Below are 55,789 nucleotides of genomic sequence, written 5' to 3' on the forward strand. Positions count from 1 at the left end.
CCTCGGCCGCGCCGCCCTCGTGACGGCGGGCGCCGTGACCGCCGCGACGGTCGCCCTCGCCCCGCGCGTCACGGCCGCCCCCGCCGCCGGGGCCTTGGCCACCCAGGACCGTTGGAGGTTCTGCGACAAGTGCTACACGATGTTCTTCTGGGGCTACCCGACCGACGGCGTGTGTCCCGCCGGCGGGGCGCACCGGGCCCAGGGCTACAACTTCGTGCTGCCCTACGACGTCCCGGAGACCTCCACGGACCAGAAGAACTGGCGCTTCTGCGACAAGTGCTACGCCATGTACTTCTGGGGCTACCCGACCGACGGGGTCTGTCCCGCCGGCGGGGCCCACCGGGCGCAGGGCTACAACTTCGTGCTGCCGCACGACGTGCCCGAGACCGCGACCCGGCAGCGGAACTGGCGGTTCTGCGACAAGTGCTTCGTGATGTTCTTCTGGGGCTACCCGACCGACGGCGCGTGCGCCGCCGGCGCGGCGCACCGGGCCCAGGGCTACAACTTCGCCCTGCCGCACGCCTGACGGCGGGCCGGTCGCGCGCGGCGGTCGCTCAACGGGGGTCCAGGGCCCGCGCCACGGCGGCCTCCGCGTGCAGCCGGGTGGTGGGGAACAGGGGGACGGGGCTGTCCTCGGCGCCGACGAGCAGCTCGATCTCGGTGCAGCCCAGCACGATCCCCTCGGCCCCGGCCGTGACGAGCCGGTCGATGACCTCGCGGTAGCGCTGCCGCGAGGCCGGCCGGATCTCGCCCCGGCACAGTTCCTCGTAGATCACGCGGTGCACCTCGGCCCGGTCGTCCTCGTCCGGGACGAGGGTCCGCACCCCGCCGGCCGCGAGCCGGTCCCGCAGGAAGGGCTGTTCCATCGTGAACGCCGTGCCGAGGAGCCCGACCCGGTCCAGGCCCCGCGCGCGCACCGCGTCCGCGGTCACGTCGCCGAGGTGGAGGAGGGGGATCGAGACCGCCGCGGCGACGGCGTCGGCGACCTTGTGCATGGTGTTGGTGCAGAGCAGCAGGAGGTCCGCGCCGGCGGCCTCCGACGAGCGCGCGACCCCGGCGAGCACCTCCCCCGCCTCCTCCCACCGGCCCTCGACCTGGAGGCGTTCGATCTCGGCGAAGTCCACGGAGTGCAGCACGCAACGCGCCGAGTGCAGCCCGCCGAGGCGTTCGCGGACCAGTTCGTTGACGACGCGGTAGTAGACGGCCGAGGATTCCCAGCTCATCCCCCCGATCATGCCGATGACCCGCACCACGCGCTCCCGTCCTCGTCTCGCGTCCGGCGCCCGCCGCCGCACCACCGGGCCATGCTACGACCGTCCGCCCGCCCCGCTCCCGCCCCCGCCCCCGCCCTCCGTGCCCGTCAGGTGCGCGTGGACGACGATGTTCGAGGAGTAGCCCGTCTTCGGGTCGTAGCGTCCCGCGCACGTGATCAGCCGCAGCTCCGCGCCCCGGGTCCGCCCGTACAGCTCGTCCTCCGGCAGCTTGTCCCGGTCGTGGACGGTCACGGCGTCCACCGTGAACACGGCGGTCCGCCCGTCGACCCGACGCACCCGGACGGTCTGCCCCCGGGTGAGGTTGGCCAGCCCGTGGAAGACCCCGCGCCCGCTGTCGGTGTCCACGTGCCCCGCGATCACCGCCGAGCCCTTGGCCCCCGGGGCCGGCCCGCCCTCCCACCACCCGGCCAGTTCGGCGCGGTCCGAGGGCAGGGTCTGGAGGGTGCCGTCGGCGCTGATCCCCAGTCCCGTCAACGGCGCGTCCACCCCGATCGCGGGGATCAGCACCCGCTCCGGTCGCGCGGGGGCCAGGGCGGGCGCCTGGTCGAAGAACACCCGGGGCACCCGCACGCTGCCGCCCGCCGTCACCCCCGGTGTGGTCGAGGTCCCGGGAATCAACCCGCCGCAGGCCAGGTTGACCTGGGCGAGCCCGTACAGCGCGGCGAGCCCCAGCAGGAAGCGCAGCCCGCCGCGCCCCGCCGCCGGGCCCCCGCGCGCCGCCACCGCCCCGCCCCCGGAGCCCCGCCGCTACCGGGCCCCCGCCCGGCGCCGCAGCCACAGCGCGCCGAAACCGGCCGCGCCCAGCACCCCGATGCCGGCGGCCAGTTGCGCGGTGTCCGTGCCGGCGGCGCCGCCCGCGCCGGTGTGCACGGGACCGGTGGGGTGGTGCGCGACCCGCAGCTCGCTCTCCACCCAACGGCCGTTCTCGCAGCTCACACTGATCCGGTAGGTGCCCTCGCGGGTGCCGTGCGGCACCTGGAACCGGCCCGTGAGCCCCTCGTGCCCCTCGCGCCGGTCGTGTCCCTCCCGCCCCTCGTGCTCCCCGTGTCGCTCGCCCCGGCGCATCGGGAAGTCCCCACCGCCGCGCATGCTGTTGGCGTCGCCCGTGCCGTGTCCGTCGCGGCCGCACGCGGTGGTGACGGCCGTGACGTGGCTGCCGGGGGTGGCGGTGCGCGGGTGGAGCTCCAGCCGGTCGGAGTCGCCGGCCGCGGCGGGCGCGGCCCCGGCGAGCACCGAGGCGAACGCGGCGACGGCCGGCAGCAGCGCGAGGCCGGCCCGTCCCGCGGTCCGGGCGGCGACGGCGGCGCGCGGGGTGGTGCGGCCGGGGGCGCCGGGGGACCGAACCGGCGTGCTCTGGTGCCCGTGTGTGCCGTGCATCGGCGTTCCTCGTCCTTCGCGTCGTCTCGCCGCGGCCGTCCCGGTCGGGGCGACCGCACGGTCCCAGGCGATCACCCCCCGCGTCCGAGCGCACGCCGACGGTGGCCGGCGTTCCGCCCTCCGGTGGACGCCGGGGCCCGCGCGCGGCCGTCCGGGTGACGGGGGCGCCGGGGCGGCGGACGCACGAGGGCCCCGGCACCGCGCGGACGCGGGCCGGGGCCGTCGGTCGTGCCGTGCGCCCGGGGCCACCCGCCGGCGCGCACCGTCTCAGGGCGTCGCGCCGGGACCTCGAGGCCCTCGGGCGGTCGAGGTCAGAGCGGGCGGACCTGCTCGGCCTGCGGGCCCTTGGGACCCTGCGCCACCTCGAACTCGACCCGCTGGTTCTCCTCCAGCGAGCGGTATCCCTCGGTCTGGATCGCGGAGAAGTGGACGAACACGTCGGGTCCGTTCTCCTGCGCGATGAAGCCGAAGCCCTTCTCCGCGTTGAACCACTTCACGATTCCTGTGGCCATGTCGTGTCCCGTCCCACTCGTGCGATGTCGCCGACGCCCGCCCGTTCCGCGACCCCTTGCCGCGGCACCCGAGCGCGTGCCGAGCCGTACCTGCCCGGCGCGTGGTCACACGAAACGATCAGTTCACCGGCCGGCCTGAACTCGGCCGAACGGGTGAATCACGGGGTCGACCACATCCATCGGCCCGTCGGCGCCGAAGTAAGGGTACGGACGGGTGTGAGCGGCACCCTCCCGTCCCCCGGTCCCCGTCCCCAGGACGTGGCCCGGGGTGTCGCGCCCGCCGTGCGGAGGATCTCGGCAATCCCGAGCACGGCGGGCGCACCCGACGCCCCGAAACCTGCCCCCGACCTGCGGGAACGCTCCTCCGTCGGCGCGCTTCGCGACCCGTCCCCGGGCCCGGTCACAGCCCCCCGGAGATCTTGAGCACGGCCCCGCTGGCGTACGAGGCGTCCGGGGACAGCAGCCAGGCCACCGCCCCCGAGATCTCCTCCGGGTGCCCCGCGCGCCCCATGGGAATCACCTTCGCCACCTGCGCCGGCCGGTTCGGGTCCTCGTGGAACTCCGTCCAGATCGTGCCGGGGGAGACGCAGTTGACGCGGATGCCCAGCGGGCCGACCTCCTTGGCGAGCCCGACCGTGAAGCTGTCCACGGCGGCCTTCGCGGCGGCGTAGTGCACGTACTGGCCGGGGGCGCCGAGGCCGGCGGCGGCGGAGGAGATGTTCACGACGGCCCCGCCGCCGGTGCGCGTCATGTCCCGCACGGCCCGTCGCGCGCACAGCAGGTAGCCGAGCACGTTGACGTCGAGGGCCCGGCTCAGCCCGGCCGGATCGGCGTCGGCGAGGGGTCCGGTGGGGGCGCCCATGCCGGCGTTGTTGACGAGTCCCGTGACGGGTCCGAGGCCGGCGGCCGCGTCGAAGAGGGCGTCGACGGCGACCGGGTCGGCGGTGTCCACCGCGACGGGGAGCGCGATCCGGCCGATGGCCCGGACCTGGGCGGCGACCGCGTCGGCCGCCTCGGCGTCGGTGTGGTAGCCGATCACGAGGTCGTGGCCCTCGGCGGCGAGCCGGCGGCAGATGGCCGCCCCGATGCCCCGGCTGCCCCCGGTGACCACCGTGATCCGTCGGGCTTCGGGCGTCCCGGCCGCCGTTTCGGGGGCGTCGACCGCCCGCTCGGCGTGATCGCCCTGCTGCGTGTGCGCGTGGGAGTCCATGGCCGTCAGGGTAGGAGGCCGTGGCCCCGCGCCCACCCGGCGGGTCCGGGCGGGAACGCGCCGGGGCCGATCGGCGCGGGTCTCCCCGTTCCGATCGGCCCCGATCGCTCACCGCCCCGCGCACGGGGCGACGGGGTCGACGCGTCAGGCGTTGACGCAGGTGTTGCCGAAGGCCGGGTTCAGCGCGCCGATGACGTTCACGGAGTTGCCGCAGACGTTGATCGGCACGTGCACCGGGATCTGGATCAGGTTGCCGGAGGCCACGCCCGGCGAGTGCGCCGCGATGCCCTCGGCGCCGGCGTCGGCCGAGGCGACCGAGGCGCCGCCGACCAGGGCCATGCCGACGGCCAGCGCGAGACCGGCGCTCTTCAGGACACGGGACATGATTGCCTCCACGAAATCCGGGGCGGTGCGGCCCGCGTCGTCAGCGCGCCGTTCGCCACGTGGTCCGGGGCCCGACCGCTTCGGACCCTCACCGTCCCTTCGGCACCCGGGGCCCGCTCGCCCCGGCTTCGGGGCCCGGCTTCCCTCGATCAGGGGACCTCCGTCCCCCGCCCCGCCGAATCCGCGCCCTTCCCGTTCGAGTCCGTTCGCCGCCGAACGGGCTTCGCGCGGGCGTTCGGAACCGGCCGGCGGTCGGGGGCCGGGGTACCGCTCGGGAGGGAACGGGACGAAGGCGGGGGGATCGGTCGGCGGGCCGGGCCGGTGCCGCGCGCCCGTCCCCGTCGACCCTGGTGTGCGGGGCCGGCGCGTGGCAGAGTCGGGGTCGGCGCGAACGTTCCTGGAGTGACGACCGTGACGACACCCCATCTCCCCCTGCCCTCCTGCCCCGTCTGTGGCACGCCGGCGACGCGTGTGCTGTGGCGGGATCGCGGTTCCGGTCCGATCAGTGTCACCGTCGAGCCCTGCGGGCACGCCGCGTCGACCGACGAGCCCCCGCGACTGGTGCTCGATCCGGTCGTGGTCGAGCCCTTGGCCCGGTACGCGGTCTGAGAACCACGCGGGCCCGGGAAGTACGCGGCGCGGGAATTCGGATGCCCGGCGCTCGCCGACCGGGAGAATCATCCGCATGACAGCTCTTCACACCAATCCCCTCTTCGAGCGACTGGCGACCTCGGAACGTGTGCTGATCGCGGGCGCGGGCGGCGGGTTCGACGTGTACGTGGGGCTGCCGCTCGCCCTGTCCCTGTGGGCTCAGGGCAAGGAGGTGCACCTCGCGAACCTGTCCTTCACCTCCCTGGCCGGCCTGCCCGCCGAGGACTGGCTCGCCCCCGACGTGGCCGTCGTCACCCCCGATTCGGCGCCGCACCAGGGCTACTTCCCCGAGCGGGCCCTGGCCCGGTGGCTGCGGATCCACGGACTGCCGCCGGTCGTCCACGCCTTCCCGCAGGTCGGCGTCCGCCCGCTGCGCGCGGCGTACCGGGCGCTGCTGGAGCGGCACGGGATCGACGCCGTGGTGCTGGTGGACGGGGGCACGGACATCCTCATGCGGGGCGACGAGGCCGGGCTCGGCACCCCGGAGGAGGACCTGACCAGCGTGGCCGCCCTGGCCCCGTTGACCGGGGTCCCGGTCCGGTTGGTGACCTGCGTGGGCTTCGGCGTGGACGCCTACCACGGGGTCAACCACGTGCAGGTGTTGGAGAACATCGCGGCCCTGGAGCGCGCGGGCGGCTACCTGGGGGCGTTCTCCCTGTCGCGGGCGAGCCGCGAGGGCGCCCTGTACGTGGACGCGGTGGCCCACGCGCAGGCGCAGACCCCGGAGCGGCCGAGCATCGTCAACGGGTCGATCGCGGCGGCCGTGCGCGGGGAGTTCGGCGACGTGGGGTTCACCGAGCGGACGAAGGACGGGGAGCTGTTCGTGAACCCGCTGATGTCCCTGTACTTCGCGTTCGAGCTGGACGCCCTCGCGGCCCGCTGCCTGTACCTGGACCGGATCGAGGAGACCGAGTTGATGCGGCAGGTGCACTCGCGGATCGCGGAGTTCCGCGACGAGGTGGTGAGCCGGCCGCCGCGCCGGTTCCCGCACTGAGCGCCGGACCCCGTCCCGGGGCGGCTCCGGCCGGTTCACGTGCCCGGGCCCGGCTCGGTTAGCGTGGGGGTCCAAAAGAACAATTCCGGCGAAGCCGGTCATCATGGAGAGGCGTCCCGGTGCACGGTGAGTACAAGGTACCCGGCGGAAAACTCGTCGTCGTGGATCTGGAGTCCGAGGACGGGGTCCTGCGCGGGGTGCGCGTGGCCGGGGACTTCTTCCTCGAACCCGACGAGGCGCTCGGCGCGATCGACGCCGCCCTGGAGGGCCTCGCCTCCGACACCGACGCGGCGGCGCTCGCGGCACGGATCGCCGCCGCCCTGCCCGAGGGCACCCAGATGTTCGGCGTGACCTGCGAGGGGATCGCGATCGCGGTCCGCCGGGCACTGGCCCAGGCGACCGAGTGGGCGGCGCACGACTGGCAGTTGATCCACTCCGGTCCGCAGGACCCGGCCCTGCACATGGCCCTGGACGAGGTCATCACGGCCGAGGTGGCGGCGGGCCGCCGGCCGCCGACCCTGCGGGTGTGGGAGTGGGGGGCGCCGGCCGTGGTCATCGGCAGCTTCCAGTCCCTGCGCAACGAGGTGGACCCCGAGGCCGCGGCCCGGCACGGCATGACGGTGGTCCGGCGGATCTCCGGCGGCGGAGCCATGTTCATCGAACCGGGCAACACGATCACCTATTCCCTCTCCGTCCCCGAATCCCTGGTCTCCGGCCTGTCGTTCGCCGATTCCTACGCCTACCTCGACGACTGGGTCCTCGGGGCGCTGGCGGAGATGGGCGTCAGGGCCTGGTACCAGCCGCTGAACGACATCGCCACGGAGGCGGGCAAGATCGCGGGCGCGGCCCAGAAGCGGATCGTGGGGGCGGACGGGCCCGGCTCGGGGGCGGTGCTGCACCACGTGACGATGGCGTACGACATCGACGCGGACAAGATGCTGGAGGTGCTCCGGATCGGTCGGGAGAAGCTCTCCGACAAGGGCACCAAGAGCGCGAAGAAGCGGGTGGACCCGTTGCGCCGGCAGACGGGCATGGCGCGGGAGGCGGTCATCGGCCGCATGATCGACTCGTTCCGGGGCCGGTACGGCCTCACCGACGGGGTGGTCTCTCCCGCCGAGCTGGCGCGGGCGGAGGAGTTGGCCCGCACGAAGTTCGCCACTCCCGAGTGGACCGCCCGCGTGCCCTGATCAGCGGCGCGGCCCGGGGATCACGATCCCGTCGGTCAGCGGGGCGTTGACGGTGAACCCGTCCCCGGTGGGCACCGAGTGCGGGTGGAGGGTGTAGCCGAGCAGCACCCCGCCGGCGGCCGGGAAGGTGACCTCGCTGATCTCGGCCACCCCGATGGTGTCGGCGGCGGCGGCGCCGGCGGCGGCCAGACCGAGGCAGCTCGCGGCGGCCGCGACGCCCACCGCCGCGAAGGACAGGGCGCGACGGGACACGGCACGGCGGCCGGTACGGGCGGGGACGTTGGTACGGGGCACGGGTTCTCCTCCACGGGACGACGGCGCCGGCCGCGCGACGCACGGGCGCGGCCGGCTCCGGTTCAACGTCCCCCGCTCGGCCCCGGTCCCGCCGGTTCGCCCGAACGGGTGAGGAAGGGTGGTGCGGGGGCCGGCGAGGGGCGCGCGCGACGACCGCACCCCGGTGCCGACCGCTCCCCCGCGCCGGCTCACCGCGCCCGGGAGCCCGCGCCGCCCGGCGCCGGCCGGCCCTGCCCGGCGGCGCGCGCAGCCTCCTCGACCCGGGCTCGGTGCGCGGCCCGCACGGCCGCGTCCCCCGGGGCCACGGCCCGGGCCCCCGCCCGCAACCCGGCGGTCCCGTCGACGAGTTCGCGGACCACGTCGGCGTGACCGGCGTGTCGGTGGGTCTCGGCGATCAGGTGCACGAGGATCCGGTGCAGGCTCTGCCGGGCGCGGTCGCCGAAGGGAATCTCGACGGTCGTGTGCAGGGAGTGGCCGGCGATCGTCGCGTCCGAGTGCGCCCAGACGGCCCGGTAGCGGTCCACGATCTCCTCGCGGCTCTCCCCGGGCGTGGCCCACAGGTCGGAGTCGGGTTCGGCGTCCCCCGTGATCCACAGGCCGGGGGCGGGGAAGGGGCGGCCGAACGCCTCGCCGAGGTAGAGGATCTCGGCGGCCGTCACGTGCTTGACCAGGCCGAGGAGGTTGGTTCCGCTGGGGGTCAGGGGACGGCGCACGTCGTACTCGTCGAGTCCGTCGAGTTTCCACAGCAGTACGTCGCGGGCGTCCTGGACGTAGACGGCGAGGTCGCGTTTGAACGCCTCCCCGTCGAGGTCGCCGGTGTTGTCGGTGATCATCCGGCCAGTCTGCGCGAGGGCCCCGGACGGGGGCCGGCCGTTTTCCGGACCTTCGGCGCCGCCTCGGGACCCCGCGCGGCCCGTTGTCGGTGGCGCGTGCAAACATGCCGGAGATCATTCGCACACACGGGGGGTGACGGCGTGAGCGCCGAGAAGGACGACACGTGGGAGCGGTTCCTGAGGGAATCCGAGGCCGGGGTCGCGGACGCGCCGAAGGAGCCTTCGGCGCGGGCCCGGGAGGTGACCCGGCGGCTGCGCGAGAACCCCGGGCCGCCGCCCGGGTGGCGCACGCACGAACCCGCCGGGAGCCGGCGCGGGCGGGGTGGGCGACGGCGGGGCGGCTGGTACGTGGTGGGCTTCGCGCTGTCGATCGCCCTGTTGATCGTGGCCCTGGCCCCCGGGAAGGTCGTGGACCTGTTCGCCGACGCCACCGGCGGCACGTCGGCCGCCGGCCCGACGGGCACGCCGCGCCCCGGCTCGGATCCCGACGCCACGCGCCCCACCCGACAGGATCCGTTCGCGGGTTCCCCGGCCGCCGCGTGGGAGGACGGCGCGGCCGGCATCGTGGTGCCGCCGGCTCGGGCCACCGGGTGGATGGACGCCGAACAGGTGGCCCACGCCCTGGACGTGTCACGGGAGTTCACGGCGGACACCGGTCTGGACCCGGGGGCGTTGCGGGGCGAGCGGCCCGCCGAGGCTCTGGCCCGGATCGACCCCCGCCAGGGGGACCTGCGCGCCACGCTGAGCGAGGCCCTGCGCGCGCCGACCGAACGGAACGACCCGCTGACCCTGTTCAGCCGCTTCGACCCGGCCCGGGTGTCCCTGGTCGGCAGCGTGGTCAAGACCCGCGGCGAACTGACCTTCCGGGAGGGGCAGGGCGGCGGCGTGGAGGTCACGGCGGACGTCACGTTCGTCTACCCCGTCGCCCCCGCCGACGCGGGCGCCCGGTCCGGGGGCTCCGGCGACGGTCCCGTCGAGCGCACGATCGTCCGGCGCGAACTCGTGATGCTGTGGGAGAACCCCGAGACGGCGTCGGCGGCACCCGACACCTTCGCCCTCACCTCCCGCTCCGTGCACATCTCCAACGGCGGCTGCGGGGACGGGCCCGTGGGCTGGCTGAACCCGCGCTTCGGCCCCGCCGATCCCGGCTCCGGCCCGACCGGTCGCGGTCCGGCGATCGACCCCTACGACCGGCGCACCGCGATACCGGAGACCGGCGGGGACACGGAAGGCTGCGGCACGGTCACCCGCACCTGATCCCGGTCCCGCCCCTGCGCAGGATCGCGGCCCGGGTCAGGGGCCTTGGGGACCGGTGGGGCGGGTGGGACGGGCCTCGTGCCGGCCCGGCCCCGGGCCCGTCACAGGCTCGTCACGGGCCGGGACAACGGCCCGGCGCCGCACGGACGATGACGGCATGCGCACCCGTCACCGCGCCGTCACCGGCGCCCTCGCCGCCCTGTCCACCCTCGCCCTGGCCCTCGGGCTGACCGCCTGCAACCCGGCCCTGGCCGGACGTCTCGAAGCCGCGCCCGTCCCGGCGGCTCCCGTCGACGGCCGGGTCGTCGTGCCCGACCTCCTCGGCACCGGCCTGCACTCCGCCGACGCACGGGCCCGTGCCGCCGGCCTGTCCGCCCCGATCAGCGAGGACGCCCTCGGCCGGGACCGGCAGCGCACCCCGGCCGCCGGTTGGCGGGTCTGCGCGCAGAACCCCGGGGCCGGGGCCAACGTGCCGGTGTCCTCCACGATCCTGCTGTCCGTGGTCAAGGCCGACGAACGCTGCCCCTGACCGGCCCGGCGGGACCGGGGCTCAGACCACGACGTCCGTGGCGTCCAGCCCCGTCTCCTCGCCCCAACGGAACGTGAGCCCCTGCTCCCGGGCCGCGCCCACCAGCAGATCGCGCACCAGCCGGCCCGCGAGGTCCACGGCCTGGATCCCGTCCACCCCGTGCACCTCGCGGACCGGTTCGTCGCCCAGGCCGGCGATCCGGCACGGGCACACCCAGCTCTCGCCGTCCTCCGCCGGTCGCGGCCTGCCCAGTTCGAGGGCGATCGGGAACACGGGCCCGTCCGGCCCCCGTTCGGCCGTCAGGCTCCGACTCGCCATGACCTCGCCCATGGGCCGTACCGTCACCTCGCGCACCGTCCTCGCCTCCCTCGTCCCCCGGCCCCGTCCGCTCGCGTCGTCGACGCCGCTGGGCGGGGCAGCGCCAGGCTACGGGCCCCCGGGGCCGATCGAGCCCGGGACACGAGGGCCACGGCCGGCGGTCAGGCGCTCCGCCCGCGCCGGTTCTCCCGCCCCAGGGCCCGGGCCCCCAGGAACATCATCGTGAACGAGCCGGCCATGAACACCGCGCCCACGCCCGTGGCCACCATCCGGGCCGTGGTCGAGACCCCGACCGCGCCGGTCACGGCGTTGACGGCGGCGGCGCACCAACACAGCAGCACACCCGTGCCGTAGCGTCGGGCGGCCGCCGGACGGCCCCGCGCCGGCCCCGGCAGCCGACCCGCGAACAGCAGGGCCGCGATGGGCAGCAGCAGCACGGAGAGCAGGGTGAGCATGAGGAGATGAGGTGACACGGCGAAAGCCCCCTTGATCCGCGGTGGGCGACCCGACCGACTCCCTGTCGCCCCCGGACACCCCGCCCACCTGCGCGTTCACCCTATCCATCGGCCGGACGGGCAGCAGCCCCGGTGTCCGGATAGGAGGGAAGCACGTCATTGCGGACACCCGGGAGCACGTCGACGATGGGAGCATGACTTCCCGCGACGTGCTGGTGCTCCTCTACGACGGGGTGCAGAGCCTGGACGTGACCGGCCCGGTCGAGGTGTTCGCGGCCGCGAGCCACTGGCCGGCCGGCCCCGAGGCCCCGCGCCCCTACCGGATCCGGACCGTCTCCCCGGGCGGGGTCCCCGTGCGCACCTCCAGTGGGCTGACCCTCGTGCCCGAGGGTCCCCTCGAATCCGCACGGCCGGGCCCGGGGACGACCGTGCTCGTCCCCGGAGGCCGGTACGACGCAGATTTCGAACCGCGGCTGACCGACTGGTTGCGCGAACGGACCGCGCCGGCCGCGCGGATCGCGGCGGTCTGCACGGGCGCCCTGCTGCTCGCGCGCGCCGGCCTCCTGGACGGCCGGCGGGCCACCACCCACTGGAACGCCTGCGAGACGCTGGCCCGGGAGCACCCCGCCGTGCGGGTGGACCCGAACCCCATCCACGTCCGGGACGGGCGGATCTCCACGAGCGCGGGGGTGACGGCGGGCATCGACCTGGCCCTGGCGCTGGTGGAGGAGGACCACGGCCGGGAGGTGGCCCTGACCATCGCCCGACACCTCGTCGTGTTCCTGCGCCGCCCCGGCAATCAGGCCCAGTTCAGCGCGCACCTGGCCGCGCAGACCGCGCACCGCGAACCGCTGCGCGAGGTGCAGCGGTGGATCGACGAACGCCCGGACGCCGATCTCGGCGTCGAGTCCCTGGCCGCGCGCGCCTCCCTCTCGCCCCGGCAGTTCGCCCGCGCGTTCCGCGCGGAGACGGGGGTGACCCCCGGCCGGTACGTGGAGCGGGTCCGGGTCGAGCACGCCCGCCGGCTGCTGGAGGAGACCGGCCAGGGGGTGGCCGAGATCTCCCGCCGCTGCGGCTACCGCACCCCCGAGGCCCTGCGTCGGGCGTTCCTGCGGGCGCTCGGGCAGCCACCGACCGAGTACCGGCTCCGGTTCGGCACCCGCCCCCGGCCGGCCACCGCCCCCGAGCCCGAACCCCTGAGCCCCTGACCCTCTGACCTTCTGACCTTCTGAAGCGGCATCTGCATCCCGTCGGGCGCCACCGGCGCCCCCGAACGTCCCGGAGGACGACATGCGCATCGCGATCCTGCTCTACGACCGTTTCACCTCGCTCGACGCCATCGGCCCGTTCGACACCCTGGGCCGGGTCCCGGGCGCCGAGACCGTGTTCGTGGCCGAGCGGCCCGGCCCCGTGGCCAACGACTCCGGTCAGCTGTCGCTCGTCGCCCAGGCCGGACTGGACGAGATCGACCACGCGGACGTGCTGCTGGTGCCGGGCGGCCCCGGGCAGAGCGCCCTGATGGAGGACGAGCGGCTGCTCGCGTGGCTGCGCGCGATCGACGCGGGCAGCACGTGGACCACGTCCGTGTGCACCGGCTCCCTCCTGCTGGCGGCGGCGGGGCTGCTGCGCGGTCGGCGGGCCACCTCGCACTGGCTGGCCCTGGAGCAGCTCCCCCGGTTCGGGGCCGAGCCAACCGGGGAGCGGGTGGTCTTCGACGGCAAGTACGTCACCGCCGCCGGTGTCTCCTCGGGCATCGACATGGGGCTGGCCCTGGCGGGTCGGATCGCCGGGGACGAGGCCGCCCGGTCCATCCAGTTGCTCACCGAGTACGACCCGCAGCCGCCCTACGACGCGGGCTCGCCGGAGAAGGCCCCCGCCGAGCTGGTGGCCTGGTGGCGTGAGCAGAGCCGGTTCGTCATGGAGTGAGCCCCGGCCCGCGCGCGGCTCCCGCGCGCGGGCGTTTTCATCACGTTCAACAAGCGGTCCGGTCGAGGAGGGAAACCTTCACGGGGAACAGGCGTTGAACCGGTGGACGCGTGTCACCGCCACGTCCGGCGCCGGCCCCCGAGCCCACCGCCTACTGCACCTGCCGGCCGGATTCCACCGCTGTGGGTGAATCCCGTTCGGTCCAACGCCCGTAACGCCCGCCCCGCACCACGGCCCACCTGCGCTCTTGACCCGGGCCGCACCCTGTGGATCTTGCGTGCGAGCAGTCACCGCGAGCGTTCCCGATGCGCCACGCCCCTACAGTTCAGGCCGAAATCCACCGTCGACCTTCGAACGGGGCCTGCGTGTCCGGCGAACTCCCCCATGTCCCGCGCCAGTCGAGCGCGGGATCGCAGCACGAAGCCCACCGGCCCGAGGAGGCCCCTCGGCGGCGCGTCGTCATCACCGGCATCGGGGTGGTGTCGGCGGTCGGGACGGGGGTGGGCGCCTTCGCCGAGGCCCTGTTCGGCGCCCCCGCCCACGCCGGCGTCCGTCCGTCGGCCGGGCCGTCGACGGATCCCGACGAAATCCTCCACCACATCGAGCCGCGTGCGTACGGTCGTGCCGCCCGCTTCGCCGCGGTGGCCGCCCGACTGGCCGCCGACGACGCGGGCCTCGGCCCGGCGTCGCTCGCGGCGACCCGGACCCTGGTCTCCGTCGACACCACCACCGGCGAGGCCGTCGACCGGCAGCGCGTCGACCTGCTGCACCGCGCCGGCGGCCCCGAGGCGGTGCCGGCGCGGCTCGCCCGCCGACTCCCGAGCGCCCGACTGGGCGCGGCCGTCGCCCGTGAACTCGCCCTCGCCGACGCCGAGGTGTACACCCTGGACGCGGGCCCGGCCCCCCGGGGCCCGGCTCTCTGCGACGGTCTGGACGCGATCCGGTGCGGGGACGTGGGGCTCGCGGTGTGCGGGGGCGCGGACGCGGCCGACGGCGGCATCGGGATCCTGCCCGGCGAGGGTGCCGGGGTGCTGATCCTGGAGAGCCTGGAGTCGGCGTCGACGCGCGGGGCACGCGTGCACGTCGAGGTCCTGCCGGACGGGACCGGCGGCGGGGACGAGGCCGGGGACGGGGACGAGGCCGGGGACGGGGCCGGGAACGTGTCGTTCCGGCGGGCCGCGTCCGCCCACGCGGACGTACCCGTCGACCGCGTGTCCCCCGTGGCACGGCCCGACGGCGCGCGCCGCGGTGCGCCGCACAGGGCCCCGGCCGCCGTCCCGGAGTCGGAGCTCAGGTCCGGGGCCGGGGCCTCGGGAGCGCTGGGCGTCGTCGCCCGGGTCCTCCTCGCCCGTCACCGGGCCGCCGATACGGCCGACCTCCCGGGCGAGAGCGGGCCGCGTGCCCCCTTGTGGGTCGCGTCGGGCGACGCCGGGCGGCCCCCGCTGCCACGCCGGCCGAAGGGGGCCGTCCGATGACCGCCCCCGATTCCCTCGTGGTCACCGCCTGGTCCGCGCTCTCGCCCTACGGGTCCCGGACCGAGCAGTTCACCGCGGGCGTCCGGGAGCGCCGGGTGCTGCTGCCCGCGCCCGGGGGGCCGGTGTCCTTCGCGGTCGGAGGTCGGGTGCCCGGTTTCGACTCCCCGCGCGGCCCCGGCGGTTCGGGCGCCCGGGACCGGGCCCGCACAGCGGCCCTGGCCGGGACGGCCGTGGCGAGCGCCCTGGAACGGTCCGCTCCGCTCGGGTCCTCGGGCCTCTGCTCCGGCGGGTGCTCGTCCGAGGCCCGTCTCGGCTTCGTCCTGGGCACCAGCACGGGAGGCACGCCCGCGCGCCCGGGCTCGGGCCGGACCCGGATGACGGGACCCTACGTCGCGCTGGCGGGCGGTCGGATCTCCGCGCTGCTCGGTCTGGTGCGCGCGCGTCGGATGTTGCGGGCGGGGCGGGCGAGCGCCGTGGTGTGCGGGGCCGCCGAGGAGAGCGGGCCGGCGCGTTCGTGGTTGGAGCGGCGGGCGCACGCGGAGGACGGTGCGGACGCTCCCGCCCGTGCCCCGTTGGCGGAGGGCGCGGCCGTGTTCCGCGTCACCCTGGCCGGGTTGCTCGCCCCGTCGCCGGGTCGGGAGCCGGTCGCGGTGTGCGCGACGGTGCCCGGACTGCACGCGCGGACGGCCGTTCCCACGAGGGGCATCTCCCCGCGCGAGGCGCTGGGAATGGCCGTGGCCCGGGCGCTCGACGAGGCCGGGCTCGGCGCCGAGGAGGTGTGGGCGGTGGCGCCGTCGGGCCTGGACCCGGCGGAGGAGGCGGTGCTGGGCGGGATGTTCGCGGAGCCGGTGCTGGAGCGGCTGCCGCGGGCCGGGGAGCTGTTCGGGGACGCGGGCGCGGCGGCGGCGGCCCTCCAGATCGCGTTGGCCCTGGCGCACGGTCCGGGGACCGGGCCGGTGGCCGGTGCGGTCCCGGGGGCCGGGCCTCGGCACGTGCTGGTGACCGGTGTGGACGACGGGTGTGTCGCGGCGGCGCTGTTGAGGTTGGGGGGAACCCTCTCGTGACCTGGGCCGGGCGGTCGTGGTGAAGGGGCGGCTGTCGGGTCTGTACTGGCTGACGGCGGAGGAGGACGAGGGCGGGGACGAGGGCGGGGACGGGGTTCCGGCGCGGGTGGTCGCTCCGGACGGGGCCCGGGAGAGCCTCGCGGTCCCGAGCCCGGGCGGAACTCCTGTCGCCGGCGAGGCGGGTGCGCGGACGAACGCGGCGGCGGCCTCCGGATCGCGCTCGTGGGCGCGGCGCCGTGCCCTGCCCGGGCGGTGGTCGCGCGAGAACGCCCGTGACGTCCCTTGACCTCCCGACCTCCGACCGGGCCGATGATCGGATGATCGGCCCGGTGGGTGCTTACGGCGTAAGCACCCACCGACCGAACGCGGCGAGGGGACCGTACGGGCCGAGCGCTCGTCGCATGCTCGGACTTGAGTCGCTTCCGTCGCTTCGACCACTCCCCAAACAACCCCAAAACGCCCATAACCCCGCCGAAAACGCGGTCTGTTGGGTGCTCGCAGCGACCGACGGTCGCTCCCCGCCACACACCGCGTCACCCGAAGCCCACCCGCACCCGACGCCCACCGCCGCTTCTTTGACGTTCCCTCACCCTCCTTGGCCCACCGCCACACCTCCCTTGTACGGGCGTTGCACGAGCGCCGAGCAGAGTGGACGGCACGAGGACACGCCCGCCCCGTCCCCGCCCCCGTCGACCTTGGGAGTCCCCCGATGCAGCCCACCCGCCCCGCCCGGCCCGAGAGCCCTCGCCGTGCCCGCCGCGCCGGCATCGCCGTCGGCACCGCCCTCGCCGTGGCCGCCGGCACCGGCCTCTCCCTCGGCGTCGCCCGCGCCGACGACCGGGGCACCGAGCGCGCCGCCGAGCGGCACGCCCCCTCCAGGCCCGCCGCCAAGCCGAGCACCCGCGAGATCACGGCCCTCTTCGACGGCTGGAACAGGGCCCTGCGCACCGGCGACCCCGAGGTCGTCGCCGCCCGTTACGCCCGGGACGCGGTCCTGCTGCCCACCGCCTCCGCCCGGATACGCACCGACCACGACGGCATCGTCGACTACTTCGAGCACTTCCTCGCCAAGAAGCCCCGCAGCGAGAAGCTGACCTCCGTGGTCAACGTGCTCGACGAGAACTCGGCCGTGGACAGCGGCGTGTACCGCTTCCACCTCACCGACCCCAAGACCGGCGTGACCAAGCCGGTCGACGCCCGCTACACCTACGTGTACGAGAAGCGCGACGGGGTCTGGAAGATCCTCAGCCACCACTCCTCGGTGCTGCCGGCCGAGGGCTGATCCACGTCCCGGCCCGGGCCTCGGTCCGGGCCGCCGGGGCCGCACGCAGCACGATCCGCACGCACAGCCCGGACCGGCCGTCGGCGCGGGGCTCCAGGGTCACCGTGCCGCCGTCGTCCGTGACCAGTCGGTGGACGACGGCCAGGCCCAGACCGGAGCCCGCTCGTCCGGTCAGGCCCTGACCCCGCCAGAAGCGGTCGAAGGCGCGGGCCCGATCGGCCTCCGGCAGCCCCGGCCCCCGGTCCGCGACCTCCACCAGCACCGTGTCCTCCCCGGCCGTCACGCAGGTGTCGGTCCGGACCGTGATCACCGCGCGGTCCGGCGAGACCTCCAGGGCGTTCGACAGGACGTTGTCGAGGACCTGCTCCAAATGCCCGGAACCGGCCAGGACCCGGAGCCGGTCCGCCGGGGCCGAGCCCTCCTCCCACACGATCCGCACCCCCCGTTCCTCGGCCGCCGGGCGCCAGACCCCGAGCCGTTCGGACACCGCCCGGGCCAGCGCCACCGGCTCCGGCGCGGCCGGTTTGGCCTCCGCGCGCGCGAGCACGAGCAGCCCGTTGACGAGCCGGTTCATCCGGACCACCTCGGCGATGGCCAGGTCCACGTCCTCGACCACCCACGGGTCGTCGACCCCGTCGGCCACGTTGTCCAGGGAGAGCCGCAACGCCGTCAGCGGGGTGCGCAGTTGGTGGGAGGCGTCGGCGATGAAGATCCGCTGCGAGGCGAGCAGGGTGTCCAAGCGTTCGGCGCCCTGGTTGAGGGTCCGCGCCAGGGTCCGGGTCTCCCGAGGTCCGGTGACGGGGGAACGCGCCGTCAGGTCCCCGTCGCTGAACCGGCTGGCCATCGCGTTGAGCTGCCGCAACGGTTTGGTGAGCAGCCGGGCCACGATCGCGCCCAGGCCCGCCGCGATCGCCAGCACGCCGACCGCGAGCACGGCCCGGAACCCCCAGATCCGCCAGAGCCGGTCGGTGAGGTCCGAGGTCGCGTAGCGGATGCGGACCGCACCCACCACGGGGCGCTCGGCGGTGTCCCGGGCGTGCGCCGGCACCGTCACGACCAACTCCGGCCCCCACACGAACCGCGAGCCCCAGTCCGCCGTGGTGCGCCCGGAGCGCAACGCGGCCTCGAAGGCCGCGTCGTGGTCGTCCGCCCCGGCCCCGCCCACCTGGCCGCCCGACGGACCCGGCAGCGCGGGCGTCGCCGGCAGCGTCCGCCCCTCGGCCGCGACCACCTCCACTGTGCCCGGGGTCTCGTCGGCGTACGCGGCGACCACCCGGGCGAGCGCGAACCGGGACGGCGCGTCCCCGTCGCCCAGCAGCAGCGCCATCGTCGTGGCCTCCCGCCGCACCGACTCCTCGGTGTCCTCGCGCAACTGCGCGGTCAGAGTGAAGGCGACGGGCACGGTGAAGGCGGCGAGGGCCACGCCGACGAGGGCCACGTAGCTGAGGATCAGGCGACGGATCACGGCGACACCACGACCGGGCCCGGACCCGGGCCACCCGCGTCAGGGCCGGGCCCCTCCCCCGGCCCCGTTCCCTCCTCCGTCACCGGCACCAGCCGGAAACCCACCCCGCGCACCGCCTCGATGGCCACGGCACCGACGAGCTTGCGGCGCAGCGCCCCCACGTGCACGTCCAGGGTCTTCGTCGGCCCGAACCAGTTCGCGTCCCAGACCGCCTCCATGATCTGCTCCCGGGACATCAGGGCCCCCGGCTCCTCCGTGAGGAAGGCGAGCAGGTCGTACTCCTTCGGCGTCAACGCCACCTCGGCCCCGTCCACCCACACCCGGGCGGCCTTGCGGTCCACGACCAGGCGGTCGCCGTACCGCTCCGGGCCCGGGTCGACGGCGCGCAGCGGCGCCCGCACCCGCCGCATCACGGCCCGGATCCGGGCGATGACCTCGCGCACCCCGAACGGTTTCGACACGTAGTCGTCCGCGCCGATCTCCAGGCCCACCACCCGGTCCGTCTCGTCGCTGCGCGCGCTGATCACGATGATCGGCACGTCCCCCCGACCGCGCAGCGCCCGACACACGTCGAGCCCGTCGGTGTCGGGCAGCCCGAGGTCGAGCAGCACCAGGTCGTACGGCGAGGCCACGGCGAGCGCCGCACCCCCCGTGGTCACCCACTCGACCGTGAATCCGTACCGGATCAGCCCCCGCCGCAACGACTCGGCCACGGGCTCGTCGTCCTCCACCAGCAATACGCGCACGACCGAACACTAGCCAGTGCGTTCGACCGCTCCGACGGCGGAGCCGGCCCGGCCCGCGCTCAGCGCTCCCGGCCCCGCACCGTCCGCGGCCGGGAGGCCGCCAGACCGGCCGCGAGTTGCGGAACCAACAGCACCAGCAGCACGCCGATCGGCAGCGCCCACCCCCGCGCGAGGTCGTGCACGAGCCCCAGCACGGCGGGCCCGCCCGCGGCCAGCACGTACCCCAGGCACTGCGCCATCCCGGAGAGTTGGGCGGCGTGCCGGGTGTCCGGCGAGCGGTGCAGGATGAACAGCAGGGCCAGGCTGATCGCCGCGCCCTGCCCCAGGCCCAGCAGCGTCATCCACGCGTACGCGCCGGCCGCCGGCGCCACGATCAACCCGGTCAGCCCGATCCCGCAGAGCACGGCCGCGAGCACCGACAGTGTCCCCGTGCCCAGTCGCCGGCCGACCAGCAGCGGGGTCACGAAGGATCCGGTGATGCCGAGCAGGGAGGAGAAGGACAGCATCCATCCCGCCTCGGCGCCCGACATCCCGGCGTCCTGCAACAGCGTCGGCAGCCAGGCCGCCGCCGCGTAGTAGGCCAGCGACTGCAGGCCCATGAACGCGGTGACCTGCCAGGCCACGGCGGAACGCCACAGTCCGCGCACCGGCGTGGTCCCGGCGGCCGTCGCCGGCCCCTCCCGCCGGCGGGACACCGCCACCGGCAGCCACACCACCACGGCGACGGCCGCGAGCACACCCCAGCACGAGAGCGTCGCCTGCCAGCTCAGATCCGCGGCCCGCCGCACGGGCAGCGTGACCCCGGCGGCCAGGGCCGCACCGCCGAACAGGGCCATCGAGTACAGGCTCGTCATGAGGTTCACGCGGGTCGGGAAGTCCCGCTTGATCAGACCGGGCAACAGCACGTTGGCCACGGCTATGCCCGCGCCGGCGACCACGGTCCCGGCGAACAGCGGCGCCGTGCCCGGCACAATCCGCAGCACCGTGCCCGCGCAGACCGCCACCATCGTCGCCAACAGGGTCCGTTCGATGCCCCATCTGCGGCCCAGCGCGGGGGCCACCGGCGCCAACAGGCCGAAGCAGAGCAGGGGCAGGGCGGTGAGCAGGCTCGCGCCGGCCGCCGACATGCCGCTCTCGGCCCGGATCGTGGGCACCAACGGGGAGACGGCGACCAGGGCGGGCCGCAGGTTCAGCGCCAGCAGCACGATCCCGACGGCGAGGTACCCGGCCCGCCGGGCGAGGCCCACGGGTCGCTCGGGACCGCCGGAGGCGGCGGGGCCGATCGGTGCCGCGGCCCGGACGGGCGCGGGCACGGGGGTCGACGCGTCGCTCACGCCTCCTCCCCCGCCCGGGTCCCGACCCCGGCCCCGGTCACGAGCGCCTGCCGGCTCAGCGCCGAGAGCGCCTCCGCCAGATGGCCGGACGCGGCCCGCTCGGCGGCGTCCGCGTCCCCCGCCGCGATCGCGTCGACGATGGCCTCGTGCCCCGCGAACTGGTGCCGGACCGCGTCCGCCGCCTCGGAGTCGACGATCGCCGCGACACCGGCCCGGACCTCGGGCGCGAGGTGCTCGTGCAGATCGGCGAGGACGGTGTTGTGCGCGGCGAGGACCACCGCGCGGTGGAACCGGGCGTCGGCGTCGAGGAATCCGGGCGTGTCCCCCGCCTCCCAGGTCGTGCGGCGCTCGGCGAGCAGGGCACGCAGGCCGGCGAGTTCGGCGTCCGTGCGCCGGAGCGCCGCGAGCCGGGCCGCGTCGCGTTCGAGGACGGCGCGGACCTCGAAGGACTCCTCCGCCGGGGAACGACGGACCCGGCGGGTGAGGGCGGCGGCGAGGTCGCTGGTGGCCGACACGTAGGTGCCGTCGCCGCGACGCGGGGCCAGCAGTCCGCCGTGGACCAGGGCCCGCACGGCCTCGCGCACGGTGTTGCGGCCGACGCCGAGGCTGTCGACGAGCTCGGGCTCGGCCGGGATGCGGTGGCCCAGCGGCCACTCCCCGCCGGCGATCAGGGCTTCCATCTGGGCGATCACCTGGTCGACCAGGCCCGTCCGGCCTGCTGGGCGCAGCGGCATCGCTTCGGGTGTCCGTTCTCTCGACGGTCAAACATGGGAACATCCCATGTTTACACACGGCGCGGGAGCGCATCTCCTCGGCGCCCGGCCCGAGGTCAGGGCGTAGGGTGAATCGGCGACCCGTGACCGCGGGCACGAGACCAGCGAGGGAGACATGGGGGAGGAAACGTCGGACCTTCCCGCGACCGAACCGTCCGAGGGGTTCACCGCCGCGAGCGGCCGCGACCTCACCCGGGCCTTCGTCGCGGGTGAGGGACTGCCCGACGGGCGGGCGGCGGAGTCGCTGCTGCTCGTCGTGACCGAGTTGATCACCAATGCCCGACGGCACGCGGGCGGAGTCCGCTCCTTCGAGCTCGCGCGGCACGGCCCCCGCGTCACCGTGACCGTCTCCGACCACGATCCGAACCCGCCCGTCGTCACGGGCAGCCCGGCCTCGCAACCGGGCGGTTTCGGCTGGCCACTGGTCCTGAACCTGACGGAATCCGTCCGGGTGCACCGCGACCCGGACGGCAAGCGCATCGACGCCACGGTCGCCTGGCCGACCCCCGCCCCACCCCCGACCTCCGCCCCGCCCGCATCCCCGCACCTGCGAAAGGCCCCCGGCTCATGACCGACCCCTCCCCCGCCCCGTTCCGCCCCGGAGACGCGGCACCGACCCGCCGGCGCGCCCCCGTCGTGGAGGTCTCCGCGCACGGGGCGGCCCGGGTGGTCACGGCCCATGGAGAGCTGGACCAGGACCGGCTCGACCCGGTGGAGGAAGCGCTGGCGGCGGCCGCCCGGGAGGTCGACTCGGCGGGACCGGACGGGGTCGTGGTGCTGGACGCCTCGGGCATCCCGTTCGGCGACTCCTCGTTCCTCAACCTCCTGCTGCGCATGCACCACCGGACCCGGTTCCGGATCGTGGACCCCCAGCCCCAGATCCGCAGGCTGCTCGCCCTCACCGGCACGGACGGCGTACTGCACCTGCGGCCGAGCGTCGCGGCGGCCACCGCCGGGGACTGACCGCACCACCGGCGCGAGCTCGCACGGGGCGCGTTTCGGGCGCACGGCGCGGATTCACCGGTTCGGAGCGACCTTTCACCCCGGCGCCCCAATCAGTGCGCCCAGCGCGCGCCGCGCGCACACGGGACCGGCACGGTGGGAGCCCGGAACTCCTCCGGGAACCCCCCGCCATCCGCCGGCCGTGTCACGCGAGCCGGCCGTTCGGAGGTCCGCCGTGCCCATCCGCCCCACCGACCCCGGCACGTCCCCCGTCCCCGGCCTCGCCGCCGCCCCCCACGCCGGCCGCCCCCGTGTGCTCGCCGCGCACACCGGTTCGCGACCGGGCCCGCCCCGGCGTCGGGCCCGACGGCGCCTGCCCGGGGCGCTGCTCACCGGCCTGGTGCTCAGCGCCCTGGCCCTGCCCACGGGTGGGTCGGCCGCCGCCGATCCCGCACCGCCGGGCCCGCCGAGCGACGGGCCCGCGCCGGTGGAGGCACTGCCCTTCGAGCCCGCGCCCGTCCCGGACACCAGTCCCTGCACCGCCGACACCGGGCCCTACCAGCGACAGTTGGAACACCACCTGGGACTGACCGAGGACGGCCGGCAGTCCGAGGAGGACTGCCGTGCCATCCGCGCCTTCCAGGTTCTGCACCAGGTCAAGCGCCGTGACGGCTACGCCGACCTGGAGACCTTCCGCCGGACCGAGGTCCTCGAAGCGGCCGCGTCCCCGGCCGGTCGCGCGGGCTGCCCGACCCGGAGCTACCGGGTGACCTGCGTCGACCTCGCGCGTCAACTCCTGTGGGTCCAGCGGGACGGCAAGCTGCTCTACGGGCCGGTCCCCGCGCGGACGGGCCGGGACGGTCAGGAGACCCGCACGGGCTGGCACCGCATCGAACGCCGCGTCCTCGACGAGCACTCGGAGCTGTACAACAACGCCCCCATGCCGTACTCCCAGTACTTCAGCGGCGGACAGGCCATCCACGGGCGCTACGACGACCTGTACGAGGGCGGGGGCTCGGCGGGCTGCGTCAACGTGCGCCTCGCGGACGCCAAGCAGCTGTGGAACCTGATCGGCATCGGCGACCGCGTGTACGCGTGGGGCGTGAAGCCGGGCACGGAGGCGCTCGTCGACCAGCCGGCCGCGCCGTCCGTCTGACCGCCCGTGCGAAGCGCCCGCGTGAGGCGCCCGTTCACACGAGGGTGACCGCGACGCCGGCCTCCTCGAAGGCCGCCACGAGCCCGGGATCCGCGCCGCGATCGGTGATCAGGGCGTGGACGGCGGCCGTGTCGCAGACCACGGCGAAGGCGCGGCGGCCGAGCTTCGAGGAGTCGGCGACCACGACGACGGTCTCGGCCCGTTCCGCGAGCACCCGGTTGGTGCGTGCCTCGCCCTCGTCGTGGGTCGCGGCGCCGAACCGGGGGTCGAGGGCGTCCACACCGAGGAAGACGAAGTCGAGGGCCAGGGTGCGCAACACCTCGTCGGCCTGCGGTCCCGTCAGCTCATAGGAGTGCGGGCGGGCGACGCCGCCGGTCACGACGGTCTTCACGTGGGGGCGGACGACGAGTTCGTTGGCGATGTTGATCGCGTTGGTGACGACCGTCAGCCCCCACTCGCGGGCGTCCATGGCGGGTTGGGCCCGGGCCGCGAGCTCTCGGGCCACCTCCGAGGTGGTGGTGCCCCCGTTGAGCCCGACCGAGGCGCCCGGCGGGACGAGGCCGGCGGCGGCGCGGGCGATCCGCAGCTTCTCGTCGGCCCGCCGGGACACCTTGTAGCGCAACGGCAGGTCGTAGGCGACGGCGGAGTGGACGGCACCTCCGCGCGTCCGGGTCAGGAGGTTCTGGCCGGCCAGCTCGTCCATGTCGCGGCGCACGGTCGCCGCCGAACACCCCAGCCGCTCCGCGGCCTCGGTGACCCCGAGCGTCCCGCGCTCGCCGAGGATCTCCAGCAGCGCGGTCCACCGTTCACGCGCGCCGCTCACCGTCTGTCTCCGTCCTGCCCGCCGCTCCCGATGCCACCCCGGCAAGTATCACGCACCCGCGCACACCCCGAACAGGCCGTCCGCGCATGCCCGCTGACGTTCGGGAGAGACGAAGACCACACGGCGTGATCACGCCTGTCGCCGGCCTGAACCCCCTGGCTCGTGGGTAGCCTTGCGGCGGCAACCGGGGAGAAACCGGATCAAATGCGAATGTCCTGCGGGGCAAAAGGACGGGATGCGCTTCATGGAACGTCGAACACGGGCGTGGGGAACGGCGTTGGCGGTGGGGGTGCTGCTCGCGGTGACGGGCTGCGGCTCCGACACCTCGGCGGGGCGGGGCGACGGGGACGCGAAGGGCGCGAACTCCCCCTCCCCCAGCGCCTCGTCACCCGGATCCCCGTCGGTCGGATCCCCCTCCGCTTTGAACCCGTCCTCGGATTCCGGTTCGGGATCGGACGGCAAACCGGCGGCGGCGGAACTCCTGCCCGGCATGGTCTCCGCCAAGGTGGCCCGCACCCAACTCGCGGCGCTCACGGTCGCGGAGCCGCGGAGCATGGCCGGGTACAGCAGGGCCCGGTTCCCGCACTGGGCGGAACAGGGCGCCAAGTGCGACACCCGGGAGACGGTGCTGAAGCGGGACGGCAAGGACGTGCGCAACGACGCCGACTGCCGGGCCGTGTCCGGGACCTGGGTCAGCCTCTACGACGGGCAGACGATCACCGAGGCCGGGAAGCTCGACATCGACCACATGGTGCCGTTGGCCGCCGCGTGGCGGGCGGGCGCCGACAAGTGGGACGACAGCCGCCGCAAGGCGTTCGCCAACGATCTGACCAATCCCCAGCTGCTCGCGGTCTCGGCCAAGACCAACCGCTCCAAGGGGGACCAGACCCCCGACCAGTGGCAGCCGCCGAGCCGGGACGCCTGGTGCGTGTACGGGCGGGCCTGGACCCGCGTGAAGTCGGCGTACGAGCTGACGGTGACGGAGACGGAGAGGAAGACCCTGACCGACATGCTCGACACGTGCGGGGCCTCGTGAGCGGGGACGGGGCGACGGCCGGGCCCGAGGGCGAGACGGTCGCGGAGGACCGACTGGTGGCCGGCCCGGGCGGGGCGATGACCGAGGAGGTCGGAGTGATCACCGGGGACGTGACGGTGCGCACGGTCCGCTCCCCCCGGGGGCAAGTCGCACACCTGATCCAGTACACCGACGCCGACGAGTGGTACCTCCTCTCATTTGATTCCGGTTCGGCTCCTGATGAGAGTTCCGATTCCTCGCCGGAGCGACGGCACCGGGAGGCGGTCGAGCGGGTGCGGGCCGGATGGGTGGATCCCGAGGACGACTGAGGCGACCATGGGCTCACCCGTTCGAGGGATGGTGGGCGGCCCCTTCCCTCACGCACGATGGTCACCGTCAGTGACGAAAGGCGTGGGGGAAGGGGCTTTCCGTGTACACAGGGCTCACGAGGGGAACGGCCGGGGTCGGCCGCCGGCGTTTGTTCGATGATGTGCGGAAGTGGGTCGCTTCGGTCGCTCCCGTCGAGCGACTCACGAGGCTCCGGGAGGGCCGTCGAGCGACCGAGTGCTTACGGCGTAAGCACTTCACCCGTCCTCCATATCCCCTGAACCGGGCGAAAAACGTACATCCCGACCGGGTTGCGAGCGACCGAAGCGACTCAAGCGACCCAGGTTCGAACAATGCTCGACGTCCTCTCGGCAGCAGCGACCGAAGCGGCCACAGCGACCCGAGCGACCGGGCAGACGGCCCAAAGCACCGAACCGGACCCCTTCGGTCGCTGCTCGGATCGCTCCTGCCCCTCCAAGACCTCGTCCGAGTCCTGTCCCGGCCCTCCACTCCCCCACACGCGGGAGTCCCCGCCCCCTCGGAAGGGAGCGGGGACTCGGAGACGAACCTCGGACGTCGACCCGCGGTCAGTCGGCGCCGGCGACGGCGGCCGCGGGGTTCTCGGACTTCAACGTCTTGCGCCCCTTGCTGCCGGGGTTCAGGGTCGTCGGATCCACCGCCTCGGCCGGGGCCCCCGTGGCGTAGAGCCCGTCCGGGACGCTGTCACGATCGTGCGGGAGAAGCCAGAACACACGACGACGGAAGGTCCCGCTGGTGCGCGAGGGCTTCGCCTTCGGGCCCAGTTGCGCGTAGCCGACCAGCCGCCCGTCCCGGTGGTACGCGGGCTTCCCGCGCCGGGTGGGCAAACGGTCCAGCGACTGGCGCACGTAGTCCAGCTCGGAGACGTCCTCCAGCCACACCAGCTCGACCTCGTGATGGATCTCGTCGTCGGAGATGAGGGAACTCATGCACTCTCCTCCTCGGCGAGCAGTCCGATGCCGGGGTAGTACTTCTTGGAGTTGGACAAGATCATTTCTTTGGGTGAGGCGAGCCCCGCCAGCTCCCTCGCCCGGGCCGCGAACGCACGGGAGGAGACGGCGGGTGCACCCTCATTCTGACACCAAGTGCGGTAGACGTTGTAGAGGCGGGCTTGCTCTGCCCGTTGACCTGCGTCGAAGGTGCAGCACTCCTCGAAGAAGCGGCCGGTGTGGTCCTCGGTTTCGGCGTACGCCGTGGTCGCCAGACGGACCGGAGCGGGCCCCGTGAGGTCCTTCGCCCCGGCCAGGTAGCGGCGGGCTCCGTCGATCAGCCAGGCCAGGATTCCGGGACCCTCCTCGGTGACCAGGATGTCGGCCAGGTTGTCGATCTTGCGGTCGTCGGAGACGACCCGCTCGAAGGGCACCAGGCGCATGCGCCGCCAGAACGCGAACCCGCCGGTGCCGACCTCCGGCCGGTGGTTGCCGATCAGCCAGAGCTTGTGCGTCGGCGCGAACGAGAAGAAGTCCTGCCGCATCCGGCGGGCCTTGATCCGGTCGCCACCCGTGAGCAGCTTGACCCGGGCCTCGTCGAACTTGTCCCCCGGCTTGACCTCGGAGCACACGATCACCCGCCGGCCGTGGAGTTCGGCCAGCTCGGTGGGGTGGCTGTCGAAGGTCCGGGCCATGAGGAAGCCCGGCGGCGCCGCGTCCGCGTAGTCGCCGAGGAGCTTCATCAACACGTCCAGCAGGACGGACTTGCCGTTCTTGCCGGAGCCGAAGAGGAAGGGCATGACCTGGGCGCCCACGTCACCCGTGATGGAGTACCCGAGCATCAGGTGCAGGAAGTCGATCATCTCCTGCCCCTCGGAGTCCTCGCCGAAGGTGTCGTTGAGGAACCGGTACCAGCGCGGTGTCGGCATGGTCCGGGGACCCGTGCAGGTGGACCTCGAGTGGAAGTCCTTGGCCGGCTCCGGGGCCCTGATCAACCCCGTGTGCAGGTCCACGATCCCGGCGGGCGTGCACAGCGAGTAGGGGTCCGCGTCGAGGAGTTCGGCCTTGAGCACCATCCCGGGGGCGGTCTTCGCCTGGGTGAGCATCGCGTTCATGCCCGAGGTGCTCAGCGCCCGCCGCCGGTGCTTCTGGAGGGCGGCGTTGCTGAACAACCCGCGCGGGTCGGTGGTGGCCATCGCCTCGGCGAGATCGCCGCCGGCCCACATCACGGTGTCGTCCTCGTCCACCTGCCAGCGCGTCGTGTCCCACTTGTACCAACCGAGACCGGGCACGTACCGGTAGTCGCCCGCGTACAGCCGGACGAACAGCTTCGCGTTCCCGCGGTCGCTGAGGGTGTCCGGGAGCAGCCCCTGGGCCGTGGCGGGCTCGGGGGCGGCCGGAGAGGGGCCTCCCCCGCCCCGTTGGGCTCCCTGGGGCGGTACGGGCGGTGGTGTGGCGTGGGCGAGGATCTGAGCCGCGACGGCCTCCGGGTCGAAGGGTTCCAGGTCGAAGAGTCGGTCTTCGCTGTCCTGCGGCAGGTGCGGCTTGGGGGTCATCGACGGCCTCCGAGGTGCAGGGGGCGTCGTGCGCCCGCGGCCATGCCGCTGCGGATGGTGTGTTCGGAGCGGTGGGCCTGCCCTGGACGGACCGCTTCCGCGGTCTGCCTCAGGGCCTCCTCGGCGGCCTCCTCGGTGATGTGCCCGGCGGCGGCGAGGCCACCGAGCGTGTAGGCCGCCCGGTTCAGCTTCTCGGTGAAGCCCGCGCCCTCGGGGGTCAGCCCGCATTCGGCGAGCTCGGTCAACAGGTTCGTCAGGATCCTGGTGGTCTGGTCACGGCCCCCGCCGGCGGCGATGACGGCCTGCCTGGCCCGTGGCGGGACGGGCCTGGGGGCGGGGATGTGGGCGGCCGGCAGGTGCCCCGTGCGCTGCAGCTCCTGGGCGAGCCAGGCGGGCAGCGGAGCGGGCTGCAGGACGTCGTCCACGGGCAGGTAGGTCCCGGCCTCGGTGCGGGTGCCCGGGGCGATGATGTAGCCGCCGTGGGCCCGTACGTCGACCTGCCAGGCCAGCGCCCGCTTGGTGCCGGAGCCCGTGGAGCACTGCCAGCGCCGGCCGTCCGTGGCCCGGTACCAGACGTGCATGCCTCCCGAGGGCGTGCGGACCCGCAGGGTGGTGGTGTCGTCGGCCGGGCTCGGCATGTTCCTGAGCGCGGCCAGGAGGGCCAGCGTGTGGTAGCCGTTCGACAGGCCCGTCAGGTCGATCTGCTCACCGATCGGGATGCCCGGGAGCAGACGGTCCCGCGGTGGCAGGGACACCTCGTGGGCGTCCACGTCGATCACGACGAGGTCGGCGGACCCGCAGGCGACCCCGACACCCATGTCCGGGTTCAGGGTCCACCAGCGCTCGATCCTGGCGTAGTCCAGGGTCGCCGCGTGGAACCCGTGGCACCAGCGACCCGCGGGCAGGCAGGGGCAGTCCCCGTACCCGTGGGTGGACCCCACACAGTCGGGGCAGTTCCGGGCAGGCGTCTTCTTCCCGACGGCCAGCGGGTGGACCGGCCAGCCGTTGCTCGCACACCAGCGGGCGAGGGGCAGGCCGGAGACTGAGCGACCGATGGGACGCCACCCAGAATCGCTGCGAGAAAACCGCAGCTCAGCGGACATCCGACTCCCCTAACAGCGACCGAAGCGACTCAACAACGGACATAGCCTAGCTAAGGCCGGGCCGGGCCATGCGCAGCGTGTCGGAAGCAGAGTGCGGTGTGTCGCGTCCGCCCCCTTCGTCCCGGTCCGCCCCCGGGCAGCGACCGAAGACCGAAGCCGAGCGTGGGTGCTTCTTCAGTCGCTTTCGGTGCTGCCTGAAAAACCGCAGGTCAGAGACTTGCGAGCGACTGAACAGCGACTGAAGCGACTCAAGGTGCCTATATATGACTCGCACACGCACATACACACACACGCGAATGTCTTCATATATGGAAGCCAGAGTCGCTTCAGTCGCTGTCCTGAGGGGGGAAACAGTCTTGACCTGGGTTTTCCCTGAGCGACTGAACGCAGCGACCGAAGCGCTCGTGGGGCACTGCCCTCAGTCGCTCCCCCGGATGGCCCCAAAAACGGCAGCGACCGAGCAGCGACCGAAGCACCGTCGGTCGCTGGAGAGCGACCGAACCGCAGCGACCGAAGAAGCTCGTCCCGCCCGCCGGGGCCCTCCCCGGGTCCGAGGGGGGCTCGATCGGTCGTCGGGCCTTCGGGGCGCTCAAGGCCCTCGGGCGCTTGGGTCCTCCCCCGGTTCCGCCCGCAGTCGGGAACGGCGAGATGTCCCGCCCCCTCCCCCGCTCACCGGGAAATGCTTTTCCACCCGGGCGACGGAGAGCCGACGAGGGCCCTTGATCCCGACCGGACCTCCCCCCGACGGGAGGCCCGGCCCCCGAGGCGGTCACTCCCGAGCCGATTCCCCGCAAGCGCCCCGCTCGGCCCCGCTCGGCCTCCGTCGGCCCCTTCCACGGCCATTCCGGTTCCAAACGCAGGGCCATTGTCGGGAAGAGCGCCAAGAAAGCCCCTGAAGGCCCCTCAGGGCCCCTCAACCCCCACCCCAGGCGGTCGGGTCACCTCGGCTTGAGATAGGCCCTCAGAACGCCGTACAGAGCCTTCTGTGAAGAGGGTCACTCGTGCGGCCCCCTCTGAAGAGCCCGCGAGCCCCTGAGCAGCGACACTGCGCAGCCCTCACCCCGTGACGCCGGAAGCTCCGCGGCCGGCCAGGCCCGCCGATCGCGAACAGCCCGTCACCCCGGGTGCCGGCGAGGCGTTTTGACGTGGTGAAGGACCCGCGGGACGCCTGCCGTCGACACAACTCTGCCGGAACTAACGCCGGAAACCGGCAAATCACCCGTGACAATGCGTCTGAAACCTTGTTCACGGCAGTATGCTGCCGCCATGACATCTCCGAACTCGGGAGGTGAGCGGGAGAAGCTGGTGTCCAAGCTCCCCGCCCACCTGCGGCAAGCCCTCAAGGTGCGGGCCGCACAGCTTCAGACGGACGTGCAGGACGCGGTCACCGCGGGAATCCTCGGCTGGCGTGAGGCCGAGATCGAACTTCCCGTCGTGGACACGTCCGGCGCCGAGTCCTTCGGGACGTACCTCCCGGAAGGACTCTACGAGGAGTTCAAGGAGGACTGCCGCGAACGCGGGGTCTCCTACATCCAGGGCCTGGCCCAGGCCGTCTCGCTCTGGCTCGCGGAACACCCGGCGGAGGACCGCTCGGTCCGTCGCATCGTGGTCTGCAACCAGAAGGGCGGCGTGGGCAAGACCGCACTGTCCGCCGGCATCGCCCAGGCCCTCGCCGAAGAGGGCCTGCGGGTCCTCTTGGTGGACTACGACCCCCAGGGGCACCTCTCCCACCAGCTCGGGCTGCGCGCCATCCCGGCCGGTGAGGAGAGCCTGGTGACGCACATGCTGCACCGGGAGCAGACCCGCGAATCCCTCTACGACCTCTCCGTGGTGATAGAGGGTGAGCGCTTCGGCGGTCGCCTGCGCATCGTCCCGGCGGCCTTCGACGCCTTCCTCCTCGACTCGGGCCTCACCGTGTTCAGGGGCCCGAGGCACGCTGCCCTGGAGCGGGCCCTCTCCCCCGTCGAGAACGAGTTCGACGCGATCGTCATCGACTCGCCCCCGAGCCTCGGCCTGGCGATGGACGCGGGGCTGCACTACGCCCGCCGTCGGGAAGGCGAGCGGGCCGGCACCTCGGGCCTCGTCATCCCCGTCGAGGCGGAGGACACCTCGGCCCAGGCGTACGGGATGCTCATCCAGCAGATCGACTCCCTCGCCGCCGACTTCGACATCGAGATCGAGCAGCTCGGACTCGTGGTCAACAAGTTCGACAGCCGGCGCGGGTACATCGCCACCTCCTCGCGGGACAAGTGGATCGGCCTGGGCAAGCCCCCCGTCCTGGCCGTCGTGCCCGACCTCAAGGAGCAGCGCGAGGCGGTGCGCGTCCAGCGGCCGCTCCTCGACTACGCGCCGGACTGCGAACAGTCGGCACGCCTGCGCGAGATCGTGCGGGAGCTGAGGAAGGCATGAGCAAGGCAGACCGACTCGGTGGCTCGGCGACCTTCGACGCCGTGGCCCAGCCGATGAGCAGCCGGGCGGCGTCCTTCGCCCGGTTCGCCGGACAGGACACCCCGCAGCCCGCCGCTCCCCCGGCAGGTCCGACCCCCCGCAACTCCCCCAGGCTGCCGGTGGCGGACATTGCCCACAACCCGTACAACCCGCGGGAGGAACTCCGGGAGATCGAGGACCTGGCCGACAGCCTCGCGGCGCGGGGCGCCATCCAGCCGGTCACCGTCGTCACCCGCGACGCGTTCCTCGCGGCCCACCCGGGGCATGAGTCCAGCATCGGCGAGGCCGGCTACATCGTGGTCGACGGCAACCGGCGTCTGGCGGCGGCCAACCTCGCGGGTCTCGACGACCTCCCCGTCCACCTCGACGACAGCCTCGCCACCGACGCGGACACCCTGCTGGAGACCGCGCTCGTCGCGGCGATCCAGCACCGGGACCTGGAACCGTTGGAGCAGGCCCAGGCACTCCAGACGCTCGTGGACAAGTACGGCTCGCAGCGGAAGGTGGCCACCGCCCTCCACAAGTCCAGCGGCTGGGTCACCCAACGACTGGCACTGCTCAAGCTGACGCCGGAACTCCAGCAGGCGGTGGAGGACCGGACCCTGCCCGTCGAGGTGGCGCGCAAGGTCGGCCGGTTGCCGCAGCAGCAACAGCAGAACGCGGTGGACGAGGCGCTCGCCGTCCGGGAGGCGGAGCGCGCGGAACGCCGTCGCGAACCCGCACCGGAGGAAGCCGGTGGGGCGGCGGCCGGGCCGAGTGCTTACGCCGTAAGCACTCCGGAGGCGCCGGAGCCGACGCCGGCACAGCCCGCCCACACCGCCGTGCCCGCGAGCACCACCCCGGCGGAGCCCGCCCGGACTGCACCGCCGACCGCTGACGCCCGACCCGGGGCGGACAGGGAGCCTGCGTCCACGGCGCCGAAGCCGGCCCACACCGGCCGGCCCGGGGAGCGTGCGAGCACGTCGTCCGCGTCGCCGGCGCCGACCGGGGGAGTCCTGGAGCAGCCGGAGGACGAGGAGGACGGGAACCTCGTCGACATCCGTCGCCTGACCCGGATGCCCTGGCACGACGGGCACCAGGTCGCGGACCTCGTCCTGGAGAAGATGGCGCCCGCCCAACGGGCCGTCCTCCTGGAACGACTGATGGCGGCCCTCGACTCCTGACCCCGCTCGGCCCCGTTCCACCGCTCCACGATCGGCCCGCCCCGTCTCCGGACGAGGCGGGCCGATCGGCGTTCCCACGGACCTCGGGCGGCTGCGACGGATGCGGAGTGCTTACGGCGTAAGCACTCGGAGGGTCCTCGCCGAGTGCTCACGGCCGCCGCCGGCGCGGGGGAGAGGCGGGAACGTTGGGTCGCATCCCTGATCCCCGGACCCCGCCCGCGTGCCGGCCGGAGGACGGAGATCCGGGTCCGAAGTGCTTACGCCGTAAGCACTCGCCCTGGCTCGGGTCTCCCCGAGTGCTTACGCCGTAAGCACTTTCCGTCCCGGGATGCGTGCGGGGGAGCACGTACTCCAATGACTGTCCGGGCTCCCGGCCTCCCCGAACCACCGGCGGCCCGCCGGGAGCACCGTCCCGACTTCGGGCCGCGTTACGGTCCGAAGTGGCGCCCTCGTGGACGCTGCTGCTGCTGGCCACGTGTGCGGAGGAACCCGCTCCGCTCCCAACGGGGAGTCGTCGCCTGCCGCACTCGGGGCCTGCTCAGGCCGAGTGCTTACGGCGTAAGCACTTTCGCGGCGTCGGTCGAACGGGTTCCGACGAACCTTCGGCGAAGCGGTCGGGGAACCCGCGAGGGCCGGGCGGCGGGCTCCGGAAAAGTGCTTACGCCGTAAGCACTCCGCACCAGAGGCGAAGCGTTTCCCGGCCGCTCGACAGAGTCCCGGACCGGGCGAAGGACAGGTCCTGCGCAGTCCGGCGACCCCGCTGATCCCGGCCAGTCCGGTGGGTTCGCGGGCTCCGGGGTTGTCGCACGGGGGTCTCGCGGTACCGGGGGAGTGCTTACGCCGTAAGCACTCGAGCCTCGTTCCGGGTCCTTCGAAGCGGCCCTCGCAGGGTGTCCGCTCCGCCGCGACCGCCCCCGGAGTGCTTACGCCGTAAGCACTCGGCACCGCTGCGGCGCTTCCGCAGCGGTGCCCTTGAGGCGTGGTCTCCGCCGTGGTCACCCCTCGAGTGCTTACGGCGTAAGCACTCGGGCCCTTCTCCGGCGACTCCGAAACGGCTCTCGCGCGACAGCCGCTCCGCCGTGATCGCCTCTGGAGTGCTTACGCCGTAAGCACTCCAGAGGCATGAGAAGGGACCGACGCGCACCGCTGGGAGGGGACCTCCGGAGGACCGTCGGGCCGGTCCTTCCCACGACGCGGCTCCGCCCTCATCCCGCGTGTGGGTGCTTACGCCGTAAGCACCCCACGCCCTTCCCGTGTCGTCGGGGCTTCCCGGCGAGCCCGGATCAGCCTTCCAGCCGGCCCGCCCGCAGCAGTTCCACGGCCTGTTCCCGGAGCTCGACCTTGCGGATCTTGCCGGTCACGGTCATGGGGAAGGCGTCCACGATCCGCACGTAGCGGGGGATCTTCAGGTGGGCGATGCGGCCCGTGCAGTACTCCCGCACCCGTTCGGCGGTCAGCGGTTGCGCACCCTCGCGCATGCGGACACAGGCCAGGAGCTCCTCCCCGTACTTGTCGTCGGGGACCCCCACGACCGTGACGTCCAGCACGTCGGGGTGGCCGTACAGGAACTCCTCGATCTCGCGGGGGTACAGGTTCTCCCCGCCCCGGATGACCATGTCCTTGATGCGGCCGGTGATCGCGAGGTAGCCGTCGGGGTCCATCACGGCGAGGTCCCCCGTGTGCATCCACCCCTCGGCGTCGATGGCCTCGGCGGTCCGCTCGGGGTCGTTCCAGTAGCCGAGCATCACGGAGTAGCCCCGGGTGCAGAGTTCTCCGGGGGTGCCGCGTTCCACCGTTCGCCCGCTGCCCGGGTCGACGATCTTGATCTCCAGGTGAGGTCCGACGCGTCCGACGGTGGAGACCCGGCGCTCCACCGAATCGTCCGTCCGGGTCTGGGTGGAGACCGGTGAGGTCTCGGTCATGCCGTAGCAGATGGACACCTCGCGCATCCCCATCCGGTCCATCACCTCCCGCATGACCTCCGTGGGGCAGGGGGAGCCGGCCATGATTCCGGTGCGCAGGGAGCCGAGGTCGTGGTCGGCGAAGCTCGGGTCGGACAGTTCGGCGATGAACATGGTGGGGACGCCGTACAGCGAGGTGCAGCGTTCGGCGGCCACCGCGGCGAGGGTGGCCGCCGGGTCGAAGGCGGGCGCGGGGATCACCATGGTCGCGCCGTGGCTGGTGCACGCGAGGTTGCCCATGACCATGCCGAAGCAGCGGTAGAAGGGCACCGGCAGGCACACTCGGTCCCGTTCCGTGTAGCCGCAGGACTCTCCGACGAAGTAGCCGTTGTTGAGGATGTTGTGGTGGGAGAGGGTGGCGCCCTTGGGGAAACCGGTGGTTCCGGAGGTGTATTGGATGTTGATCGGATCGTGCGCCGTCAACCGGCTTCCGATGACGTCGAGTTCGTTCGCCTCGCCCTCAGGCTGCTCGGTCCTCCGCCTGCCGCGTTCCAGGAGCGTCACCCAGTCGGGCCCGTCGAGCAGGACGACGTGTTCCAGCTCGGGACAGTCGGGGCGGGCCTCGGTGATCATCGTCGCGTAGTCGGAGCTCTTGAATCGCTCGGCGGCGATGAGCAGCCGGACGCCTGCCTGGCGCAGGACGAACGCGAGCTCGTGGGTGCGGTAGGCGGGATTGACGGTGACGAGGACGGCGCCGATGCGGGCGGTCGCGTACTGGGTCAGGGTCCATTCGGCCCGGTTGGGGGCCCAGATGCCGACGCGGTCGCCGGTCCTGATGCCGAGGTCGAGGAGGCCGCGCGCGAGGACGTCGACGTCCGCGACCAGTTCCTCGTACGTCCAGCGTCGGTCGGCGGCCACGTCGACCAGGGCCTCGTGGTGGGGGAGGCGTCGGGCGGTGCGGAGGAGGTTGTCGCCGATGGTCTCGGTGAGGAGCGGTATGTCGGTGGCCCCGCGGTCGTGGGCGGCGTGCTCGTGGGCGGCGGGGGAGTGCTCGACGACGGGCGGGTGCGGCACGGTTGCCTCCTGGCCGATGAGGATGCGCGGTCGATCGGGCGATCGGTCGGCCTGCTCATGATCGGATCCGGGTGGATCGGCCCGCCATGCGCGCGTCGGACGAAATTCGGCCGGGACATGACCTGAGTGTTCAGCCGAGCTTGGCACGGCCAGAAGCGGTCGAAATCAAGCGCTCTGTGTCCTGAGGCAACGGTTTTTGATCGCCGAAGCGAAAAATCGAGGCGCAGAAAGGGCCCTCTGGGCGCCGAACTCGAAAGGGGTGGTGTGATTGGACCTTGATGGGCATCAGAGGCCCGCACGCGGCCTCCTGCGGCTTTTCGGCCCCTCAGAAACCGCTCTCCGAGTCCCGAGAGCGGCCCTGAGGCCCGAAAACGCCCTGTCGGCCCTCTCTCAAGGCCCGAGCATCCCGAACAGTCCGAGGGATGCCCAGAGGGCGACCGTCGACGCCGCCAGCGCGGCCGGCACCGTCGCGAGGCCGAGGAGGGTGAATTCGCGCAGTGCGATCTCGTGATCATGTTGATGGGCGATGCGTCGCCACAGGAGGGTCGCGAGCGAACCGGCATAGGTCAGGTTCGGTCCGATGTTGACACCCAGCAGCACGGCCAGCAGCGGACCCGGTCCGCTCGTGGCCGCCGCCCCGGCCGCCAAGGGCAACAGCGCGAGTACCGCGGGAAGGTTGTTGATGAGATTCGCCAGCACCGCCGCGATGCCGGCGATCGCCAACAGGGCGGGCAGGGAGGCCCCGTCGGGCAGCACCCGGGCCAGCCCGGCGCCGAGACCGCCGTCCACCACCGCCCGCACCACGATGCCGAGCGCGAGCACGAACGCGAGGAAGGGGAGGGCCGCGGCCCTCCTGATCCCGCCGAGGGTGGTCCGGCCGTCGAGCAGGGCACGCACCGCGAGCACCCCCGCGCCGGCCGCGGCCGCCCACGCGGGTTCGACCCCGAGGGCCGAGGTCACGACGAAACCGGCCAAGGTACATGCGACCGTCACCATCGCAAACACCGGAATCGGAGGTGCGGCCTGCGCCGAATCGGCCTCTTTCGCGAGTTCTGCGTCCGGGTCGCGCCGATCGCCCGTCCTCAACGAGCGGGCGAAGAACCACCGGAACACGGCGTACTCCACCGCGATCGCGACCGTCCAGGGCAAGGCCATCAGCGCCGCGAAGCGCGTGAAGGTGAGCCCCGACGCGGCGAAGGCCAGCAGGTTCGTGAGATTGGAGACGGGGAGCAACAGGGAGGCGGTATTGGAGAGATGGGCGCTCGCGTACACGTGCGGCTTGGGATCGACGCCCATGCGGGCGGCGGTCACGAACACGACGGGCGTGAGGAGGACGACGGTGGCGTCCAGACTCAACACGGCCGTGATCCCCGAGGCCAACACGAAGACGGAGCCCAGCAGTCGACGTGGACGCCCGCGAGACCAGCGTGCCATCCATCCGCCGCATGCCCTGAACAGGCCCTCGTCGTCGCAGAGTTTGGCCAGTACGAGCACGGCCGCGAGGAAGCCGATCACGGGACCGAGACGCTCCGCCTCCTCCCGTACGTGCTCCCATGGCACGGCTCCGCACAGGATGACGAGGGCGGCCGCCGGGACGGCGAACACGGCTTCCGGTTTGCCAAAGGGACGAGCAACGGCACACACGAGGACCACGAGCAGGGCGAAGACCGCTGTCACTTGCACGAACATGGCCCGATCATGCCCGGAACGCGGGTGTGGCCGTGCGTCGACCCCGACGCACGGCCACACCCGCGATGGGGAACCGTTTCCGTGACCGTCAGCGCGAGGTCTTCTCGCGGCCTGCCTGCGCGGGCCGGCCGGCGGCGGCCACCTCGGTCTGGGGACGGGGCAGCGCCGCGGACCCGAGCGCCGCGCCGGAGCCGGGGGCAGCGGGGGGCAGGCCGGCCTCCAGCAGGTCCAGGGCGTCGCGGACGGCGAGGATGCGGGCGCGCAGGGATTCCGCGTCCTCGGACGCATCGGACGCATCGGACGCATCGGACGCCGGTTCCGGTGTCGGCTCGGGCGTCGGGGCCTCCCGTTCGCGCTTCTCCCGGGCCTCGGCCTCCGCCTCCTCCCGCGCTGCCTCGCGCGCGTCGTCCAAAGAGGTCAGCACCACGCCGATCAGCACGTTGACCAGTACGAACGAGGCCAGCAGCACGTAGGACGCGTAGTAGAGGAGGCTGAAGCGGGAGATCTGGAGGCCCGCGTGGACCGCGTCCCCGAAGCCGTCCATGGTCGTGAGGAGGGCGAGGGTGAGGGCGGCGCGGCCGACGGAGCCGAAATGGTCCGGATCCACGTCGGAGAAGAAGACCCATCCGACCATCGCGTACACGTAGATCACGAGCGAGCCGACGAAGATGAAGCTCAGGGTGCCCGGCAGGGCCCGGCCCACCGCGACCAACAGGATCCGCAGCTGCGGCATGAACCGGGCGGTGCGCAGCACGCGGGCCAGCCGCAGCAGCCGGAGCAGCGTGGTGTTCTCGCGGATCACCGGCATGAACGCGACCAGGACCACCAGCAGGTCGAAGACGTTCCAGGGGTCCCGCAGGAAGTCCTTGGGGCGGTCGAGATGGGCACCGACCCGGACGCCGATCTCGGCGGTGAACAGGATCAGGCAGAGCCTCTCGGCGGCGTGCAGGAGGGTGCGGTGCTCCGTGACGAGCCCGCTGTAGGTCTCCGCGCCGAGCAGGGCCGCGTTGACGATGATCACGACGAGGACGCCGATCGAGAAGGCCGGTGCGTCGGCGATCGTGCGGCAGCGGGCCGCCCAGCGGACGCGGAGGGGACCGGAGGTCGGCGTCGGGACCGTCATGCTGCTCCTTTGGGGGCGGAGTCGGAGGGGTGGTGGGGGCCGAGGAGGGAGGAGGAGGGGGCGAGGCGGGCGGCCGAGTGGGCAGACCCGTGCGGGATCATGGCACTCGGGACGGGTGGCGGAACCGGAAGATCACCCCGACGAGTGGATTCGGACGCCGACTGTCACCCCGGCGGGTGAACGGAGTTCGCGTGTACGGGGGTCGGGGGTGTTCGGACAAAGAGGCGACCCCGCCCTTTCGTCCGTCACCCGCACCGAGCAGGATGCCGGGATGAGTACTGAAGAGAACGGGGCGCGGGTGGACGTGGACACGCAGGCGGAGGTGCGGTTCGACGCCGACGGCAGCCTGTTGGTGGTGCCCCTGCCGAGTGCCGAGGCGCCGGGGGACGGTGTGTCGGGTGGGGCGGGCACGGGGGAGCGGTACCGGTTTCCGCTGCCGGGCGAGTCCTCCGTCGAGGTCCCGCTGCCGTTCCACAGCGCCCGGTGGGTCGGGTTGGGGCCGGTGGGCACGGCCGAGACGGTGCTGCGCGCGTGGGCCCTGGGCGGTCCGGAGGAGGTGCCGACCCATGTGCCCTGGGTGGATCCGGCGGCCGTGCCGCCGGTGCGGGTGCGCGCGGGTGCGGTGATCCTGCACGAGGGAGCGTTGTTGACGATCGCGTTCCGCGAGGACGACGGGCGGGTCTTCCACGAGTTCCCCGGCGGGGGCGTCGAGCCGGGGGAGACGTTGCGGGAGGCCGTGGTGCGCGAGGTGCGCGAGGAGACCGGGCTGGGGTGCACGGTCGGTGCGGAGATCGCGCGGGTGTGGAAGGGAGGGCGCCGCGAGCACTACTTCCTGGTCGCTCCCGAGGGCGAGATCGGCCCGCCGGAGAGCCTCGACAACTACGGGGGCGTGCCCACGTGGTTGCCGCTGTCGACGTTGGCCGAGGCCCCGTTGTGGCCGCGCCGGTTGACGTGGCGGGTGGCCGAGCAGGCGGCGGCCGGGTACTGGCCGGTGGAGCCCTGGGAGCTGGCCGACTCGATCCACGACCTGTGGGCTCCCTGCCACTGGTGAGGCGCGGGCGCGGGCATGGTCACGGGCCGGATTCCGGGCCGGGTTCGGGTTCCGGTTCGGCCCGGCGGCCGGCGTGGGCCTCGCGCAGGGCCCGCCAGACGCGCTCCGGGGTCAGCGGGGTGCTGTTCAGGGCGTGCGCGATCTCGGGCAGGGCCGCCGCCACGGCGTTCGCGATGGTGACGGGCGGCAGCATCACCCCGCCCTCGCCGAGTCCCTTGAAGCCGCCGGGGATCACGGTGCTGGGCGTCTCGTGGTGCTCGATCGTGGGCACCGGCAGCCCGCGGGAGTTCGGGAGCCGATAGTCGTGCAGGTCCAGGGCCGTGCACAGGCCGGTCCCGGGGTCCCGGGTCACCTCCTCCCACAGCGCGATGCCGATGCCCTGGGCGATGCCGCCGGCGACCTGTCCGGCGGCCAGGAGCGGGTTGACGACGACCCCGTTGTCGGTGACGCACCAGTAGGCGTCGACGGTGATGTGCCCGGTGTCCTCGTCCACGGTGACGGTCGCGCCGTGCGCGGCGTTCGAGTACGTCGCCCCGGGCGGGTCGAAGTCCACGGTCTCCTCCAACTGCACGGGTCCGCCCGGCGGCCGGCCCCAGCCCAACCAGCCGCGGTGGGCGGTCTCGGCCCAAGAGATCGAGGCGTCCGAGGGGGCGTCGGCGGCGTCGGCCGGTCGGAAGCGGAGGGTCGCGGGGTTCGCGTCGGGCCCGGTGGGGGCGTCGAGGCACACCGCCGACACGGGCAGGTGCAGGGCGGCGGCGGCCAGGTGGTGCATGCGGGCGCGCAGGGCCCCGGCGGCTTGGCCCACGGCGGATCCGGCGAGGGCCAGGGAACGGCTCGCGGACGAGGTGAGGTTGGAGAAGGGGGCCGTCGCGGTGTCGCCGAGGCGCACGTCGATCCAGTGCAGGGGCGTGCCGAGGTGATCGGCCACGATCTGCGCCAGGGTGGTCTCGATGCCCTGGCCCACCGAGACGGAGCCGGCGGTGACGGCCACCGTGCCGTCGGGGTTGACGCGTACCCGGCCGGCCTCCGAGCCGGTCCACCCCATGTGGAACGCCTCCATCAGCGCGGTCGGCGCGAACGCCCCGATCTCGACGCCGGCCGTGACGGCGGTGCCGCGCCTGAGCCGACGCGGCTTCGGACCGACCGGGGCCGGGGACGCGGTCGGCGCGGGGCTGTGGCGTTCGGCGAGTTCGAGGGCTCGGCGGAACGTGGCGGGGTGGTCGCCGCTGTCGTACACGAGGCCGGTGCGGGTGGTGTACGGCATCGCGGCCGAGGTCAGCAGGTTCATCGATCGCAATCGCGAAGCCGGCAGGTCGAGTTCACGGGCCGCCTCCTCGATCAGGCGCTCGCGGACCCACGCCGATTCCTGTTGCCCGTAGCCCCGGTAGGCGCCGGTCGGGGTGGTCGTCGTGTACACGCCGCGGACCGTCGCGCCGGCGGCCGGGAAGCGGAACGGGCCCTCCATGGAGAGTCCCGCCACCTGGAAGGGGCCGCTGCCCGCCTGGGTGGGGTGGCCGCCGAGGTCGCCGACGAGGTCCGCGTCGAGGGCGAGGAAGCGTCCGTCGGCGTCGAGCGCGAGCAGGGCGTCCGCTCGCAGGCCCCGGCCTTGGAGGGAGGCGGTGAGGTTCTCGGTGCGGTCCTCGATCCACGTGACCGGGCGGTCGAGGCGGAGTGCGGCGAGGCAGACGAGGACCTCGTCGGGCTGGACGACGGCCTTGCCGCCGAAGGACCCGCCCACGTCGGGGGCGATGACCCGTACCCGGTCGGCCCGCAGGCCGAGTGCGTGGGCGAGGTCGAGGCGGACGCCGTGCGGGGTCTGGGTGCTGGTGTGCACGAGCAGTTCGCCCAGGGCGGGGATCCACTCGGCCACCACCCCACGCGGCTCCAGTGGGCTGTGCGCGATGCGTTGCACCCGCAAGGTGCGGCGGACGGTGTGGGCGGCGCCCGCCACGATCGCGGCGATCCGTTCGACGGGATCGCCGAAGCGGATGGTGCCGGCGACGTTCGAGCCGTGCTCGGGATGGAGCAGGGGCGCGCCGTCGGCGAGGGCGGCGTCCACGTCCGGCACGGGCGGCAGCGGGTCGATCTCCAGGCGGACCCGTTCGGCCGCGTCCTCGGCGGCGGCGCGGCTCCCGGCGACGACCACGCCGACGGGCTGGCCCGCGTACCGGACGGTGCGCGGCGCGAGGTCGACGTGGGTCGGGTGTTGGCCCGGCAGCGTCCAGACCGGCGGGAGGGGCGCGAGGTGCGCGGCGGCGTCCTCGGGTCCGAGGACGAGCACGGGGTTGCCGGCGGGGGCGGCGGGATCGGGTTCGGGTGCCCGGAAGGAGCGGATCCGGCCGTGCGCCACGGGGCTGCGGACGAGGGCCGCGTACAGGGTGCCGGGGGCGGGCACGTCGTCCACGTACCGTCCGGCGCCGCGCAGCAGGGTTCCGGCGCGGCTGCCGGGCAGGGGGCGACCGATGTGGGGCCCGGCCGGGGCGCTCGTGGCTGTGGCCGGGGGCGGGTCGAAGGGGGTCATCGAGGGGGCTCCTTTCGGTTCCGGTGCGCGGTGACGGCGGCGCGGATGCCCGCGTAGCCCGTGCAGCGGCACAGGTGGCCTGGGAGCACCTCCTCCAGGGTCTCCTCCAGGCTCAGACCCTCGCGTTCCGCCCAGGTCAGGGCCATCAGCAGGCCGGGTGTGCAGAAGCCGCACTGGAGGCCGTGGTGCTCGCGCAGGGCCTCCTGAAGCGGGGAGAGGGTGTGGGGGTCGGGCGGGCCGGTGGGGCGGGGGAGCGGTGCGGGCGAGCCCGGAGGGGGGTCGGGGGCCAGGGACTCGACCGTTTCGACGCACGCGCCCTCGGCCTGGACGGCGAGCACGGCGCAGGAGCGGACGGGCACGCCGTCCAGGAGGAGGACGCACGCGCCGCAGACCGCCTGTTCGCAGCCGACGTGGGTGCCGGTGAGACCGTGTCCGTGCCGGACGAGATCCGCGAGGGAGGTGCGGGGGTCGGCGGGAGCGGTGCGCGGCGTGCCGTTCACGAGGGAGGTGACCTCGACGGTGTCGTACGCGGCGAGGACCGCGGTGGCGGCGGGGTCGGGGGGCGGTTCGGGGGAGGGGCGGGTGGAGGTGTTCACGGGGACTGCTCCGGGGGGACGGGGCGGTGCAGGCGGGACACGGCCCGGGCGAGGGCCGTGCGCAGCATCGCGATCCGGTAGTCGGGGGCGCCGTGGTGGTCGGGTACGGGTGCGGTGTCCCGGGTGGCGGCGTCGAGGACCGAGTCGAGGGTGGTGTCGAGGGGGTGGTCGGCGAGGGCGGCTTCGGCGGCGGGCAGTCTGATCGGGCGATCGGCGACTCCGCCGGCGGCGATTCGGACCCCGGTCGGGTGAGGCGTGTCGTGGGCGTCGACGAGCAGGCCGGAGACGAGGACGCAGACCAGTGGCAGCCCCGGGGCCGGGGAGCGGGGGATCTCCTCGAAGACGGCGCGTCGGTGGGGCGCGCCGGTGGGGAACTCGACGGCGAGGAGCAGTTCGTCGGGGCGGCGGGCGGTGTGGTGGGGGCCGAGGAAGAAGGAGTCGGCCGGTACCGTGCGGGGTCCGCCGGTGGTCGAGTCCAGCAGGAGACGGGCGTCGAGACCGAGGGCGAGGGTGGGCAGTTCGGCGGCCGGGTCGGCGTGGCAGAGGGAGCCGCCGAGGGTGGTGCGCAGCCGGATCTGGCGGTGGGCGACGAGACCGATGGTCGCGGGCAGGACGGGGAGGGCCGCGCGCAGGGCCGGGTCCCGCTCCAGGCGGTGCAGCCGGGCCAGGGCGCCGATCCGCACGGTGTCGTCGGTGATCTCGACCCCGTCCAGTCCGGGCAGCCGGCCGAGGTCCACGAGCAGGGCGGGGCGGACCGTGCGCCGGGCGAGTCGGGGCAGCAGGCTGTAGCCGCCGGCCAGGGGCAGGGCGGGCGCGGGCCGGGGGGAGGCCAGTACGCGCAGGGCCTCGGCGAGGGTGGTGGGGGCGGCGTAGGCGAACGCGGCGGGTTTCACGGGGCTCCCCTCGGGCGGACGGCGACTGCGACACCGTTCCGAGGCGGCCGGTCGGGTCGGGGCCGGGTCCGGTGATCACGCCGAATCTAGAGGAGGGCGGGGAGCGTGGGCGGGTGTCGGCCGCGGGTTCGCGGGGGCGCACGGGGCCACCCGGGGGGCGCGCGTCGGGCGTTGGGGGGTCAGCCCACGCGTGGGGTGCGGGCGACCCGGCCGTCGGCGTCGACGAAGACGCGGACGCGGTGCTCGCGGTACTCCATGGTGACGAACGCACCGTCGGGGACGAGTTCGGGGTGCAGCTCGGGCCGGTCCCGACGGATGCGGTCGGCGGCGGCCGAGCCGTCCCCGCCCACCAACTCGGGCCATTCCTCGCGTGTTCGGTCCGTCATGGGCGCGTCCTTCCCCTCCGGTGGTCCACCCGCCGGCGGCGGGTCCGGGACCACCGTCTCACGCGGCGGCCCGCGCGGGGAGGGCGGGCGGTGCGGGTGCCGGGTGGGCGGCGAGGCAGAACCAGAGCCATTTGCCGAAGCCGTCGGTGGCGAAGCCCCAGGACTGGCTGAGTGCGGCGATGATGCCCAGCCCGCGGCCGGACTCGTGCTCGGTCTGGCACGCGGTGGTGCGGGTGCCGTCGGCGAGGCGGGCCGATCCGTCGCGGACGGCTCCCGTGACGCGTCCGGTGCTCGGGTCGGCGACGAGGACGACCCGGAGGCGGTCGCCCCGGCCGTGGGAGACGGCGTTGGCCGCGGCCTCGGAGATCAGGAGGCGCAGGTCTCCGAGGAGGTCGGCGCCGTCGGGGTGGGTGGTGAGCGCGGGCAGGAGGCCGACGGCGTGGCGGGCGGGAGCCACGGATTCGGGCCGGGCGGGCAGGACGATGTCGATGCGGTGGGCAGGGGTGGACACGCGGGCTCCTCGACGTTCCGTCCCCCCGAACGACTGCTCCAGCGTAGGGCCGCGGTGGCCCGGGTCACACCCTCCCCGAGGTGGACCCGCATCGTCCGAACGGCCGGCGCGGGCGCCCTCGAACTCCCCCGCGCGGGGGAGACCCCGGCCCACCGGCAGCACGACTTGAACAAAGTCGAAGCGTGCCCTTGCGTCACCACGGCTTGCTCTTTTACGGTGTTCAAGTCCGTCACTTGAACGCTGTGCAAGTCGGGTCGGCGGGCGAAACCGGTGCGCGCGTCCGCACGCACCGACGGAACAACGTCCTCGGGGGAGAACACCATGACCGATCACACGCGCACCGACGGCGGGACGGGCGGACGCCTGGCCTTCGGGTACCAAGCCCGGGCCCACCTGTGCCCGGGCGCCCGACTGGCCGGGGCGGAGATGCGGGTGGCCTTTCCGGCACTGTTCCCGCGATTCCCGTACCTGGGCCTGGCCGGCCTCGCCGACCAGGTGCCCCCTCGCGGCGGCACCAGTCCGCTCCCTGCCCGTGACCTGGTCCGCGCTCGGAGCGATCCGATGACAAACGTCATGCACCGTCCGCGAAGCCGGGCCGCAGGGTGGAAGCAGCGAGCGCCGGCCGCCCGAGGGCCGACGCCGACACCCGGGGGAGGGCTCGCGGATGACGACACACGATGGGGCCGGCGGCGCGATCAGCGGAGCGACGACCGCCGTGCACCCTGCCCCGAGACGGCGCCGACTCCCCGGACTGTGGTGGCGAGCCCTGTTCGCCCCGCTCCGAGCCCTCGGGCGGCGGGACCGACAATTAGGCGCATCGGACACGGGCACGGCCTTCGCGCACTCGACGGGCACCCGCGATCTCGTCCTCGCCTGCGCCGCAACGGAGATCCTCGCCGCCTACCCGTTCTCCCTGATGCTCCCACCGGAGTTGCGCCCTTCCCACCTGATCGCCGAGGTGATCCTCGTGCTGACCGGGTTCGGCCTGGCCGCGTCCCTGATCCGTGCCCCGCACGTCCTGACCGCCGACCTGTTGGCCCTGCGCACCGGCTTCCTCGGTGGCCTCGACCTGCCGCGGCACGTGATCGGTTCGGCTTCCTTCGTCGTGCGCTCGGTGCCCGGGCGAGGGCTGCGGCCGGTGCCGGACGAGCCCGATGCCGTGGCCTGTTCGGTGGGGGAGGAGGTCAACCTGCGACTCGTCCTCGACCCGCCGCAGTCCCTCGACCTCGGACGCTCCCGCGGCACGGTCCTCGCCGCGGTCGTCTACGCGGAGGCGAACTCACCCCGCCCTCTCCTCGCGGCCCTGGCGGCCCGCGCCGGATCGTGACCACCGTGCCGATCACGACCGAGGACAGGACCCGTCAGGCGGTGGCGGCCCGACCATCCCGTTCCCCGTGCCCGGCAACGATCCGGCGGCCCCTCCTGTCGCGGGCCTGGCGCCGTCCGCGAGACTGGGGCCGTGTCCGAATCCCCCGAAGAGCCCCCTGCGTCGTCCGCGAGCGAATCCCTCACCCGGGCCGGTGCCCTGCGCGCGGAGGGCCGGCACGAGGAGGCCCGCGTCCTGCTGGTGGCGCTCTGCCGCGACCATCCCCGGGACGCGAGGGTCGCGGCCCGCACGGCCTGGGTGCACGACGCGCTCGGGCTGGAGACCGAAGCGGTCCCGTACTACGAACGGGCCCTCGCCGCCGGCGCCGAGGGACTGTCGGCGGAGGACAGGCGCGGATGCCTCCTCGGCCTCGGCAGTACCTACCGCGTCCTGGGCCGGCACCTCGACGCCACCCGCCTGCTCACCGACGCGGTGGCGGAGTTTCCCGAGGACAACGCCCTGAAGACCTTCCTCGCCATGGCCCTGCACCACACCGGGCGCCCCGGCGAGGCCACCGCCATGCTGCTCGCCCTGCTCGCGGAGACCAGCTCCGACCCCGCCATCCGGGACTACCGCCGAGCCCTCGCGTACTACGCCGAACACCTGGACGAGACCGGCTGATCGCGCGCCCCCCGGTTCGGGGCCCACCGGTGTGGCGGGTCGGCGCCCACACCCGCGGTGCGCTTGAGTGCGGGAGGCGCGGGAATCCGCGCGACGGTGCACACACGGACGGGATCGGGTCCCGGACGACCCGCGGAGAGGACGGCCCCATGAAATCGGCGGAGGTTCTGGTCGACGCGTTCGGCCGGGTGCGCGAGGGCGTGGCCGAGGTGCTCGACGGACTGACCCTCGACGACCTGCACGCCCGCGTGGATCCCGGCGCGAACTCCATCGGTTGGCTCGTGTGGCACTTGGCGCGGGTCCAGGACGATCACGTCGCCGAACCCGCCGGCCGGGAACAGGTCTGGTTGTCCGAGGGCTGGGCCGAACGCCTTGCCCTGCCCTACCAGCCCCGCGAACACGGTTACGGGCACACGGCCGAACAGGTGGGCCGGTTCCGGATCGCGGCCGTCGCCGACCTCGCCGGATACGTCGAGGCGGTGCACACCCGCACCGTCTCCTTCGTCGAGCGGCTCACCGACGCCGATCTCGACCGGATCGTCGACGAGGCATGGGACCCGCCCGTCACCCTCGGAGTGCGACTGGTCAGCGTCATCGCGGACGACCTCCAACACCTCGGTCAGGCCGCCTACCTCCGGGGCATGCTGGCCCGACGCACGACGAACCCCGGGACCGGCGTCGACGCCTGATCCCGGGGTCCGATGTCGTCGTCGGTCACTCGCCCGTCGAGGAGACCTTCCGACGGGACCGGAACATCGCGTACGCCGCCGCGCCCGCGATCACGGGCGTCACGATCAGGACGATGCCGAGCACCACGTGCGGGGTGCTCCATTTGCTGTACTCCTCGTACAGCATGTTTCCGTCGGTGTGGAACTGGGCCGGGTAGATCTGCTTCGCGTTGAACAAACAGAGCATGCCGATCACTGCGGAAAGGGCACCCGCGTTGTAGATGATCGGCTTGGAGATGGAATGGTCGCTACTGCTCATGTCGACCATCATGGCGGGCCCATTACCGGAATGACCAGGGGCTTTCGGCCCGTGACGGCATCACGGAACATGTTTTTCGGATGCCCGCGGCCCGGAACTCCCACGGAAAGTGGAACACGCCCGACCCCTTCATCGGCACGGGCGGAAGGGGGGCGTTTCAGGGTCTTTCATCCCGCGCCCGTTCCGTGCGATTCCGTCCCGCGGAACGCAATTCCACGGATCCGGTTCAAGCCACCGGAGTGGGGCCTTGGAGGTGTTCGCTCAACCATTGGATCAAACCCGTCCGATCCATGTTGTCCACATAGTCCTTCGCGTTGTGGGCCCCGCCCTGATCGACGGCGAATTTGACCTTCACGGGGCCGCGCCCGTACTTCTCGGCGAATCCCTTGACCGCGTCCATCGTGGACTTCGGTTCCTTGGTGCCGACTTGGAGCGCGAGATCGACCTCGGGACCGTTCGCGGCGATCAGTTTCTCCGCGAGCCGCCCGGGATCGTTGGCGGCCTTCTCCTGATCGTGGCCCTTCCACAGCGGGGAGTCCGGTGCCACGTCGGGACCGCCCGCCAGGACGGCCTTGAACCGAGAGGGGTCCTTCAGGACGGCCTTGAGGCCCGCGAACCCGCCGCTGGAGGAGCCCATGAAGGCCCAACCGTCCCGACCGTTGATGGTCCGGAAGTTGGCGCGCGCGAAATCCGGCACGTCCTGGGTGAGCCACGTGCCCATCTTCGGCTGACCGGGAATGTCGGAGCCGTCCCAGTACAGGCCGCCCGTGTCCTTCTGCGGGTTGAGGACCGGCATGACGAGGATGAAGGGCAGGCTCTTGCCGGCCTTCGACCACTCGTCGATCTTCGCCTCCAGATTGTGGAACGTCGGCCAACTCCCCCAGTAGTTGTCCTGGAATCCGGGACCGCCCGGCAGGGCCACCATCACCGGGAACCCCTTGCGTTCATTGGCCTTCTCGTCGTACTGCGGAGGTGTCCAGACCCAGACCTTGCCCGTGAAGCCGGACTTCGCCCCGTGCAGGGTGGTCACCGAGATCTTGCTGCCGTTCTGCGGCACGGTGGCCGCCACCTTGAACTCGGCGCTGGGCCCGGTCGGCATCAGCCCCTTGCCGTCGGGATGCGCGGCCCGCGCCTTGGCGTCGCCGGCGTCCTTGGCGGACCCGCCGGAGAAGGCGACCGGGTCGCCGTCGTCGGAGAACACCCCGAAATGGTCCATGACCGGGTACGCGGCGCCGCCCGCCGCGAGCACCGCCCCCACCACGAGCATGGGGACCAGGCGGCGCCGAGACCTGCGGCGTCCGTGTCGTCGGCCCGGACCGTACGGGGGAGGGGGCTGTCGATCGGGCGTCGGATACATGAGGGCTCCGGACCTGAGTGGGGACGGGGGACCGGGGGCGCGACCGGGACGCGGGCGCCCCCGAGGGGACGTCCGGAGAGAGTGCCGGAATGAGTGAAACGTTTCCCTTGTTCGAGTAAGAACTCCGCAAAGCGGTCGCAAACGGCCTGCGAACCCCCGCCGACGGCACGGGTTCCGGACACTCTCCGCTCCGCCCGCCCACACCCGGTTCCGGCCCCGAACCCGCGGGGTAGGAGCGGCCCGGACCCTCACCCGTCGCCCCCGACCCCGGAGACCGCATGACCACGCACCCCCGCCCCACCCGCACCCCCTCCGGCGAGCCGTGGGAGGACGGCGGCACCGGCCCGCGGATCCTGCCCGCGGCCGGACACATCGGCGCCGACGTGCACGGCGTCGACCTCGCGGCCGACCTCACCGACGCCGAGGTCACCACCCTCCGCGCCGCCCTGCACCGCTGGAAGGTGCTCTTCTTCCGCGACCAGCACCTCGACCACGCCGCCCACATCGCCCTGGCCCGCCGCTTCGGCACCCCCGTCACCCTCGGCCGGCGCGGCAGCGCGTCCCCGCCCGCGCACCCCGAGGTCGAGACCACCGCCGACCGCCTCGAACTCGCCGGCCGGCACGGCATGGGCCACGACGAATGGCTCGAACGCCGCCGCCACACCCTCGCCCGCGGCTGGCACTGCGACCACGGCGCCCGCGTCGACCCACCCGCCGCCACCATCCTGCGCGCCGAGACCGTCCCCCCGTACGGCGGCGACACCACCTGGTCCAACCTCGCCGCCGCCCACGCCGGGCTCTCCGAGCCCCTGCGCGCCTTCGTGGCCGGTCTGCGCGCCGAACACCGGCTCGGGGTCGGCTACCAGCCGCGCGTCGACGGCGACGCCTACCTCCGCAAGCTCCTCGACCACCAGATCGCCACCGAGCACCCCCTGGTGCGCGTCCACCCCGAGACCGGCGAACCCCTGCTGAACGTCAACGGCTACTACGTGGAACGGATCCTCGGCCTGACCCGGATCGAGAGCTCCCACCTGCTGGAACTCCTGATCGCGCAGGCCACCCGCCCCGAGTACACCGTCCGCTTCCGCTGGGAACCGGGCAGCGTCGCCTTCTGGGACAACCGGGCCACCATCCACCTCGCCCCCGGCGACACCGCCCACCTCGACCACCCCCGGGTCATGCACCGCGTCATGATCGCCGGCGAGATCCCGGTCGGTCCCGACGGCACCCCCTCCCGCGCCCTCGTCGGACCCGCCCCCGGCGCGTGGTGAGCCCCGCCCCGATCCCGTCGGATTGACCTCCTCCGTTTCGGGCATACGCGCCGTGCCCGGCCGTGCCCCGCTCGTCGGGAGCGCCCGGGCACGGACGGGCCGGACCGAGCGACCAAGGGGTTGGCGGGAGACATGCGCATGCGCACCGTGGGTGTCGAAGAGGAACTGCTGCTCGTGGACGAGGGCGACGGCAGCCCCCTCGCGGTGGCCGCCCCCGTGGTCCGGGGCCTGCGCCGGGCCCACCCCGCGGACGGGGACGCCCCGGACGGCGACTACGCGCACGAGCTCCACGACGAGCAGGTCGAGTACTCGACCCCGCCCGTCGCCGATCTGGCCCTGCTCCGGGAGGAGATCGTGGCCCGCCGGGCCGAGACCGCCCGGCACGCCGCCGAGTCGAACGCCCGCCTCGTCGCCCTGGCCACCTCCCCCCTCCCCGTCGACGCCTCCCTGCACGCGGGCGAGCGCTACCGGTGGATGGCCGAGCAGTTCGGCCTGACCGCGCAGGAACAGCTCACGTGCGGCTGCCACGTGCACGTGGCGGTCGAGGACGACGACGAGGGCGTCGCCGTCCTCGACCGGATCCGACCCTGGCTGCCCGTGCTCACGGCGCTCAGCGCCAACTCGCCCTTCTGGCAGGGCGTCGACACCGGCTACGCCAGTTACCGCAGCCGGGTCTGGAACCGCCTGCCGACCGCCGGGCCCACCGAGCCCTTCGGCACGGCCGCCGGCTACCACGCGCTGGTCCGGGACATGCTCGCGACGGGGGTGATCCGCGACAAGGGCATGATCTGGTTCGACGCCCGCCTGTCGGCCTCCTACCCCACCGTCGAACTGCGGGTCGCCGACGTGTGCCTGGACCCCGACACCCCCGTGCTGCTCGCCGCCCTGGCCAGGGCCCTGGTGGAGACCGCCGCACGCGAGTGGCGGGCGGGGCTCCCGGTGCCGCCCGTGCCCACCGGCCTGCTGCGGATGGCCGCCTGGCGGGCGGGCCGTTCGGGTCTCGACGGCCCCCTGCTCGACCCGCGCGACCACCGCGAGGCCCCGGCCGCCACGGTGGTGGCGGCCCTGTGCGAGCACGTCGCCGAGGCCCTCGCGGACCACGGCGACGAGGACCGCGTACGGACCGGGCTCGCCCGTCTGCTCGTGGACGGCACCGGGGCCCGGGTGCAACGGGCCGCGCTGCGCGCCGGCGGCGGGCCCGCGGCCATGATCGACGAATGCGCCCGCCGCACCCTGGCCCCGTGACCCGTCCCGCCTACGACGGGCCCGGCCGCCCCGGCCACCACACCCGTTCGTCCAGGTCCCGCACGAGCGCCGGCACGAGCAGGGACCGGACCACCAGGGTGTCGAGCAGCACCCCGAGGGCGACGATGAACGCGATCTGCACCAGGAAGGCCAGCGGGATCACCGCCAATGCCGCGAACGTCGCCGCGAGCACCACCCCCGCCGAGGTGATCACCCCTCCGGTCGCGGTGAGCCCGCGGCGCAGGCCCTCCCGGGTGCCGTGCCGCAGGGTCTCCTCCCGGACCCGTGACATCAGGAAGATGTTGTAGTCCACCCCCAGCGCCACCAGGAACACGAAGCCGTAGAGCGGAACAGAGGCGTCCGTTCCGCTGAAGCCGAAGACGTGGGTGAAGACGAGGGCGGAGACCCCGAGGGTCGCGAAGAAGTTCAGGGCCACGGTGGCCACCAACAACACCGGCAGCAACACCGACCTCAGCAGCCCCACCAGGATCACGAGGATGATGCCGAGCACCACCGGCACGATCAGGTCCCGGTCCGCCTCCGCCGTGCGCTGCGTGTCGAGCTGTCGCGCCGTGGGCCCGCCCACCAGCGCTTGGGCCCCGGGTTCCGCCGCCAGCGCGGCCCGCAACCGGAGCACGTCGGCCTTGGCCGCGTCCCCGTCGGCGGCGTGCGCGAGGGTCACGTCCAAGCGCACCCGGCCGTCCGCGATGCGCGGGGCCCCGCCGCGTCCCCCGGGCCCGTCCCCGGTCACCGTCACCGAGTCCACACCGGACACCCCCTCGACCACCGTCACCAACCGCGCGACCTCGGCGGGGTCGGCGGCGTGCGCGATCACCACGGCGGGGCTGCCGGAGCCGGCCGGGAAGTGCTCGCCCAGCACGCGCTGCGCGGTCACCGAGGGGGCGTCGTTCACGAAGATCTCGTCGAAGGGCACCCCCTTCGCGGACAGCCCGGGCGCGAAGGCCGCGCAGGCCGTCAACACCACGAGGGTGCTCACCCAGACCCGGCGCGGGGCCCGGTCCACGAGGTCGGCGATCCGCCGCCACACGGGATGGGCGTCGGCGCCGGGAACCCGGTCCGCGTCCGTGCTGCCCTCCGCGTCGAGCGGCCGGCGCGGACCGACCCGGGCCGGCCAGTAGGCGACGCGGCCGAGCGGCAGCAGCACCGCCGGCAGGAAGGTCAGGGCGCTGAGCGCGGCGCACGCGATGCCGATCGCCCCCACCGGCCCCAGGGCGCGATTGTTCGTCAGACCACTGAGCAGCAGCGCGACCAGCCCGAGCGCCACCGTCGCGGCGCCGGCCAGGACGGGGCCGGCCGAGCGACGCACGGCGATCCGCAGCGCCTCGACCCGATCGGCGCGCACCCCGAGTTCCTCGCGGAACCGGGTGGTGAGCAGCAGGGCGTAGTCGGTCGCGGCGCCGATCACGAGGATGGACAGGATCCCCTGCACCTGCCCGTCCACCCGCACCACCCCGCGCGCGGCGAGGGCGTAGACGATCGCGCAGGCCAGGGCCAACGCGAACACGGAACCCAGGATGATCAGGAACGGCAGCAGGACGCTGCGGTACACGAGCAGCAGGATCACCAGCACGGCCGCGAGGGCCACGCCGAGCAGCAGGCCGTCGATCCCGGTGAACGCCGTGCTCAGGTCGGCCTGCGCGGCGGCCGGTCCGGCGAGCACGAGGACGGTGCCGGGCACGGCGCCGGCGCTCTCGCGCAGCGCGTCGAGGGTCGGCCGGAGGGCGGGGCCGAGATCGGGTCGGAGCGGGACGACGGCGCGCAGGGCCCGGCCGTCCTCCGAGGGCAGGGCGGGGGAGGGGCGTCCGGCGAGCCGCTGCGCCGTGGTGGGGGCGAGGGCCCCGAGGACCCGGTCGGCTTCGGCGCGGACGGACGGCGCGAGCCGTTCACCGGACCCGCGGGCCGTCCAGACCAGGATGACGGGCAGGGTCTCGCTCTGCCCGAAGGCGGCCTCCTGCCGCAGGACGCGCGTGGACTCCGCGTCGCGGGGGAGGAAGGCGGCCTGGTCGTTGACGGAGACCTCGCCGAGCCGGCCCGCGTAGGGGCCGAGCAGCCCGCCCACCCCCATCCACAGGGCGATCAGGACGAACGCGAGGAGGGTCCACGGGCGGGCGGAGCGGGTGCGGGGCGGCGGAGAGGAGAGCGGCGGGGACATCGGAGTTCGGCTCCCGTGCTGGCAGGCGGGTGTACGGACGGTGTGGGCGCGAGTCCTCGACGATTCGACGAGTTGTCTCGACACATTCATTATCTCGATGCATCAAGATGAATCGGGGCAGGGACACCACGACCACACACCCCCTTCGCCCGCTCCCCGCGCACCGGATGCACCCCACCGCGCACGTGATCCCGAGCCCGGGCCGGCGGAGACCGGCCTCAACCGCCCGCGGAGTCGGGCCGCGAGGCCATCTCCTCGTTCAACGCGTCCAGGAATCGCGCCACGACGAGCAGTTCTTCCTCCGAGAACCGCTCCCGTGCCCGCTCCGCCGCGTCGGCGAGTGGCGCGAAGAACGCGCGGGTGGCCGGCCGGGAGGACTCCGCGTAGTGCACGCGCACCACCCGCCGATCCGTCTCGTCCCGCGCCCGCACGACGTGACCGCCCCGCTCCAACCGGTCCAGGCACGCGGTCACCGCCCCCGAGCTCAACCCCAGGTGCCGACCGAGGATGCCCGGCGTCAGCGGTTCGGGCGCGTCGAGCACGAGCGCCAGCGCGGTCACGTCGGTGGGGCCCAGCCCGCCGTCGGCCGCGAAGGCGTGCACGAGGCGGTTGATCTCCCCGTTGAGCCGCCGCAACCGCACGGCCATCGCCCGCGCCCCGCCGTCCCCCGCCTCCCCGGGCCGGTCCGCGGGGTTCGTCAGGGCCTCGCCCGGTGTGCCGTTCACAAGGGCAGCCTAGGCGGTGTCCCGCCGTTCGGGCGGCCGCCGGGCAGCGGGGTCAGGAGACCGCGTACCACTGGCTGGCCCACCCGGTGTTGATCGTCTCCGTCGACTGCTCATTCAGGTCGATCCGGGCGGGCAGGGTCCGCTGCCCCGTCAGCACGGTGCTGTACCGCAGGTTCGGCGGGGTCAGACCCGCGTTGACCGAGATGCCGGCGCCCGTGGCCTTGAGGGTGAACACGTTGGTCTTCCAGGACCCGTTCAACAACAGGGCGACGAAGTACGTGCCGGCGGGCGCGGTGAACCGCTCGGTGAGCGCGAAGGGCTTGGCGATCGCGTCCGTCATCAGCGCGGGGGAGATGTCGGCGGTGCTCGCCCGCAGGGTCCCGGAGGCGTCGTAGACCCCGAGCCGGCAGTCCGCGAGCGAGGCCGAGGGGTCGACGCCCGCCAGCCCCATCCAGATGTTCGACCAGACGGTCGGCTCCCGCAGCACGATCCGCACGAGCGTGACCCGCCCGCCCACCCCGGCCGAGGACTGCGCCGTGACGTGCCCCGCGTCGGCCGGGTCCCCGGTCCACGCCAGCAGGTTCTGGTCCTGCGGGCGCGGACCGTCCTCGGGGCGGGGCCGGTCGGGCGCGGGAGGCGCCGCCGGGCTCCCCGAGGGCGTCACCGCGGCCGTGGACCCGGCCGCCGGGACCGGCTTCCCGGTGGAGCCGCAGCCCGACGCCAACAGGACCGCGGCGGCGGCGAGCGCGAGGGCGGTGCGATGGACTCGTTCGACGCGCAATGGTTCCCCCCGATGACACGAATGGCAGGGGGACATGGTCACACGTGCGACGGACGGCGCCCCCGCTCGGGCCGCACTCCACCGCCCGCGACCCCTGACGAACCTTCAGTGCCGGCTCGGGGCAACGGCGTTGTGCGCGGGGCCGGAAGGACGCTTCCACTGCGCCGTCAAGGTGATCACGCGCGAGGACAGGTGGGGAACCCCGCGTCCCCCGGGCAGTCAGCTCCCGCACCCTTTCTCCACCTGTCCGCCCCCGCGCACGCGCCCCGCCCACCCACACGTCCGGGTCGGGGCGCGTGCGCACCCAGCCCGGGGAGTGCCCTTGTTCGTGTCGACCGTTCCGCCCGCGTTCGCCGCCCGCCCCCTTCCGCACGGCCGTCGCGGCCCTCGGCCCGCCCTGCTCGGCATCCTGCTGACGGGCTCCGCCCTGGGGGCCCTGTTGCTGCCCCCGCCGGCCTCGGCGGTCGCCGCCGGCTCGGGGATGCCCAGCCATCAATGCGTGGTGAACGGGAGGCTCGCACCCCCCGGGGCCGCGGTGAACGGCACCCCGAAGAACGACCGCATCGAGTGCGAGAACGACGTGGAGAACGTCACGATCTACGGCGGCGGCGGGGACGACTACATCCGTGTCAAGGGCCTCGTCATCGACTCCCAGGTCCTGGGCGGCGACGGCAAGG

General features: G+C 73.8%; 56 protein-coding genes (2 of these 56 only partly in view). 25 read left to right on the forward strand and 31 right to left on the reverse strand.

Annotated features, from left to right (window positions below; all coding sequences use genetic code 11):
* Positions 1-526 carry the 3' portion of a hypothetical protein gene (locus ACN20G_RS31780; protein WP_424216703.1) on the forward strand. 62 nt of this gene lie to the left of the window's left edge, so 526 of the gene's 588 nt are visible here — the last part of the coding sequence; the start codon falls outside the window, past its left edge; its stop codon occupies positions 524-526.
* Positions 527-554: 28 nt separating this feature from the next.
* On the opposite strand, the gene ACN20G_RS31785 is transcribed toward ACN20G_RS31780, so the two are convergent.
* The 6 genes from ACN20G_RS31785 to ACN20G_RS31810 all read right to left on the reverse strand — a co-directional run bounded on the left by ACN20G_RS31785 (position 555) and on the right by ACN20G_RS31810 (position 4,757).
* Entirely contained in the window at positions 555-1,250 is a 696-nt protein-coding gene (locus tag ACN20G_RS31785) for an aspartate/glutamate racemase family protein (RefSeq protein WP_424217409.1), read from the reverse strand.
* 57 nt (positions 1,251-1,307) lie between these two features.
* Positions 1,308-1,997, reverse strand: coding sequence for a class F sortase (locus ACN20G_RS31790; protein WP_424216704.1), 690 nt, complete (start codon positions 1,995-1,997; stop codon positions 1,308-1,310).
* Between the two features lie 24 nt (positions 1,998-2,021).
* On the reverse strand, positions 2,022-2,651 hold the full coding sequence (locus tag ACN20G_RS31795) for a hypothetical protein (RefSeq protein WP_424216705.1): 630 nt from the start codon (positions 2,649-2,651) through the stop codon (positions 2,022-2,024).
* 311 nt (positions 2,652-2,962) lie between these two features.
* Positions 2,963-3,163: a cold-shock protein gene (locus ACN20G_RS31800; protein WP_424216706.1), complete on the reverse strand. Its 201-nt coding sequence runs from the start codon at positions 3,161-3,163 to the stop codon at positions 2,963-2,965.
* 400 nt (positions 3,164-3,563) lie between these two features.
* Complete coding sequence (locus ACN20G_RS31805; protein ID WP_424217410.1) at positions 3,564-4,274, reverse strand: SDR family NAD(P)-dependent oxidoreductase; 711 nt, start codon at positions 4,272-4,274, stop codon at positions 3,564-3,566.
* Between the two features lie 243 nt (positions 4,275-4,517).
* Positions 4,518-4,757, reverse strand: coding sequence for a chaplin (locus ACN20G_RS31810; protein ID WP_424216707.1), 240 nt, complete (start codon positions 4,755-4,757; stop codon positions 4,518-4,520).
* Between the two features lie 411 nt (positions 4,758-5,168).
* Between ACN20G_RS31810 and ACN20G_RS31815 the strand changes: the two genes are divergently transcribed.
* From ACN20G_RS31815 to ACN20G_RS31825, 3 genes are all read left to right on the forward strand, one after another.
* Positions 5,169-5,366: a hypothetical protein gene (locus tag ACN20G_RS31815; protein WP_424216708.1), complete on the forward strand. Its 198-nt coding sequence runs from the start codon at positions 5,169-5,171 to the stop codon at positions 5,364-5,366.
* 76 nt (positions 5,367-5,442) lie between these two features.
* Entirely contained in the window at positions 5,443-6,402 is a 960-nt protein-coding gene (locus ACN20G_RS31820; protein WP_424216709.1) for a DUF1152 domain-containing protein, read from the forward strand.
* Between the two features lie 119 nt (positions 6,403-6,521).
* Complete coding sequence (locus tag ACN20G_RS31825) at positions 6,522-7,589, forward strand: lipoate--protein ligase family protein (protein ID WP_424216710.1); 1,068 nt, start codon at positions 6,522-6,524, stop codon at positions 7,587-7,589.
* Here the strand turns inward: ACN20G_RS31825 and ACN20G_RS31830 are convergent, their stop codons facing one another.
* Entirely contained in the window at positions 7,590-7,883 is a 294-nt protein-coding gene (locus tag ACN20G_RS31830; RefSeq protein WP_424216711.1) for a hypothetical protein, read from the reverse strand.
* A 188-nt stretch (positions 7,884-8,071) separates the two neighbouring features.
* Entirely contained in the window at positions 8,072-8,716 is a 645-nt protein-coding gene (locus tag ACN20G_RS31835) for a DinB family protein (protein WP_424216712.1), read from the reverse strand.
* Positions 8,717-8,857: 141 nt separating this feature from the next.
* On the opposite strand from ACN20G_RS31835, the gene ACN20G_RS31840 reads away from it, so the two are divergent.
* Both ACN20G_RS31840 and ACN20G_RS31845 read left to right on the forward strand, forming a co-directional pair.
* Entirely contained in the window at positions 8,858-9,973 is a 1,116-nt protein-coding gene (locus tag ACN20G_RS31840) for a hypothetical protein (protein ID WP_424216713.1), read from the forward strand.
* Positions 9,974-10,130: 157 nt separating this feature from the next.
* Positions 10,131-10,502: a PASTA domain-containing protein gene (locus tag ACN20G_RS31845; protein WP_424216714.1), complete on the forward strand. Its 372-nt coding sequence runs from the start codon at positions 10,131-10,133 to the stop codon at positions 10,500-10,502.
* 21 nt (positions 10,503-10,523) lie between these two features.
* Here the strand turns inward: ACN20G_RS31845 and ACN20G_RS31850 are convergent, their stop codons facing one another.
* Both ACN20G_RS31850 and ACN20G_RS31855 read right to left on the reverse strand, forming a co-directional pair.
* Positions 10,524-10,847, reverse strand: coding sequence for a DUF6968 family protein (locus ACN20G_RS31850; RefSeq protein ID WP_424216715.1), 324 nt, complete (start codon positions 10,845-10,847; stop codon positions 10,524-10,526).
* Positions 10,848-10,981: 134 nt separating this feature from the next.
* Positions 10,982-11,293, reverse strand: coding sequence for a hypothetical protein (locus ACN20G_RS31855; protein WP_424216716.1), 312 nt, complete (start codon positions 11,291-11,293; stop codon positions 10,982-10,984).
* A gap of 176 nt (positions 11,294-11,469) precedes the next feature.
* Between ACN20G_RS31855 and ACN20G_RS31860 the strand changes: the two genes are divergently transcribed.
* The 5 genes from ACN20G_RS31860 (at position 11,470) to ACN20G_RS31880 (ending at position 17,022) form a co-directional block, all read left to right on the forward strand.
* The gene (locus tag ACN20G_RS31860; protein WP_424216717.1) at positions 11,470-12,483 is read left to right on the forward strand and encodes a GlxA family transcriptional regulator; all 1,014 of its coding nucleotides are present in this window, start codon (positions 11,470-11,472) and stop codon (positions 12,481-12,483) included.
* 82 nt (positions 12,484-12,565) lie between these two features.
* Positions 12,566-13,201 carry a DJ-1/PfpI family protein gene (locus tag ACN20G_RS31865; protein ID WP_424216718.1) on the forward strand — a complete coding sequence of 212 codons (636 nt, stop codon included), beginning with the start codon at positions 12,566-12,568 and terminating at the stop codon, positions 13,199-13,201.
* A 365-nt stretch (positions 13,202-13,566) separates the two neighbouring features.
* On the forward strand, positions 13,567-14,676 hold the full coding sequence (locus ACN20G_RS31870; protein WP_424216719.1) for a hypothetical protein: 1,110 nt from the start codon (positions 13,567-13,569) through the stop codon (positions 14,674-14,676).
* Positions 14,673-15,740, forward strand: a complete 1,068-nt coding sequence (locus ACN20G_RS31875) for a hypothetical protein (RefSeq protein WP_424216720.1) — start codon at positions 14,673-14,675, stop codon at positions 15,738-15,740. Before ACN20G_RS31870 ends, ACN20G_RS31875 begins: the two co-directional genes overlap by 4 nt.
* A gap of 709 nt (positions 15,741-16,449) precedes the next feature.
* Complete coding sequence (locus ACN20G_RS31880) at positions 16,450-17,022, forward strand: SgcJ/EcaC family oxidoreductase (RefSeq protein WP_424216721.1); 573 nt, start codon at positions 16,450-16,452, stop codon at positions 17,020-17,022.
* On the opposite strand, the gene ACN20G_RS31885 is transcribed toward ACN20G_RS31880, so the two are convergent.
* The 4 genes from ACN20G_RS31885 to ACN20G_RS31900 are packed head-to-tail and all read right to left on the reverse strand — an operon-like array spanning position 16,985 to position 21,301.
* A complete protein-coding gene (locus ACN20G_RS31885) occupies positions 16,985-18,487 on the reverse strand; it encodes an ATP-binding protein (RefSeq protein ID WP_424216722.1) in 1,503 nt (500 codons plus the stop codon). The two genes, ACN20G_RS31880 and ACN20G_RS31885, sit on opposite strands and share 38 nt — an antisense overlap.
* Positions 18,484-19,233, reverse strand: coding sequence for a response regulator transcription factor (locus ACN20G_RS31890; RefSeq protein WP_424216723.1), 750 nt, complete (start codon positions 19,231-19,233; stop codon positions 18,484-18,486). Before ACN20G_RS31890 ends, ACN20G_RS31885 begins: the two co-directional genes overlap by 4 nt.
* 59 nt (positions 19,234-19,292) lie before the next feature.
* The gene (locus ACN20G_RS31895) at positions 19,293-20,567 is read right to left on the reverse strand and encodes a CynX/NimT family MFS transporter (RefSeq protein WP_424216724.1); all 1,275 of its coding nucleotides are present in this window, start codon (positions 20,565-20,567) and stop codon (positions 19,293-19,295) included.
* Positions 20,564-21,301 (reverse strand): FadR/GntR family transcriptional regulator, encoded by a 738-nt coding sequence (locus tag ACN20G_RS31900; protein WP_424216725.1) that lies wholly within the window; start codon positions 21,299-21,301, stop codon positions 20,564-20,566. Before ACN20G_RS31900 ends, ACN20G_RS31895 begins: the two co-directional genes overlap by 4 nt.
* Before the next feature lie 154 nt (positions 21,302-21,455).
* Between ACN20G_RS31900 and ACN20G_RS31905 the strand changes: the two genes are divergently transcribed.
* The 3 genes from ACN20G_RS31905 (at position 21,456) to ACN20G_RS31915 (ending at position 23,438) form a co-directional block, all read left to right on the forward strand.
* Positions 21,456-21,911 (forward strand): ATP-binding protein, encoded by a 456-nt coding sequence (locus ACN20G_RS31905; protein WP_424216726.1) that lies wholly within the window; start codon positions 21,456-21,458, stop codon positions 21,909-21,911.
* On the forward strand, positions 21,908-22,303 hold the full coding sequence (locus tag ACN20G_RS31910) for an STAS domain-containing protein (protein ID WP_424216727.1): 396 nt from the start codon (positions 21,908-21,910) through the stop codon (positions 22,301-22,303). The genes ACN20G_RS31905 and ACN20G_RS31910 overlap by 4 nt, the downstream gene beginning before the upstream one ends.
* A gap of 214 nt (positions 22,304-22,517) precedes the next feature.
* Positions 22,518-23,438, forward strand: a complete 921-nt coding sequence (locus tag ACN20G_RS31915) for a L,D-transpeptidase (RefSeq protein WP_424216728.1) — start codon at positions 22,518-22,520, stop codon at positions 23,436-23,438.
* 34 nt (positions 23,439-23,472) lie between these two features.
* Here the strand turns inward: ACN20G_RS31915 and ACN20G_RS31920 are convergent, their stop codons facing one another.
* Positions 23,473-24,261 carry a DeoR/GlpR family DNA-binding transcription regulator gene (locus ACN20G_RS31920; RefSeq protein ID WP_424216729.1) on the reverse strand — a complete coding sequence of 263 codons (789 nt, stop codon included), beginning with the start codon at positions 24,259-24,261 and terminating at the stop codon, positions 23,473-23,475.
* A gap of 244 nt (positions 24,262-24,505) precedes the next feature.
* On the opposite strand from ACN20G_RS31920, the gene ACN20G_RS31925 reads away from it, so the two are divergent.
* Both ACN20G_RS31925 and ACN20G_RS31930 read left to right on the forward strand, forming a co-directional pair.
* The gene (locus ACN20G_RS31925) at positions 24,506-25,297 is read left to right on the forward strand and encodes an HNH endonuclease family protein (RefSeq protein WP_424216730.1); all 792 of its coding nucleotides are present in this window, start codon (positions 24,506-24,508) and stop codon (positions 25,295-25,297) included.
* Positions 25,282-25,605, forward strand: a complete 324-nt coding sequence (locus ACN20G_RS31930; RefSeq protein ID WP_424216731.1) for a hypothetical protein — start codon at positions 25,282-25,284, stop codon at positions 25,603-25,605. Before ACN20G_RS31925 ends, ACN20G_RS31930 begins: the two co-directional genes overlap by 16 nt.
* A gap of 585 nt (positions 25,606-26,190) precedes the next feature.
* On the opposite strand, the gene ACN20G_RS31935 is transcribed toward ACN20G_RS31930, so the two are convergent.
* Genes ACN20G_RS31935 through ACN20G_RS31945 form a run of 3 tightly spaced genes read right to left on the reverse strand, consistent with a single transcriptional unit; the run spans position 26,191 to position 29,230 of the window.
* Positions 26,191-26,571 (reverse strand): DUF6009 family protein, encoded by a 381-nt coding sequence (locus ACN20G_RS31935; protein WP_424216732.1) that lies wholly within the window; start codon positions 26,569-26,571, stop codon positions 26,191-26,193.
* Entirely contained in the window at positions 26,568-28,127 is a 1,560-nt protein-coding gene (locus tag ACN20G_RS31940) for a DNA primase family protein (protein WP_424216733.1), read from the reverse strand. Before ACN20G_RS31940 ends, ACN20G_RS31935 begins: the two co-directional genes overlap by 4 nt.
* The gene (locus ACN20G_RS31945; protein ID WP_424216734.1) at positions 28,124-29,230 is read right to left on the reverse strand and encodes a bifunctional DNA primase/polymerase; all 1,107 of its coding nucleotides are present in this window, start codon (positions 29,228-29,230) and stop codon (positions 28,124-28,126) included. The genes ACN20G_RS31940 and ACN20G_RS31945 overlap by 4 nt, the downstream gene beginning before the upstream one ends.
* A 1,266-nt stretch (positions 29,231-30,496) precedes the next feature.
* Between ACN20G_RS31945 and ACN20G_RS31950 the strand changes: the two genes are divergently transcribed.
* Positions 30,497-31,639, forward strand: coding sequence for a ParA family protein (locus ACN20G_RS31950; RefSeq protein WP_424216735.1), 1,143 nt, complete (start codon positions 30,497-30,499; stop codon positions 31,637-31,639).
* Positions 31,636-32,841 (forward strand): ParB/RepB/Spo0J family partition protein, encoded by a 1,206-nt coding sequence (locus tag ACN20G_RS31955; protein WP_424216736.1) that lies wholly within the window; start codon positions 31,636-31,638, stop codon positions 32,839-32,841. The genes ACN20G_RS31950 and ACN20G_RS31955 overlap by 4 nt, the downstream gene beginning before the upstream one ends.
* A gap of 1,283 nt (positions 32,842-34,124) precedes the next feature.
* Here the strand turns inward: ACN20G_RS31955 and ACN20G_RS31960 are convergent.
* The 3 genes from ACN20G_RS31960 to ACN20G_RS31970 form a co-directional block, all read right to left on the reverse strand.
* Entirely contained in the window at positions 34,125-35,741 is a 1,617-nt protein-coding gene (locus ACN20G_RS31960) for an AMP-binding protein (protein WP_424217411.1), read from the reverse strand.
* A gap of 465 nt (positions 35,742-36,206) precedes the next feature.
* Positions 36,207-37,505 (reverse strand): SLC13 family permease, encoded by a 1,299-nt coding sequence (locus tag ACN20G_RS31965; RefSeq protein WP_424216737.1) that lies wholly within the window; start codon positions 37,503-37,505, stop codon positions 36,207-36,209.
* Positions 37,506-37,593: 88 nt separating this feature from the next.
* The gene (locus ACN20G_RS31970; RefSeq protein ID WP_424216738.1) at positions 37,594-38,628 is read right to left on the reverse strand and encodes an ion transporter; all 1,035 of its coding nucleotides are present in this window, start codon (positions 38,626-38,628) and stop codon (positions 37,594-37,596) included.
* Positions 38,629-38,899: 271 nt separating this feature from the next.
* On the opposite strand from ACN20G_RS31970, the gene ACN20G_RS31975 reads away from it, so the two are divergent.
* On the forward strand, positions 38,900-39,679 hold the full coding sequence (locus tag ACN20G_RS31975; RefSeq protein ID WP_424216739.1) for an NUDIX domain-containing protein: 780 nt from the start codon (positions 38,900-38,902) through the stop codon (positions 39,677-39,679).
* Positions 39,680-39,698: 19 nt separating this feature from the next.
* On the opposite strand, the gene ACN20G_RS31980 is transcribed toward ACN20G_RS31975, so the two are convergent.
* From ACN20G_RS31980 to ACN20G_RS32000, 5 genes are all read right to left on the reverse strand, one after another.
* The gene (locus ACN20G_RS31980) at positions 39,699-42,200 is read right to left on the reverse strand and encodes a xanthine dehydrogenase family protein molybdopterin-binding subunit (protein WP_424216740.1); all 2,502 of its coding nucleotides are present in this window, start codon (positions 42,198-42,200) and stop codon (positions 39,699-39,701) included.
* Positions 42,197-42,700 (reverse strand): (2Fe-2S)-binding protein, encoded by a 504-nt coding sequence (locus ACN20G_RS31985; protein WP_424217412.1) that lies wholly within the window; start codon positions 42,698-42,700, stop codon positions 42,197-42,199. The genes ACN20G_RS31980 and ACN20G_RS31985 overlap by 4 nt, the downstream gene beginning before the upstream one ends.
* Before the next feature lie 92 nt (positions 42,701-42,792).
* Positions 42,793-43,689, reverse strand: a complete 897-nt coding sequence (locus tag ACN20G_RS31990) for an FAD binding domain-containing protein (protein WP_424216741.1) — start codon at positions 43,687-43,689, stop codon at positions 42,793-42,795.
* A gap of 179 nt (positions 43,690-43,868) precedes the next feature.
* On the reverse strand, positions 43,869-44,075 hold the full coding sequence (locus tag ACN20G_RS31995) for a serine protease inhibitor (RefSeq protein WP_424216742.1): 207 nt from the start codon (positions 44,073-44,075) through the stop codon (positions 43,869-43,871).
* Positions 44,076-44,133: 58 nt separating this feature from the next.
* On the reverse strand, positions 44,134-44,586 hold the full coding sequence (locus ACN20G_RS32000; protein WP_424216743.1) for an ATP-binding protein: 453 nt from the start codon (positions 44,584-44,586) through the stop codon (positions 44,134-44,136).
* A 931-nt stretch (positions 44,587-45,517) separates the two neighbouring features.
* Here ACN20G_RS32000 and ACN20G_RS32005 point away from each other — a divergent pair.
* From ACN20G_RS32005 to ACN20G_RS32015, 3 genes are all read left to right on the forward strand, one after another.
* Positions 45,518-45,913, forward strand: a complete 396-nt coding sequence (locus ACN20G_RS32005; protein ID WP_424216744.1) for a hypothetical protein — start codon at positions 45,518-45,520, stop codon at positions 45,911-45,913.
* A gap of 132 nt (positions 45,914-46,045) precedes the next feature.
* The gene (locus ACN20G_RS32010; RefSeq protein ID WP_424216745.1) at positions 46,046-46,573 is read left to right on the forward strand and encodes a tetratricopeptide repeat protein; all 528 of its coding nucleotides are present in this window, start codon (positions 46,046-46,048) and stop codon (positions 46,571-46,573) included.
* A gap of 149 nt (positions 46,574-46,722) precedes the next feature.
* Positions 46,723-47,262 carry a mycothiol transferase gene (locus ACN20G_RS32015; RefSeq protein WP_424216746.1) on the forward strand — a complete coding sequence of 180 codons (540 nt, stop codon included), beginning with the start codon at positions 46,723-46,725 and terminating at the stop codon, positions 47,260-47,262.
* Positions 47,263-47,287: 25 nt separating this feature from the next.
* Here the strand turns inward: ACN20G_RS32015 and ACN20G_RS32020 are convergent, their stop codons facing one another.
* Positions 47,288-47,560: a hypothetical protein gene (locus ACN20G_RS32020; RefSeq protein WP_424216747.1), complete on the reverse strand. Its 273-nt coding sequence runs from the start codon at positions 47,558-47,560 to the stop codon at positions 47,288-47,290.
* Positions 47,561-47,786: 226 nt separating this feature from the next.
* Complete coding sequence (locus ACN20G_RS32025) at positions 47,787-48,827, reverse strand: alpha/beta hydrolase (protein ID WP_424216748.1); 1,041 nt, start codon at positions 48,825-48,827, stop codon at positions 47,787-47,789.
* 368 nt (positions 48,828-49,195) lie between these two features.
* On the opposite strand from ACN20G_RS32025, the gene ACN20G_RS32030 reads away from it, so the two are divergent.
* Together ACN20G_RS32030 and ACN20G_RS32035 are read left to right on the forward strand one after the other, a co-directional pair.
* Positions 49,196-50,188 (forward strand): TauD/TfdA dioxygenase family protein, encoded by a 993-nt coding sequence (locus ACN20G_RS32030; protein WP_424216749.1) that lies wholly within the window; start codon positions 49,196-49,198, stop codon positions 50,186-50,188.
* A gap of 138 nt (positions 50,189-50,326) precedes the next feature.
* The gene (locus tag ACN20G_RS32035; RefSeq protein ID WP_424216750.1) at positions 50,327-51,433 is read left to right on the forward strand and encodes a glutamate--cysteine ligase; all 1,107 of its coding nucleotides are present in this window, start codon (positions 50,327-50,329) and stop codon (positions 51,431-51,433) included.
* Positions 51,434-51,443: 10 nt separating this feature from the next.
* On the opposite strand, the gene ACN20G_RS32040 is transcribed toward ACN20G_RS32035, so the two are convergent.
* The 3 genes from ACN20G_RS32040 to ACN20G_RS32050 all read right to left on the reverse strand — a co-directional run bounded on the left by ACN20G_RS32040 (position 51,444) and on the right by ACN20G_RS32050 (position 55,112).
* Complete coding sequence (locus ACN20G_RS32040; RefSeq protein ID WP_424216751.1) at positions 51,444-53,606, reverse strand: MMPL family transporter; 2,163 nt, start codon at positions 53,604-53,606, stop codon at positions 51,444-51,446.
* 218 nt (positions 53,607-53,824) lie between these two features.
* Entirely contained in the window at positions 53,825-54,307 is a 483-nt protein-coding gene (locus ACN20G_RS32045; RefSeq protein ID WP_424217413.1) for a MarR family winged helix-turn-helix transcriptional regulator, read from the reverse strand.
* A 76-nt stretch (positions 54,308-54,383) separates the two neighbouring features.
* Entirely contained in the window at positions 54,384-55,112 is a 729-nt protein-coding gene (locus ACN20G_RS32050; protein ID WP_424216752.1) for a hypothetical protein, read from the reverse strand.
* 328 nt (positions 55,113-55,440) lie between these two features.
* On the opposite strand from ACN20G_RS32050, the gene ACN20G_RS32055 reads away from it, so the two are divergent.
* Positions 55,441-55,789, forward strand: partial view of a hypothetical protein gene (locus ACN20G_RS32055; RefSeq protein WP_424216753.1) — the start only. The gene runs 494 nt beyond the window's last position; 349 of the gene's 843 nt are visible here — the first part of the coding sequence; it begins with the start codon at positions 55,441-55,443; its stop codon lies off the right edge, out of view.

Origin of the sequence: Streptomyces dryopteridis (assembly GCF_049606955.1) — a bacterium.
Classification (GTDB): Bacteria; Actinomycetota; Actinomycetes; order Streptomycetales; family Streptomycetaceae; genus Streptomyces.

Bases quoted from the DNA above. Each gene is read 5' to 3' on its own strand.
- ACN20G_RS31910 (WP_424216727.1), top strand. From the start codon at position 21,908: ATGACCGACCCCTCCCCCGCCCCGTTCCGCCCCGGAGACGCGGCACCG.
- ACN20G_RS31835 (WP_424216712.1), bottom strand. From the start codon at position 8,716: ATGATCACCGACAACACCGGCGACCTCGACGGGGAGGCGTTCAAACGC.
- ACN20G_RS32040 (WP_424216751.1), bottom strand. From the start codon at position 53,606: ATGTCCCCGCCGCTCTCCTCTCCGCCGCCCCGCACCCGCTCCGCCCGC.
- ACN20G_RS31935 (WP_424216732.1), bottom strand. From the start codon at position 26,571: ATGAGTTCCCTCATCTCCGACGACGAGATCCATCACGAGGTCGAGCTG.
- ACN20G_RS31975 (WP_424216739.1), top strand. From the start codon at position 38,900: ATGAGTACTGAAGAGAACGGGGCGCGGGTGGACGTGGACACGCAGGCG.
- ACN20G_RS32035 (WP_424216750.1), top strand. From the start codon at position 50,327: ATGCGCACCGTGGGTGTCGAAGAGGAACTGCTGCTCGTGGACGAGGGC.
- ACN20G_RS31820 (WP_424216709.1), top strand. From the start codon at position 5,443: ATGACAGCTCTTCACACCAATCCCCTCTTCGAGCGACTGGCGACCTCG.
- ACN20G_RS31865 (WP_424216718.1), top strand. From the start codon at position 12,566: ATGCGCATCGCGATCCTGCTCTACGACCGTTTCACCTCGCTCGACGCC.
- ACN20G_RS31970 (WP_424216738.1), bottom strand. From the start codon at position 38,628: ATGACGGTCCCGACGCCGACCTCCGGTCCCCTCCGCGTCCGCTGGGCG.
- ACN20G_RS31845 (WP_424216714.1), top strand. From the start codon at position 10,131: ATGCGCACCCGTCACCGCGCCGTCACCGGCGCCCTCGCCGCCCTGTCC.
- ACN20G_RS31795 (WP_424216705.1), bottom strand. From the start codon at position 2,651: ATGCACGGCACACACGGGCACCAGAGCACGCCGGTTCGGTCCCCCGGC.
- ACN20G_RS31940 (WP_424216733.1), bottom strand. From the start codon at position 28,127: ATGACCCCCAAGCCGCACCTGCCGCAGGACAGCGAAGACCGACTCTTC.
- ACN20G_RS31810 (WP_424216707.1), bottom strand. From the start codon at position 4,757: ATGTCCCGTGTCCTGAAGAGCGCCGGTCTCGCGCTGGCCGTCGGCATG.
- ACN20G_RS31875 (WP_424216720.1), top strand. From the start codon at position 14,673: ATGACCGCCCCCGATTCCCTCGTGGTCACCGCCTGGTCCGCGCTCTCG.
- ACN20G_RS32025 (WP_424216748.1), bottom strand. From the start codon at position 48,827: ATGCTCGTGGTGGGGGCGGTGCTCGCGGCGGGCGGCGCCGCGTACCCG.
- ACN20G_RS32020 (WP_424216747.1), bottom strand. From the start codon at position 47,560: ATGAGCAGTAGCGACCATTCCATCTCCAAGCCGATCATCTACAACGCG.
- ACN20G_RS31800 (WP_424216706.1), bottom strand. From the start codon at position 3,163: ATGGCCACAGGAATCGTGAAGTGGTTCAACGCGGAGAAGGGCTTCGGC.
- ACN20G_RS31945 (WP_424216734.1), bottom strand. From the start codon at position 29,230: ATGTCCGCTGAGCTGCGGTTTTCTCGCAGCGATTCTGGGTGGCGTCCC.
- ACN20G_RS31905 (WP_424216726.1), top strand. From the start codon at position 21,456: ATGGGGGAGGAAACGTCGGACCTTCCCGCGACCGAACCGTCCGAGGGG.
- ACN20G_RS32030 (WP_424216749.1), top strand. From the start codon at position 49,196: ATGACCACGCACCCCCGCCCCACCCGCACCCCCTCCGGCGAGCCGTGG.
- ACN20G_RS31950 (WP_424216735.1), top strand. From the start codon at position 30,497: ATGACATCTCCGAACTCGGGAGGTGAGCGGGAGAAGCTGGTGTCCAAG.
- ACN20G_RS31900 (WP_424216725.1), bottom strand. From the start codon at position 21,301: ATGCCGCTGCGCCCAGCAGGCCGGACGGGCCTGGTCGACCAGGTGATC.
- ACN20G_RS31925 (WP_424216730.1), top strand. From the start codon at position 24,506: ATGGAACGTCGAACACGGGCGTGGGGAACGGCGTTGGCGGTGGGGGTG.
- ACN20G_RS31980 (WP_424216740.1), bottom strand. From the start codon at position 42,200: ATGACCCCCTTCGACCCGCCCCCGGCCACAGCCACGAGCGCCCCGGCC.
- ACN20G_RS32015 (WP_424216746.1), top strand. From the start codon at position 46,723: ATGAAATCGGCGGAGGTTCTGGTCGACGCGTTCGGCCGGGTGCGCGAG.
- ACN20G_RS31955 (WP_424216736.1), top strand. From the start codon at position 31,636: ATGAGCAAGGCAGACCGACTCGGTGGCTCGGCGACCTTCGACGCCGTG.
- ACN20G_RS31860 (WP_424216717.1), top strand. From the start codon at position 11,470: ATGACTTCCCGCGACGTGCTGGTGCTCCTCTACGACGGGGTGCAGAGC.
- ACN20G_RS31965 (WP_424216737.1), bottom strand. From the start codon at position 37,505: ATGTTCGTGCAAGTGACAGCGGTCTTCGCCCTGCTCGTGGTCCTCGTG.
- ACN20G_RS31880 (WP_424216721.1), top strand. From the start codon at position 16,450: ATGCAGCCCACCCGCCCCGCCCGGCCCGAGAGCCCTCGCCGTGCCCGC.
- ACN20G_RS31995 (WP_424216742.1), bottom strand. From the start codon at position 44,075: ATGACGGACCGAACACGCGAGGAATGGCCCGAGTTGGTGGGCGGGGAC.